56 protein-coding genes (2 of these 56 cut by a window edge) are annotated in these 57,671 nt (G+C 37.1%); 17 read left to right on the top strand and 39 right to left on the bottom strand.

Features of this window, described 5'->3' with window-relative positions; genetic code table 11:
- The 6 genes from C7J88_RS08485 to C7J88_RS08460 form a co-directional block, all read left to right on the top strand.
- Positions 1-50: the 3' portion of a TetR/AcrR family transcriptional regulator gene (locus C7J88_RS08485; RefSeq protein WP_095115319.1), read on the top strand. The gene continues 508 nt to the left of window position 1, outside the view; only the last 50 of its 558 coding nucleotides appear in the window; its start codon lies beyond the left edge, outside the window; the stop codon is at positions 48-50.
- Positions 51-522: 472 nt separating this feature from the next.
- A complete protein-coding gene (locus C7J88_RS08480) occupies positions 523-1,035 on the top strand; it encodes a DUF4242 domain-containing protein (protein WP_095115317.1) in 513 nt (170 codons plus the stop codon).
- 238 nt (positions 1,036-1,273) lie between these two features.
- Entirely contained in the window at positions 1,274-2,014 is a 741-nt protein-coding gene (locus C7J88_RS08475; RefSeq protein ID WP_095115315.1) for an ABC transporter ATP-binding protein, read from the top strand.
- A 13-nt stretch (positions 2,015-2,027) separates the two neighbouring features.
- Complete coding sequence (locus C7J88_RS08470) at positions 2,028-2,984, top strand: ABC transporter substrate-binding protein (protein WP_095115313.1); 957 nt, start codon at positions 2,028-2,030, stop codon at positions 2,982-2,984.
- 8 nt (positions 2,985-2,992) lie between these two features.
- Positions 2,993-3,754, top strand: coding sequence for an ABC transporter permease (locus tag C7J88_RS08465; RefSeq protein WP_095115311.1), 762 nt, complete (start codon positions 2,993-2,995; stop codon positions 3,752-3,754).
- 14 nt (positions 3,755-3,768) lie between these two features.
- Positions 3,769-4,806, top strand: coding sequence for an acyl-CoA/acyl-ACP dehydrogenase (locus C7J88_RS08460; RefSeq protein ID WP_095115309.1), 1,038 nt, complete (start codon positions 3,769-3,771; stop codon positions 4,804-4,806).
- A gap of 171 nt (positions 4,807-4,977) precedes the next feature.
- Here C7J88_RS08460 and C7J88_RS08455 read toward each other — a convergent pair whose 3' ends face one another.
- From C7J88_RS08455 to C7J88_RS08440, 4 genes are all read right to left on the bottom strand, one after another.
- The gene (locus C7J88_RS08455; RefSeq protein WP_095115307.1) at positions 4,978-6,429 is read right to left on the bottom strand and encodes an APC family permease; all 1,452 of its coding nucleotides are present in this window, start codon (positions 6,427-6,429) and stop codon (positions 4,978-4,980) included.
- A gap of 308 nt (positions 6,430-6,737) precedes the next feature.
- Entirely contained in the window at positions 6,738-7,100 is a 363-nt protein-coding gene (locus C7J88_RS08450; RefSeq protein WP_095115305.1) for a DUF423 domain-containing protein, read from the bottom strand.
- Between the two features lie 14 nt (positions 7,101-7,114).
- Positions 7,115-7,435: a DUF5327 family protein gene (locus C7J88_RS08445; protein ID WP_095115303.1), complete on the bottom strand. Its 321-nt coding sequence runs from the start codon at positions 7,433-7,435 to the stop codon at positions 7,115-7,117.
- 4 nt (positions 7,436-7,439) lie between these two features.
- A complete protein-coding gene (locus C7J88_RS08440) occupies positions 7,440-8,096 on the bottom strand; it encodes a uracil-DNA glycosylase (protein WP_095115301.1) in 657 nt (218 codons plus the stop codon).
- Positions 8,097-8,251: 155 nt separating this feature from the next.
- Between C7J88_RS08440 and thiD the strand changes: the two genes are divergently transcribed.
- Positions 8,252-9,082: a bifunctional hydroxymethylpyrimidine kinase/phosphomethylpyrimidine kinase gene (thiD, locus tag C7J88_RS08435; RefSeq protein ID WP_095115300.1), complete on the top strand. Its 831-nt coding sequence runs from the start codon at positions 8,252-8,254 to the stop codon at positions 9,080-9,082.
- Positions 9,083-9,283: 201 nt separating this feature from the next.
- On the opposite strand, the gene C7J88_RS08430 is transcribed toward thiD, so the two are convergent.
- The 11 genes from C7J88_RS08430 to C7J88_RS08380 form a co-directional block, all read right to left on the bottom strand.
- A complete protein-coding gene (locus C7J88_RS08430; protein ID WP_159031415.1) occupies positions 9,284-10,549 on the bottom strand; it encodes a DUF1958 domain-containing protein in 1,266 nt (421 codons plus the stop codon).
- A 165-nt stretch (positions 10,550-10,714) separates the two neighbouring features.
- Positions 10,715-11,176 carry a hypothetical protein gene (locus tag C7J88_RS08425; RefSeq protein ID WP_159031414.1) on the bottom strand — a complete coding sequence of 154 codons (462 nt, stop codon included), beginning with the start codon at positions 11,174-11,176 and terminating at the stop codon, positions 10,715-10,717.
- 443 nt (positions 11,177-11,619) lie between these two features.
- Entirely contained in the window at positions 11,620-11,877 is a 258-nt protein-coding gene (locus tag C7J88_RS08420) for a hypothetical protein (protein ID WP_095115294.1), read from the bottom strand.
- On the bottom strand, positions 11,877-12,233 hold the full coding sequence (locus tag C7J88_RS08415) for a hypothetical protein (RefSeq protein WP_095115292.1): 357 nt from the start codon (positions 12,231-12,233) through the stop codon (positions 11,877-11,879). The genes C7J88_RS08420 and C7J88_RS08415 overlap by 1 nt, the downstream gene beginning before the upstream one ends.
- Positions 12,187-13,347: a thiolase family protein gene (locus C7J88_RS08410; RefSeq protein WP_095115290.1), complete on the bottom strand. Its 1,161-nt coding sequence runs from the start codon at positions 13,345-13,347 to the stop codon at positions 12,187-12,189. The genes C7J88_RS08415 and C7J88_RS08410 overlap by 47 nt, the downstream gene beginning before the upstream one ends.
- Positions 13,344-14,702 (bottom strand): AMP-binding protein, encoded by a 1,359-nt coding sequence (locus tag C7J88_RS08405; RefSeq protein ID WP_095115288.1) that lies wholly within the window; start codon positions 14,700-14,702, stop codon positions 13,344-13,346. The genes C7J88_RS08410 and C7J88_RS08405 overlap by 4 nt, the downstream gene beginning before the upstream one ends.
- A gap of 110 nt (positions 14,703-14,812) precedes the next feature.
- A complete protein-coding gene (gene hxlB / locus C7J88_RS08400; protein ID WP_229709396.1) occupies positions 14,813-15,358 on the bottom strand; it encodes a 6-phospho-3-hexuloisomerase in 546 nt (181 codons plus the stop codon).
- 4 nt (positions 15,359-15,362) lie between these two features.
- A complete protein-coding gene (gene hxlA, locus C7J88_RS08395) occupies positions 15,363-15,998 on the bottom strand; it encodes a 3-hexulose-6-phosphate synthase (RefSeq protein ID WP_095115286.1) in 636 nt (211 codons plus the stop codon).
- A gap of 159 nt (positions 15,999-16,157) precedes the next feature.
- Positions 16,158-16,883 (bottom strand): glucosamine-6-phosphate deaminase, encoded by a 726-nt coding sequence (gene nagB, locus C7J88_RS08390; RefSeq protein ID WP_095115284.1) that lies wholly within the window; start codon positions 16,881-16,883, stop codon positions 16,158-16,160.
- 10 nt (positions 16,884-16,893) lie between these two features.
- The gene (locus C7J88_RS08385; RefSeq protein ID WP_095115282.1) at positions 16,894-17,562 is read right to left on the bottom strand and encodes an N-acetylmannosamine-6-phosphate 2-epimerase; all 669 of its coding nucleotides are present in this window, start codon (positions 17,560-17,562) and stop codon (positions 16,894-16,896) included.
- A 15-nt stretch (positions 17,563-17,577) separates the two neighbouring features.
- On the bottom strand, positions 17,578-19,104 hold the full coding sequence (locus C7J88_RS08380) for a maltose/glucose-specific PTS transporter subunit IIC (protein ID WP_095115280.1): 1,527 nt from the start codon (positions 19,102-19,104) through the stop codon (positions 17,578-17,580).
- A gap of 122 nt (positions 19,105-19,226) precedes the next feature.
- Between C7J88_RS08380 and C7J88_RS08375 the strand changes: the two genes are divergently transcribed.
- The 4 genes from C7J88_RS08375 to folE2 all read left to right on the top strand — a co-directional run bounded on the left by C7J88_RS08375 (position 19,227) and on the right by folE2 (position 22,125).
- Positions 19,227-20,060, top strand: a complete 834-nt coding sequence (locus tag C7J88_RS08375) for a MurR/RpiR family transcriptional regulator (RefSeq protein ID WP_095115278.1) — start codon at positions 19,227-19,229, stop codon at positions 20,058-20,060.
- A gap of 78 nt (positions 20,061-20,138) precedes the next feature.
- Complete coding sequence (locus C7J88_RS08370) at positions 20,139-20,498, top strand: YojF family protein (RefSeq protein WP_095118098.1); 360 nt, start codon at positions 20,139-20,141, stop codon at positions 20,496-20,498.
- Between the two features lie 18 nt (positions 20,499-20,516).
- Positions 20,517-21,194 (top strand): bacillithiol biosynthesis deacetylase BshB2, encoded by a 678-nt coding sequence (gene bshB2, locus C7J88_RS08365; protein WP_095115276.1) that lies wholly within the window; start codon positions 20,517-20,519, stop codon positions 21,192-21,194.
- A 49-nt stretch (positions 21,195-21,243) separates the two neighbouring features.
- Positions 21,244-22,125, top strand: coding sequence for a GTP cyclohydrolase FolE2 (folE2, locus tag C7J88_RS08360; RefSeq protein ID WP_095115274.1), 882 nt, complete (start codon positions 21,244-21,246; stop codon positions 22,123-22,125).
- 572 nt (positions 22,126-22,697) lie between these two features.
- On the opposite strand, the gene C7J88_RS08355 is transcribed toward folE2, so the two are convergent.
- From C7J88_RS08355 to C7J88_RS08315, 9 genes are all read right to left on the bottom strand, one after another.
- Positions 22,698-22,787, bottom strand: coding sequence for a type I toxin-antitoxin system Fst family toxin (locus C7J88_RS08355; RefSeq protein WP_231910260.1), 90 nt, complete (start codon positions 22,785-22,787; stop codon positions 22,698-22,700).
- 446 nt (positions 22,788-23,233) lie between these two features.
- Positions 23,234-25,036, bottom strand: a complete 1,803-nt coding sequence (gene uidA, locus C7J88_RS08350; RefSeq protein ID WP_095115267.1) for a beta-glucuronidase — start codon at positions 25,034-25,036, stop codon at positions 23,234-23,236.
- A gap of 24 nt (positions 25,037-25,060) precedes the next feature.
- Positions 25,061-25,903, bottom strand: coding sequence for an SDR family oxidoreductase (locus C7J88_RS08345; RefSeq protein ID WP_095115265.1), 843 nt, complete (start codon positions 25,901-25,903; stop codon positions 25,061-25,063).
- A gap of 12 nt (positions 25,904-25,915) precedes the next feature.
- On the bottom strand, positions 25,916-26,962 hold the full coding sequence (gene uxuA, locus C7J88_RS08340) for a mannonate dehydratase (protein ID WP_095115263.1): 1,047 nt from the start codon (positions 26,960-26,962) through the stop codon (positions 25,916-25,918).
- Between the two features lie 3 nt (positions 26,963-26,965).
- A complete protein-coding gene (gene uxaC / locus C7J88_RS08335) occupies positions 26,966-28,378 on the bottom strand; it encodes a glucuronate isomerase (RefSeq protein WP_095115262.1) in 1,413 nt (470 codons plus the stop codon).
- Between the two features lie 15 nt (positions 28,379-28,393).
- Positions 28,394-29,803: a glycoside-pentoside-hexuronide (GPH):cation symporter gene (locus C7J88_RS08330; RefSeq protein ID WP_095115260.1), complete on the bottom strand. Its 1,410-nt coding sequence runs from the start codon at positions 29,801-29,803 to the stop codon at positions 28,394-28,396.
- 15 nt (positions 29,804-29,818) lie between these two features.
- On the bottom strand, positions 29,819-30,838 hold the full coding sequence (locus C7J88_RS08325) for a sugar kinase (protein WP_095115258.1): 1,020 nt from the start codon (positions 30,836-30,838) through the stop codon (positions 29,819-29,821).
- Between the two features lie 4 nt (positions 30,839-30,842).
- Positions 30,843-31,484: a bifunctional 2-keto-4-hydroxyglutarate aldolase/2-keto-3-deoxy-6-phosphogluconate aldolase gene (locus C7J88_RS08320; RefSeq protein ID WP_095115256.1), complete on the bottom strand. Its 642-nt coding sequence runs from the start codon at positions 31,482-31,484 to the stop codon at positions 30,843-30,845.
- Between the two features lie 391 nt (positions 31,485-31,875).
- On the bottom strand, positions 31,876-33,093 hold the full coding sequence (locus C7J88_RS08315; RefSeq protein ID WP_095115255.1) for a helix-turn-helix domain-containing protein: 1,218 nt from the start codon (positions 33,091-33,093) through the stop codon (positions 31,876-31,878).
- Between the two features lie 47 nt (positions 33,094-33,140).
- On the opposite strand from C7J88_RS08315, the gene C7J88_RS08310 reads away from it, so the two are divergent.
- Together C7J88_RS08310 and C7J88_RS08305 are read left to right on the top strand one after the other, a co-directional pair.
- Entirely contained in the window at positions 33,141-33,980 is an 840-nt protein-coding gene (locus tag C7J88_RS08310) for an HAD family hydrolase (protein ID WP_095115253.1), read from the top strand.
- A gap of 13 nt (positions 33,981-33,993) precedes the next feature.
- On the top strand, positions 33,994-35,718 hold the full coding sequence (locus tag C7J88_RS08305) for a glycoside hydrolase family 3 protein (RefSeq protein ID WP_095115252.1): 1,725 nt from the start codon (positions 33,994-33,996) through the stop codon (positions 35,716-35,718).
- Positions 35,719-35,809: 91 nt separating this feature from the next.
- On the opposite strand, the gene C7J88_RS08300 is transcribed toward C7J88_RS08305, so the two are convergent.
- From C7J88_RS08300 to tadA, 3 genes are all read right to left on the bottom strand, one after another.
- Positions 35,810-36,376, bottom strand: a complete 567-nt coding sequence (locus tag C7J88_RS08300) for an NADPH-dependent FMN reductase (protein ID WP_095115251.1) — start codon at positions 36,374-36,376, stop codon at positions 35,810-35,812.
- Between the two features lie 16 nt (positions 36,377-36,392).
- Positions 36,393-37,262, bottom strand: a complete 870-nt coding sequence (locus C7J88_RS08295) for a Cof-type HAD-IIB family hydrolase (RefSeq protein WP_095115250.1) — start codon at positions 37,260-37,262, stop codon at positions 36,393-36,395.
- A 93-nt stretch (positions 37,263-37,355) separates the two neighbouring features.
- A complete protein-coding gene (gene tadA / locus C7J88_RS08290) occupies positions 37,356-37,832 on the bottom strand; it encodes a tRNA adenosine(34) deaminase TadA (protein WP_095115248.1) in 477 nt (158 codons plus the stop codon).
- A gap of 65 nt (positions 37,833-37,897) precedes the next feature.
- Between tadA and C7J88_RS08285 the strand changes: the two genes are divergently transcribed.
- Entirely contained in the window at positions 37,898-38,521 is a 624-nt protein-coding gene (locus C7J88_RS08285; RefSeq protein WP_095115247.1) for a deoxynucleoside kinase, read from the top strand.
- The gene (locus C7J88_RS08280) at positions 38,508-39,170 is read left to right on the top strand and encodes a deoxynucleoside kinase (protein WP_095115246.1); all 663 of its coding nucleotides are present in this window, start codon (positions 38,508-38,510) and stop codon (positions 39,168-39,170) included. The genes C7J88_RS08285 and C7J88_RS08280 overlap by 14 nt, the downstream gene beginning before the upstream one ends.
- Before the next feature lie 167 nt (positions 39,171-39,337).
- Here the strand turns inward: C7J88_RS08280 and C7J88_RS08275 are convergent, their stop codons facing one another.
- From C7J88_RS08275 to C7J88_RS08255, 5 genes are all read right to left on the bottom strand, one after another.
- Positions 39,338-40,021, bottom strand: a complete 684-nt coding sequence (locus C7J88_RS08275) for an HAD family hydrolase (RefSeq protein WP_095115244.1) — start codon at positions 40,019-40,021, stop codon at positions 39,338-39,340.
- 129 nt (positions 40,022-40,150) lie between these two features.
- Positions 40,151-41,215 (bottom strand): DUF2325 domain-containing protein, encoded by a 1,065-nt coding sequence (locus tag C7J88_RS08270; protein WP_095115242.1) that lies wholly within the window; start codon positions 41,213-41,215, stop codon positions 40,151-40,153.
- A gap of 164 nt (positions 41,216-41,379) precedes the next feature.
- Positions 41,380-42,462, bottom strand: a complete 1,083-nt coding sequence (locus C7J88_RS08265; protein ID WP_095115241.1) for a branched-chain amino acid aminotransferase — start codon at positions 42,460-42,462, stop codon at positions 41,380-41,382.
- A gap of 159 nt (positions 42,463-42,621) precedes the next feature.
- Positions 42,622-43,581 carry an NAD-dependent epimerase/dehydratase family protein gene (locus C7J88_RS08260; protein WP_095115239.1) on the bottom strand — a complete coding sequence of 320 codons (960 nt, stop codon included), beginning with the start codon at positions 43,579-43,581 and terminating at the stop codon, positions 42,622-42,624.
- A 206-nt stretch (positions 43,582-43,787) separates the two neighbouring features.
- Positions 43,788-44,978: a glycine C-acetyltransferase gene (locus C7J88_RS08255; RefSeq protein WP_095115238.1), complete on the bottom strand. Its 1,191-nt coding sequence runs from the start codon at positions 44,976-44,978 to the stop codon at positions 43,788-43,790.
- Positions 44,979-45,090: 112 nt separating this feature from the next.
- On the opposite strand from C7J88_RS08255, the gene C7J88_RS08250 reads away from it, so the two are divergent.
- Both C7J88_RS08250 and C7J88_RS08245 read left to right on the top strand, forming a co-directional pair.
- Positions 45,091-46,257, top strand: a complete 1,167-nt coding sequence (locus tag C7J88_RS08250) for an amidohydrolase (RefSeq protein WP_095115236.1) — start codon at positions 45,091-45,093, stop codon at positions 46,255-46,257.
- A gap of 538 nt (positions 46,258-46,795) precedes the next feature.
- Positions 46,796-46,903 carry a putative holin-like toxin gene (locus tag C7J88_RS08245; protein ID WP_095115235.1) on the top strand — a complete coding sequence of 36 codons (108 nt, stop codon included), beginning with the start codon at positions 46,796-46,798 and terminating at the stop codon, positions 46,901-46,903.
- 222 nt (positions 46,904-47,125) lie between these two features.
- Here the strand turns inward: C7J88_RS08245 and tuf are convergent, their stop codons facing one another.
- The 7 genes from tuf to rpoB form a co-directional block, all read right to left on the bottom strand.
- A complete protein-coding gene (tuf, locus tag C7J88_RS08240) occupies positions 47,126-48,313 on the bottom strand; it encodes an elongation factor Tu (RefSeq protein WP_095115234.1) in 1,188 nt (395 codons plus the stop codon).
- 153 nt (positions 48,314-48,466) lie between these two features.
- The gene (fusA, locus tag C7J88_RS08235) at positions 48,467-50,548 is read right to left on the bottom strand and encodes an elongation factor G (RefSeq protein WP_095115233.1); all 2,082 of its coding nucleotides are present in this window, start codon (positions 50,546-50,548) and stop codon (positions 48,467-48,469) included.
- A gap of 142 nt (positions 50,549-50,690) precedes the next feature.
- Positions 50,691-51,161: a 30S ribosomal protein S7 gene (rpsG, locus tag C7J88_RS08230; RefSeq protein WP_014614746.1), complete on the bottom strand. Its 471-nt coding sequence runs from the start codon at positions 51,159-51,161 to the stop codon at positions 50,691-50,693.
- A gap of 65 nt (positions 51,162-51,226) precedes the next feature.
- Positions 51,227-51,640, bottom strand: coding sequence for a 30S ribosomal protein S12 (rpsL, locus tag C7J88_RS08225; RefSeq protein WP_044359258.1), 414 nt, complete (start codon positions 51,638-51,640; stop codon positions 51,227-51,229).
- Between the two features lie 94 nt (positions 51,641-51,734).
- Positions 51,735-51,989, bottom strand: coding sequence for a ribosomal L7Ae/L30e/S12e/Gadd45 family protein (locus C7J88_RS08220; protein WP_095115232.1), 255 nt, complete (start codon positions 51,987-51,989; stop codon positions 51,735-51,737).
- 187 nt (positions 51,990-52,176) lie between these two features.
- Positions 52,177-55,794: a DNA-directed RNA polymerase subunit beta' gene (gene rpoC, locus C7J88_RS08215; RefSeq protein WP_095115230.1), complete on the bottom strand. Its 3,618-nt coding sequence runs from the start codon at positions 55,792-55,794 to the stop codon at positions 52,177-52,179.
- A 159-nt stretch (positions 55,795-55,953) separates the two neighbouring features.
- Positions 55,954-57,671, bottom strand: the end of a protein-coding gene (gene rpoB, locus C7J88_RS08210) for a DNA-directed RNA polymerase subunit beta (RefSeq protein ID WP_095115229.1). The gene runs 1,837 nt beyond the window's last position; the window shows 1,718 of its 3,555 coding nt (coding positions 1,838-3,555); the start codon falls outside the window, past its right edge — the gene reads right to left on this strand; it ends in the stop codon at positions 55,954-55,956.

The following is a 57,671-nucleotide window of genomic DNA, read 5'->3' as shown; positions in this document are numbered from 1 at the left end:
ATGAAATGGCAAGTATTCTTAATGCTAATCTTATGAAGACAAAACGCTAGTATATTATAAGATTTTTCTCATCTACTGAAGTTTAAATAACATTCAATATTTATTTAGAGTTAAGAATTAATTCACAGATAATTAATATTTTATTAATTTTTATGTCCTAAAACACATAAAAACATGGTACATTATTATTAAGCAAATATATGGGTAGGGATCCATATCAATTTGTGCTTTCATTTTCAAAAAAGTTCTCCAATTAAAAAGCCTATTTCTTACGATAGCGTAGCGACTATCGTAAGAAACGGGCTTTTTTTAACTTCCATAGTAAAAGACTTGCAGTAACGCTATGTTGAATGATGCGCTACACAATGACAAGGTGATGCACTATCTTCTTTCACTATAATGTTTTAGAAACGAAGAATTATCTTTTATTTCTTTCACAAAAAATTAATATTTATTTATATCCTTGTAAACAGATAGGAATTATAGTATTATTTATCCAATACAATTTTAGGGGTATAAATGATGACATTATTTTTACTTGAAGCAAATGATTTAAGCACTTTTTCAACAAGAGAAGCATTGGAAGAACAGGCAAATATCTTAACAACTGGGGCGTTACCAACACTTATAGAAGTTCAAGCTACGTCTAATCTTACGCATGGATACTTTATTGTCGAAGCAAATAGCAGCGAAGAAGCGAAACAGTTTTTAGAAAATGCTTCGATCAATATAAATCTTGTAAAAGAAGTTCGATTAGTCGGTAAAGCATTAGATGACGTAAAAAAAGGCGACGCCCATGTGGATTTTCTTGTTACTTGGAACATTCCCGAAGGCATTACGATGGATCAATACTTGGCACGTAAAAAGAAAAATTCTGTGCATTATGAAGAAGTACCTGAAGTACAATTTCAACGTACTTACGTATGTGAAGACATGTCAAAATGTATCTGTCTATATGACGCACCTGATGAAGATGCTGTTCGACGTGCACGTAAAGCAGTAGATACACCTATTGATGGTATCGAAAAATTATAACACGCTTTATTTTCTGAATAGTCCGAATTATAAGTCGTGTGGAAGTGGGCCATAATAAATTTGTACTTCGGGAAACCGATTATCAGTATAAAAGAAGCAGAATTCTCAACAGAACATCGCAGCGCTTCAAAATCTGAAAATCCATTTTGTACGCTGTTTTGGTTCTGCTTGAATTCTATACGCTTTTGTCTCAACCTCCTTGTAATGAACGTAACACGATAAGATTTGAGGTGTTTTAATGATTCACATAAAACATATCCAACATCGATTTGACAACAATCTTGTTATTAAAGATTTGGAATTAAACATTAAAAAAGGCAACATCGTCACATTAATAGGTAAAAGTGGCTGTGGTAAGTCAACATTATTAAATATTATTGGTGGTTTTTTAAAGGCAACTTCTGGAAAAGTTACAATTGATGAGCAAGTTAAAGAAGCACCGTCACCAGATTGTTTGATGATCTTCCAACACCACAATTTGCTTCCGTGGAAAAATATTAATGATAATATACGTCTTGGTTTATCTCATTCTATCAGTGATGAAGAAATAAACACACATTTAAAAACGGTAGATTTAGATCAAAAAGGCAGATTATTTCCAGAAGCGTTATCAGGTGGTATGAAACAACGTGTCGCACTCTGTCGGGCACAGGTTCATCAACCGAAAGTCATACTCATGGATGAGCCATTAGGCGCATTAGATGCTTTTACACGTTATAAACTACAAGACCAATTAATACAATTGAAAGAAAGAACAAGCGCAACAATCATTTTAGTAACACATGATATAGATGAAGCCATTTATCTGTCAGATGACATTATATTGCTTGGAGATGGTTGCGATATTCTTGATCAATATCATATCGCACAATCACATCCTCGAAATCGTAATGACAGTCATCTATTAAAAGTTAGAAATGACATCATGGAGAAATTTGCATTAAATCATCACTTAGCAGAACCAGAATATTATCTATAAGGGGTTGGAAATATTGAGAAAATTTATTTTGTTTACTTTCATATTCCTTATTATTCTTTCTGGTTGTAACTTGAATACGTCAAAAAAGAGTGCTCATCATAAAAATGAAAAACAAACGATAAAAATTGGTTACTTGCCCATCACACATTCAGCAAATTTGATGATGACAAAAGAAATCCAACAGAACGCTCATAGATCAAATTACAACTTGGAATTAGTACGTTTTAATAATTGGCCGGATTTGATGGATGCTTTGAACAGTGGCAAAATTGACGGTGCCTCTACACTGATTGAGCTAGCGATGAAATCAAAACAGAAAGGGTCAGATATTAAAGCAGTCGCTTTAGGTCATCATGAGGGTAACGTTGTTATGGCAGAAAAAGATAAAAGTATAGAAGATTTTCACGAACATGAAAGCTATCATTTTGCGATACCACATCGTTATTCAACACATTATTTATTACTAGATGAAATGCGAAAGCAACTGAAACTTAGTCCTGATACTTTCAGTTATCACGAAATGCCCCCAGCTGAAATGCCTGCTGCACTAAATGAAGGGAGCATTTCTGGGTATTCTGTGGCAGAACCATTCGGTGCACTTGGTGAAAAGTTAGGCAGTGGTCATACTTTATTGCACGGCGGTGACATTATACCAGACGCCTATTGCTGCGTACTTGTCCTTAGAAGTGATCTCATCCATCAACATCAGACAGTTATTCAAGATTTTATATCAGATTATAAAAAAGCTGGCTTCGAAATGGAGAATAAAGATAAAAGCATTGAAGTGATGGACAAAAACTTTAAACAAGATAAAAAAGTTTTATCACAATCCGCCGAGTGGACTTCTTACGGTAACTTAGCAATTGATAAACAAGGTTATAACAAAATTAAAAAGTTAGTAGACAAGCAGCAGCTTTTCGAAGCACCTACTTATAGTGATTTTGTTGATCCTACGTTGTATAAGGAGTGATAGATGAAATGATAGTTAACAGTATTAAAAAATGGGCCTTACCCATTTTTACTTTTATTATTTTTCTTTTCATATGGCAATGCGTCATTATTTTTGGACACTATGCACCCATTCTTTTACCCGGTCCATTTTTGGTATTAAAAAGCATAGGGCATTTCATTATCACTGGGGATATTTTCACACATTTAGGTATCAGCTTATATCGCTTTATAGCGGGGTTTGTTTTAGCTGTGATTATTGGCGTACCTGTTGGATTTTTATTAGGTCGTAGTTCTTCACTATTCAATGCCATAGAGCCGTTATTTCAATTAATAAGACCTATCTCACCTATTGCATGGGCTCCTTTTGTCGTTTTATGGTTTGGGATTGGTAGCTTACCCGCAATTGCCATTATATTTATCGCTGCGTTTTTCCCAATTGTTTTTAATACAATCAAAGGCATTAAGCACATTGATCCACAATACTTAAAAATTGCGTCTAATTTAAACATGAAAAACTGGTCATTATACAAAAACATTCTATTTCCCGGCGCCTTCAAGCATATTATGGGCGGCATACATATGGCTGTCGGTACAAGTTGGATTTTCTTAGTATCTGGTGAAATGATTGGGGCACAATCGGGACTTGGTTTCCTTATTGTCGATTCACGTAACATGTTAAATCTAGAAGACGTCTTGGCTGCTATATTTTTTATTGGTATATTCGGGTTCTTAATTGATCGCATCATTAGTTACTTTGAAAAATTAATCTTAACACGCTTTGGTGAATAAAGGAGTTGAATTGTATGCGTTTAAACACACATATTGAAGATAAACTAAAGCCCTATTTAATAAAAATTGATGAAGGTTCCTATTATCCAAAAGATTTTATTAGCACTTTATTTAAAGAAGGCTATTTCAAAGAAGATGACATCAAAGGTAACTCAGAAATTATAGAAAAGGTTTCCGAATCTTGTTTGACTACTGGATTCTGCTTATGGTGTCAATTGGCGTTCTCTACTTACTTAAAAAATGCAGAAGCGCCCTACTTTAATCAATATTTACAACAGCAATTATTATCAGGTGAAATTTTAGGGGCAACTGGGTTATCGAATCCAATGAAATCATTTAATGATTTGGAAACATTCAATCTATCGCATCATTATGATGACAATCAACAGCTCATTGTGAATGGTAGATTACCCGCAATTAGTAATATTGAGTCTGATCATTATTTTGGTGCAATCTCTAAGAGTGCATCATCCGACGAACTTATCATGTTTATTGTTCAAGCCAACCAAACAGGTATCATAATGAAGGAAATGTCTAACTTTTTAGGTGTTAATGGTTCGGCAACATTTTCAATTGAAATGCATGACGTCCAAATACCAACAGAACACATTATTACACACAATGCAAAGGCATTTGCCACACAAATACGACCACAATTTGTCGCATTACAGATTCCAATCGCATTAGGTGCAATTCGTTCATCGCTTGATTTAATTCACCAATTCTCTCATGCACAAAACGGCATTAATCAATATTTAGAATATGATGTGCAAGCATTTGAAAGTCAATACAACAAAATCAGACAACATTTCTATGAAGTATTAGATCAAGAGGTATTACAGCGTCACTTTGAAACACTGATTGCGCTTAAAAAAGCCGCTGGCTATTTGTTGCTTGATATAAATCAAGCATCAATGGTGAATGGTGGCTCAAAAGCATATGGCTATCAATCACCACAAGCACGTAAATTGAAAGAAGGCTTTTTCTTTGCGGCATTAACACCGACGTTAAGACATCTAGGTAAACTACAAGAAGAATTAAAAGTAGACTAAGATAGTTAGGCATCATAAAATATCGTTCAATATCTTCTATAACATAGCTTATCCTTGTTTTGTATTTACCTTATAAACGCTTACCAGATTTGAAATTCATCGTGTAAACAAATAAACATCCAGTTATACGATTCATTTTTAGAATCATATAGCTGGATGTTTCATATTTATCTATTCATCTAACATTTTTTCGACATCTTTTTTACGTGTATCTAGAATCAATTGTGATAATTCATCTTTATCCATGCGACGAAGTTTCGGCAAACGAATAAAGAAGAATACCAGTCCTAATAACGTCCAAAAACCTAACGCAATATGCGATGGTAAAGATAATGATGCTGGTGAGATTGGTAGTAATAGTAGTGCTAAGAATATAAATGAAATCACTGCACCAATAATCGCAAATGTTTTATAAACTGGACCGTATGTCGTGCTATTTTTGTCATAACTAAACAATTTTGCCGCTGATAAACAAGTGACAAAATAAGCAATTGACACACCTGTTGATGACATATCAACAATCCATGTTAAAGCCGTACGACCTAACCACGGTGCAATCAGCGTTAAAGCTACTAAGAAGATGATTGCTACATATGGTGTTTTATAACGTGGATGTAACTTACTAAAAACAGTTGGCATAATTCCTGAACGCCCCATTGAGAAGAGTAAACGACTTGCACTCAATAAAAAGCCGTTTAGTCCTGTAAAAATCCCCATGATAATAGCAATCGCAAGGACACCTAAACCAATATTACCAAAAGCTTCACGTGTCACAGCACCTGTTGTCCAAAGACTATCATTCTCTGATGTCAGCCAACCTGTGTATAAAATCATCATTACATATGTGACGGCTGCTGCGAGTAAACTATATACGATTAATTTAAACGTTTTGTTCGGGGAAAAGTTAAACTCTTCAGCCGTTTGTGGAATGTTATCAAATCCGACGTAAGCCCATGGTGCGACTGAAACAATCATAATAATCGCCGGGAACCAGTCGTATGTTGGTCCGTGATATGGTTTCAAATTGTCTAATGAAAAACTTGAGCCAAAAAATGAACTAACAAACATCAAGACAACAACGATAACCATTGCGATACAGAAATAAAATTGCAGTGATCCGGAAACACTCGCTCCATATATCGTAATCACCATGAACACAAGAAGTAATACGGATGCAATAATAATTTCTGTAATATAGACATCCCAGCCAGCGATTGTATATAACTTACCGATTTCAATCACATCTGGTACTAAAAACTTAATCAACAAGCTAAATGCTGTTGCGTTCAATGCAACGACACAAACATAACCAAATGTTAAAAACCATGATGAAAAGAAACTCACATATCGTCCAAATCCTAAAAAGCTGAATGCAAATGCGCCACCAGAAACTGGAAAACGTTCAACCAGTGCACCATAGCTCACAGCGATAATCATCATTAGTAACGCCCCAATAAAAATACCGATAGATGCTGCGATTGGTCCTGAAGTTTGAATCCAATCCCCCGGCAGAATAAAAGAACCCCAGCCGATACAAGAGCCGTATGCAATTGCCCATACAAACTTCTCAGACAAATTTTGTTGCAAATCGCCTCGATCTGGCTTTTTATTTTTCTTTGCCATAAATATATTTCACCTCTAATATCCTATATACCCTAGATTAATTGTAAATAACGATTTTTAAGTATTTGAGCAATTAATCATACATTAAAAGCATAAACTAATCAAAAGTTTTTTCCTGTAAGTAAAATTTGTCATGTGAAATACAAAAAAGACCCCACATTACATGGCGTCTTTTCTCTAAAGTTAACCTATACAAATTATGATTCATCTTCTTTAGAATCATCTTCATTTCTTTTCCATAATACCGAAGCAAGTGCACTAAAAATATGACTTAAAAAATTAAAAATGGCTTCCATCATACATCACCCTTATATTTTAAAAGATGCAATAATGAGCATAATCCAACCAACAATAAATAATACGCCACCGATTGGTGTTATCGCACCTAGCACGCTTATTTGTGTTGTTGCTAAGATATACAATGAACCACTAAAGAACACAATACCGAAGAACATCAACCATCCTGCCCAACTGACATTCAAGTCGAATGCGCCACCTATAATGCCAATCAATATCAAGCCTAACCCATGATACATTTGATACATTGTAGCCTTCTCCCAAACAGACATATAATGTTCAGAAAGCTTTCCATCTAACATATGCGCTCCAAACGCACCTGTACCTACTGCCATCATTGCGTTAAGTGCTCCTAAAATAATAAATATTTTCATCGTCTACTCCCTCCTTAGAAGTCAAAAATAGATTCACCATTACCAATCTCGTCATCTGTTACTAAGCGATTATCCGTTGTTTTCGAAGTCACGCTTGATTCTGTGACACGTCCACCCATCAAACGAATTTCTTCATCTGACACTTTCGTTGATGTGACAGGCGTATGCGTTGTTGCCGAAATACTTGATGTTACTTTAGGTGTTTCTTGATCTGTATATAAAGATGTTAATGTATGAATTGCGTATATATGTTTATCAAATGCAGTATCTGTTGTTGCTTGATCCGCTTGCATTAACTCATGCTCTAATAATTGAATGAGCTTCTCTCTTTGCATGTTGTTACTCCTTTCTTTCACACCACTGAATGGGTTCAATCCCTCGCTCTGTCAGATAAGCGTTAGCTTGCGAATAAGGTTTTGAACCAAAAAAACCACGATATGCTGATAAAGGACTCGGGTGTGGCGCCTTAATAATATGGTGCTTTGTTCTATCAATCAGATGTTCTTTTTGTTGCGCTGGTCTCCCCCAAAGGATAAAGACCACATCTGATTTATGTGTTGAAATAGCTTGAATAACTTCATTCGTAAATGTTTCCCAGCCGATATCACGATGAGAATGCGCCTGTCCCTGGCGTACCGTTAAAACAGTGTTAAGCAGCAATACACCTTCTCTCGCCCAATCTTGTAGATGCGGTGACGTTCTTTGACATCCGATATCATCTGCCAACTCTTGATACATATTGCGTAAGGACGGTGGCATCTTCGCATTTGGTTGAACAGAGAAAGCCAAACCATGTGCTTGATTCGGGCCATGATACGGATCTTGTCCTAAAATAACGACCTTCACTTGATCAAATGGTGTTAAATCAAATGCTTGATAAATATTTTCACGTGCAGGATAAATGACATTTGTTGCATATTCATTTTCTAAAAAATCATGCATCTTTTGAAAATCATGCTTAGATGTAATGTCATGAAAAATAGTAGACCATTCCATCGTATTCACCTCATTCCACATTTTAACATAAATTTTATAGAAGAACGTTGATGACATCGTTTGAAATATTTGCAGCCAGAAACGACCATGATATGATAGTATTTAAGTAAGAATTCGCATTTGAAATAGAAGTTAATTAAGGGAGTGGCTATAATATGGCATTAAAAAAAGTATTAACAATCGCAGGGTCAGATACAAGTGCAGGCGCAGGCATGCAAGCCGATCTTAAAACATTCCAAGAACTCGACACATATGGTATGGTAGCACTTGCTGCAATCGTAACAATGGATAAAGAAACATGGTCACATGATGTTTCACCAATTCCATTCGAGGTCTTTAATAAACAGCTTGCAACAGCTATTAGCATTGGTCCAGATGCTGTTAAAACAGGTATGCTAGGAACTGAAGAAATTATCAAACGTGCAGGCGAAGCATTTGATGAGTCTGGCGCACAATTTTTCGTTGTAGACCCTGTTATGGTATGTAAAGGGGAAGATGAAGTATTAAATCCGGGTAACACAGAAGCAATGATTCAATATTTATTACCAAAAGCAACAGTTGTAACACCAAATCTTTTTGAAGCAGGTCAGCTTTCAAAATTAGGAACATTAAAATCTATGGAAGATATGAAAAAAGCAGCCCAAATCATCCATGAACAAGGCGCACAACATGTTGTCATCAAAGGTGGTAAAGCGCTCGATCAAGAAAAATCTTATGACTTATACTACGATGGTCAAACATTCTATCAACTAACAACAGACATGTTCCAACAAAGTTATAACCACGGAGCTGGTTGTACATTCGCAGCAGCAACAACTGCCAACCTTGCGAATGGTCAATCACCAAAAGAAGCCGTCGTAAATGCTAAAGCGTTTGTTGCTTCAGCAATCAAAAACGGTTGGAAAATGAACGACTTTGTCGGTCCGGTTGATCACGGTGCTTACAACCGTATTGAAAAAATTAACGTTGAAGTGACTGAAATTTAATAACAAGTCAAAACGCCATGGGTTATCGTAACCACATGGCGTTTATTTATTTTATATTTCTGTACAATTTTGATAACGATTAGAGATACCAACTACTACATATAGTGCCATTCCTATCATAATAAAGATCATTTATGCTGGTTTAATATCAAACCATAGAACAACATTGAAACAGGTATCATCTCTTGTACAATAGACTGGTTAATTGAACTTACTACGCTTTTTGATTTTCCACACTGTAAACGATGTTAATAAAACAATTAAAAACAGCCCCACACCAATCATTAAAGGTATGCTTGGTTTATCACCAAACCATTCAATCCCCTTTTTTTCAATTTTTACGCTAGGCGCTTGATATCCTTCTAAAAATTGACGTTCATATTTTAATGAAATACGTCTTTTTTCTTCATCTATTTTGAAGTTCTTGTCAGAGAATTTCATTTTTTTAGGTACGACATCGTATAAGTCCTGCTTCACTTCATACTTCTTGTCATGAATGCGATGCTCACCTTTTGATAAAACTTTCTTATACGTATATTGGTCAAACATCTCTTGTGTCACACCATTAGCAATAATATGACGTGCATGTTTTGCATTGTTGTCATTAAACGGTGCAACATGCAATACAGCTGTTTGAAGTCTTAAATGCTGTTGTTTTGCTGTCATCATAAAATGATAAGCTTCATCACTTGTTCCTGTTTTTAAGCCATCCACACCTGACATGCCATTTGCTTCACCTGGCAATGAATAATTTGTCGTCCTTTGCATGCCACCTTCTTGATTGAGCATTCGTTGTTTCGTGATGTCGAGAATTTCTGGATGATCATTCACAAGACGTGTTGCCAATATCGATAAATCATACGCAGATGATGTCGGTTTTCCCACATCAGTAAATCCTTGGGGTGCATATTGATGCAACCATGCATTGTCCAAGCCAGTTGGATTTGTAAAATATGTATCTTTCATGTTAAACGCTCGTGCTTTGTCATTCATTTGTTGTGTAAATGTAGACGTATCACCTGATACTTTTTCTGCCAATACCATCGTCGCGGCGTTACTTGATACCATAATCGCTTGTTGCAATAATTCTTCTATTGTGAATGTTTGTCCTGCAATGATTGGATGTGTTGAAACATTTGGTAATTGGGCTACACCTTGATGCTCTGCGGTAATCTTCACATTATCAGAAAGGTTCAACTCACCTTTATCAATTGCATCATATACTAAGTAAAATGTCATCATCTTTACAACTGAAGCAGGATAAAGTGTCTGTTCCCCATTAAAATCATACAATATTTGTCCCGTCTGCGTTGTTGTCATTGCCGATTCAGGTTGATAGTCCTTCGACGCTTGTGGTTCATGCTTTTTAGCAATTTCATACGGTGACGTTTCTGCTTCAACAGTTCCAACCAATAACAACTGTAACATCGTAAAAACCATCATTACTTTTAAAAACTTAGTCCTCATACCCTGTTGCTCCTTAACTCCGTACATAGTCAATAAATCAAGAATACGTCAATTAACCGTCAATATCAACACTGGTTTATTGAATTATGAGATTACTTATGTTTTCTAAAAGCATGCAAAAAGACCTCGTACATTCTAAAAAATGTGTCAAGGCCCTTCCCCTTATTATAAAATGATAATTGTTAAAATGATAATTGTTTTAATAACAAAAACAATAACAGTAAACTTTTTAGATTTACTAAAGAAATAATACAGTGATGTAAATGTGATAAGGTCTATAATAGGTATATAGTTCATGAAGATACTAAATGAAATACGGAACCAATCATTTAATATTAATGATGTCATATTTGCAGCAGTGTAACCAAGCACCAATGCAAAAAATAAATCTTCATTTTTACTTTCTTTGTTTCTATCAAATATTAGAAGCAATAACTTAATTAAAAAGAAAGTAAAGATAAATACTAAAATATTGGAAAGTAACACAATGATAGCTGTAAAGAAATGCATTTGTGTTTCTGTCATACTTAATGATTGTTGAAATATTTCCACCTGTTTTTGTAAATTTGATTGATTAGCAGTATAAGTGTAAAATAACATGATTGATGAAACTAAATAAGGTATCATAATAATAATAATAAGAAGTATTTTTTTTAATATTTTCATAATATGATCCACCTTCAATTATAAATTTATTTCTGTATATGTGACGAGATACGATCTTAGCACATTATTATGAGACGTTATAATAATGCATGTGTTGTTCTGTTCACTCAAGTTCTCAATTTGTACTAAGAATATATCTACACTTTCTTTATCAATATTAGAAAATGTTTCATCAATCATAATGAGATTTTGTTAACTACACGATATCTTATCTTTTTCATGTCATGTTAAATCATTCTTAACTCACCCTATTTCATGCCTAATTGTATTTTTCGGTGGTTTTTGTTAACAGTTATGCTTCTTATCTGTCATACACAATTCATAAGCAGTCACTATTAATCAATATAAAATACAACTTTTTAACACACTACAATTACCTTCTCTAAAATTCAATTTTGCTAACGTCACACTACTATCATTTTCACTTTCACTACGCCTTGCTCGTTCTTCACAACAAAGCTGCAACTCTCTTGATACACGTTTAATGGCTCATTGATATACACGGGCTGCTTATAGCGTACGTTACAAGTCATATTTTGCATACCATAGTCCTGTAATACTTTTTGCACAATCATTTGACCTGGCACAACGTGATCATGTATCGGGTTGTCATCTCTGACTATTTTCAAATATTGTGCCACAGCGTCTGCCGAAAACTTCATTAACTGTCCCTCCGTATAAAAGTTTGTTGAATGACATTGTTGTCGTTTAATACAAGTTCAAACTGAAATTGCTCAAAATTTTTAACTTGTTGCACAGATTTGTATGTTAATGAGGCTTTAATCGTTTCATAACAGAAGAGTTTTTCCGCCTCTTTTAATACCGTTTCAACTAACATTATTTCTGTCTCTATAAATGATTGGAAAAGCGTAAAATCACACCAATAACGAGCAAAAAAGAGTAAGGGAATTTCTTGGCTTAGTGGTATATCAAATAGTGTTTGATACGCATGTAAAGTGGTTTGGTCGACTTTAATGTATCGTGTTTCCGTGTGTCCAACGTTCGAATAATGCGGCATTTCCCATTCCTCCTCCAATGCCCATCGTAGCAAGCGTCAGTCGTTGCTTTTTCATATGGAATAACCGTGTCACTAAAATAGCTCCACTCGCACTATACGGGTGGCCAATCGCAATGGCACCACCGTACTGATTTAACTGTGATGCCTTAATATTCAACGCACGCTGTGAGGCAAGTACTTGGGCTGCAAAAGCTTCATTCAACTCTACCGCATCAATATCTGTAATATGTAAATGATGTTTGTCCAACAAATGAGATACAGCTGGGACAGGACCAATTCCTAGTATGTTGGGATCTACACCTTTAATCGCATAATCGATAAACTTTAAGCCTTCTGTTATCCCTAATGACAATGCATATTCCTTTGACATCACAACAACTAACGCTGCACCATCATTTTTCGAGCAACAATTTCCTACTGTCACTGTCCCATTTGAGTAAATGGGTTTTAGTCGTGCCAATAGATTAAGGCGAACGTTGCGCCGCACCCCTTCATCTTGTGTCATCCAGTCACCATTTATTTTAAGTGGTAACATTTCTTCAGCGAAATATCCTGTGTCATATGCCTGCACTGTCTTCGCATAACTATCATACGCAAACTGATCTTGGTCTTCACGAGATATGTCATAGACACGTGCAACATTATCAGCCGCTTCAATCATTGTTGGATCTTGTCCTTCAGGTGCAAAAGAAGCCCTTTCATAAAACTGCGGTGGTTCATTTTCATAGAGTGACGTCGGACGTTCCATCTTCCATGGTGCTCGACTGGTACTTTCCACACCACCTGCGATATAAAAATGTCCTGTGCCTGCTTCAACCATTCGACACGCATAGTGAATCGCTTCAAGTCCAGACCCACATTGACGATCGACAGTCACTCCTGGTATAGATATATCAAGTCCCGCTTCCAATAAACTTTTTCTTGCGACATTACCACCATTCCCAACAATATTTCCTAGGATAACATCATCAAGTTGTTGCCAATCGACAGATAAAGTCTCTTGAAAGTGCTGAATCAATGGTTTCACCAAATCCTCTGGTTCTAACTTCTGTAATTTACCACCATAACGACCAATTGGTGTGCGTTTTGCTGCAACAATCACCGCTTCACTCATTGCCAAGCCCCCTGTTCACATAAAAGTTGTGCTGCACGTCTTGAAATCTTCCCACTTGCTGTACGTGGTAATTTGGGCACACAAATCAATTTGGAAGGAAATTCGTAGCGTGATAATTCTCTTTCTAATTGACGACGTATCTCTCGATATGTAAGTTGACGATCACCTTCATAAAGTCCCAATGCAAGTTCGCCAAACTTTTGATGTGTCTGAGATATGATCACCACTTCATCAATCCCTTGAATCATTTTAAGTGTTTGCTCAATTGTATAAGGAGAAATATTTTTGCCACCAATAATCATGCGGTCTTGAGTGCGACCATGTAAATATAAAATATCTTCTTTAATCGATGCATAATCCCCTGTTTCTATCCATTTAGGTACGGGTTCACCCATATAACCAGAAAACGTCATAGGACTTCTAACGTATAGTTTCCCTATACCTTGCGCATCTTGATCATCAATACGCACTTCAACACTTGGAAATAATCGACCGACTGATTGAAGTGGTGCCATTTGATCTTCATTCACACTAATAAAGCTTGCTTCGGACGTTCCAAAAAACTCATAAATCGTCATTGCCGGGAATTTCGTTTTTAACTGATGATGCAGTTTTACAGACAATTTATCTCCGGATACAAACAGATATGTTTTTAAGTCATTCAATGATGATTGATGCAACCAATCATGAACCATAGTCGGTACGAGAAAAAGGCAGCTTGGTCGACAAAACTGTTGTATTGCGTATTGGCATTGTTCCACATCATAGTCATCTTGCCCGATAAATGTGCGACCATAAAACAATGCATATATGAGCACATATAATGTCAACGAATGTGCGTAAGGTCCTAAAGCAACCATCACTGGCATTTGTTGAATATCAGATTCTAATAATAACGATTCATTTTCTAGAAATGATGCAATCCAGGATGGTTCATCACGATAAAATGCATTCGGTAAGCCCGTTGTTCCCGATGTAAATCCAATGTGTAGTAGATTATCTCTATCATGCCGTACCCCTTGATAATCGGTCGATCTTAAACCATTATCATCCCAAATATAAGAAAATGTATATTTTTCATATAATGCTTCACGACGTTGTTTCGTCCAATGCGGATCCATAACACAAGGGACGCCTCCCTTATACAATAGTGAAAGGTAGGATATAATAAACTTCTCTATATTATTAAAGGAAACAGCTACACCACACGCATGACATTCAACTGGTAACAATGATGCCGCTTGTTGAACACGTCTCCATAACGCTTCATACGTGACTGCTGTTTGATTAATATAAAGTGCAACTTCATATGGCTGATGCTCTGCATAATAGGCAATACGTTTTAATAATTCCATTCGATACTCACTTCTTTGAACACATTTTCTTATATTCTATCATAATGTTCAAAGGCAATATAAAAAGCCACCGGTTACGACAAAGTCGCTTCCAATGGCTCCTGCATGATTTATTCTAAATTCGCATGATTTTCCTGCATGGTTTCTTCGCTAATGTCTAACCGTTCCTGCATATCTAAGACAAGACTATCTAATAACACTTGTGCACTCTGTTCAAATAAACTACCTAGTGGTTGTTGAGAACCTTCTGCACGATGTTTCGTACTCGCCGGTAACACAACTGTTGTATCAGCTAATTGACCAATTGGACTGTCCATTACAGTTGATAATAGTAAGACATGCGCACCTACTGCAACGGCTTTATCTGCAAGCAATTGCAAATGCGTTGTTGAACCTGAACCAGATACAATGATCAAGCAATCCCCTTCTTTAATTGAAGGTGTTGTTGTTTCGCCTACTACATACGCTTGTTGGCCTAGCTGATTCAAACGCATCGCAAAGCTGTTTGCTACAAAGCCAGAGCGACCTTTACCCGATACGAAAACTTTATCTGCTTGCAAAATTTGTTTTACAAAACGATCTGTCGCTTCTGTATCTACTTGCTTCAATGTTTGTGACAGTTCATCCAATATTAATTGATAGTTGCGATTAAACATTGAATCACCCTTCAATCGCTTCACGACATTGTTTTGCTGCTTCACGAGGGTCATCTGCATTCGCAATGCCACCACCTACAATGATTAGGTCTGGATTTTCAGCAGCAACTTCTTTAATTGTATCTGGTTTAATACCACCAGCTACTGCTACTTTTGCATTGTTAATCACAGATTTCACACGACGCAAGCTTTCTAATGGGGATTGCCCTTCAGCTTGCAAGTCATAACCAGTATGCACAGCAATATAATCTGCACCCATCTCATCTATTTCTTTGGCACGTTGTTCTAAATCTTGTACCGCAATTAAGTCTACTAATAATTCTTTGCCATGTTTATGCGATTCTGCGACTGCATTCTTAATAGATGCATCTTCAGCAACACCTAAAATTGTGACGACATCTGCACCAAACTTCACAGCTTGACTCACTTCATAATCTGCCGCATCCATAATTTTAAGGTCTGCGAGAACCTTAACTTCTTCATCTTTCACGTTATCTTTCAAATGTTGTACTGCTGGTAGCCCTTCATTGATTACAATTGGTGTACCGATTTCGACAATATCCACATAATCTGCCACTTGTTCAGCTAATTTTGCTGCTTCTTCTTTATTTAATAAATCAATCGCTAATTGTAATTCCATCGTTCTACTCAACTCCTACATTAGATTTTCTTACGTGATACATTCATTGCTGTACCCGTATATGTTTTTGTTAAACATATCAAATACAAAAAACGACCATAACACTAACACAGTGTAGTTCACCGTATGTATTATGATCGTTCACTTTTTTATTTATAGTTAATCTGGCATTGCGGCATCATCAACATACACTTCAACATTTGGATGTAAATGTAGAATTGTTGCCGGTACATCTGTTGTGATGTTTCCTGACGCCAGCTGTGTGATTGCTTCTTTTTTATGTTCCCCAAACGCCAATAAAATGATACGTTTCGCTTTCATAATAGAACGTAACCCCATCGAAATGGCTTGTTTCGGGACATCTGCTTTATCATCAAAGTATCGACTGTTCGCTTCAATCGTGCTATCTGTCAAATCAACACGATGTGTCACACTATCAAATGCAGTGCCCGGTTCATTAAAACCGATGTGTCCATTCTGACCGATACCTAATATTTGAAGATCCATTGGTCCTTTTTCATCTAACAATGCTTCATATCTATTTGCTTCCACTTCCGGATTATCAGCCACACCATTTGGCAAGTGGCATTTGGCTGAATCAAAACCTTTATACTGATCAAATAAAATGTTGTTCATATATTGATGGTAGCTTGCTGGATGTTCTGCATCTAATCCGATATATTCATCAAGGTTAAACGTTTCAACTTGAGATACATCTGGTTGGTTTTTCTCTAACAAACTCACCAATGCTTCATACATCTCAATCATCGTACCACCTGTCGCTAACCCTAACTTACTTTCTTTTTTGTGTATCATTTGTTTGTACAGTTCTGTTGCGACATAGAATGAGGCTTGCTTCTTGTCTCCAATATTTGTAATTTTCATACCACCCCTCCTATTGAATCAAGCTTACAAAACGCTTCGTAATATCTCGTGGACGTGTAATAGCACCCCCAACAACTGACGCATAAACACCTTTGTCAAAAACGGCTTTCAGCATTTCTGGCGTTATCACGTTACCTTCTGCGATGACTTTTTGTTCTACATTGTCCAAGACATCTGTTAAAAAGGCAAAATCATCTTGATAAAGTACCTTCCCTTGTGTCTCTTCTGTATAGCCGTGTAATGTCGTACCGATATAATCAAACCCGAGACGATCTGCATTTTTCGCTTCTTCTAATGTAGCAATATCTGCCATTAATTCAACTTCTGGTGCTTCATTTCTAATATACTGTACCAATTCTTCTAAAGCTTCTGCTGGGCGTTCACGCAATGTCGCATCCAATGCAATGACTTCACAACCACTTTCTAATAACTCATCCACTTCTTGTTTCGTTGCTGTAATAAAAACAGAAGAATTGTCGTAATCACGTTTTACAATGCCAATCACTGGTAAATCCACTTCTTGTTTAATTGCGATAATATCTTCTTTCGAGTTTGCTCTAATACCAACTGCACCGCCTTCTTTTGCTGCGAGTGCCATCTTACTCATAATAAATGATGAGTGAAGCGGTTCATCTTCTAACGCCTGACAAGAGACGATTAATCCTTTTGGTAACTTCATAGTTCTTTCTCTCCTTTATAAAGCTTCTTCTACTTCATTTTTAATTGATGTTACGTGGGGACCATAAACAATTTGAATACCATTACCTTTTCGAATAATCCCCCTAGATTCAGTTGTTTTTAATTTCTCCTCATCTACTTGTGTACCATCTTTTAACGTCACACGCAATCGAGTTGCACAGCAATCAACCACTTCGATATTGTCAGCGCCACCTAGTCCTTCGATAATCGTTTGTACTCGCTCACTTTTCTCAACTGATTGGACAGTTTCTTCATCTTCACGTCCCGGTGTTTTAAAGTTGAATTTTGTAATTAAAAATCTAAAAATCACATAGTACAGTGCGAACCAAACAAGTCCAATTGGAATAATCCACAGATAATTCGTCTTTGCTTGTCCTTGTAAAACACCGAATAAGATAAAGTCAATAAAGCCACCACTAAATGTTTGTCCAACTGTAATATTGAAAATATCTGCCATCATAAATGCCAAACCGTCTAATACAGCATGAACAACATATAATAATGGCGCCACAAATAAGAAGCTAAACTCAAGCGGTTCTGTAATACCTGTTAAAAATGATGTTAACGCTGCAGACAGCATGAGCCCACCAACTACTTTTTTCTTTTCTGGTTTTGCTGTATGATAAATCGCTAATGCCGCACCTAACAAGCCAAACATCATCGTAATAAAACGACCTGACATATAACGAGATACCCCTTCATAATAGTGCTGAACATTTGGGTCTCCCAATTGTGCAAAGAAAATATTTTGCGTACCCTGTACCAATTTGCCATTAATTTCTAACGATCCACCTAATGCTGTTTGCCAGAATGGTAGATAGAAAATGTGATGCAATCCAAAAGGTCCAAGCATACGTAAAATAAATCCATAAATCAACGTTCCAATGACACCTGTTTTATTCACTAAGCCACCTGCACCAAAAATAACAGCTTGTACTGCCGGCCATACGAAGAACATCACTACACCTAAAAAGATAGCAGCAAATGATGTAACAATTGGAACAAAGCGAGAACCGCCGAAAAATCCTAAAAACTGTGGTAGGTTCACTTTATTGTATTTATTGTGTAAGACTGCTGTCAGTATCCCTACGATAATCCCACCAAACACACCTGTTTCCACTGTTTGTATTCCAAGTGCCATACCTTGACCTGCCTTAGCAAGTTCATCACTTGCAGCTAGGTTATCTGTAATAGTTAGCAATGCATTCATCGTCGCATTCATAATTAGGAAACCTAACATTGAAGCTAATCCTGCCGTTCCTTTATCACTTTTTGCAAGTCCGACTGCGACACCTATCGCAAATAACACTGGCAAATTTTGAAAGACAATGTTACCAGCGGCACTCATCAATACAAAAATATGTTGTAAAAATGGAATATCTAATACTGGATATGCTTTGATTGTGTTCGGATTGCTCAATGCACCACCAATCCCTAGTAAAAGACCTGCTGCCGGTAATATGGCAATCGGCAACATAAATGACTTCCCAAACTGCTGAGCTCTATCAAAAAGTTTACTCATACACTTTCACCCACTTTTCATCTATTAATCACCTTAAATATAACACTCTGAAATTTTTTCTCAATGTATATAGTTGAATTGGAATTTATTTTCAAATATACTCATGAAAAAGGAGAAATTAGATGAAAATTGAAAATCGTATTCAAAAGTATCGACATATATTGACGAAAACAGATCAAAAAATAGCGACATACATCATGAAATTAAAAGATAATGCAGACATGAGTACGATTCATGCAATGGCGATGTCTGTCGATGTCTCACCTTCTAGTATTACACGCTTCGTCTATAAACTTGGTTATGATAGCTTTCAATCTTTTCGTTTTGCCATCTTACATGAACAACAAACTGAAAAAATTGATAATAGTCCTTCGATACAAGTGTTACATCAGCACTATATGTCTATTCTTAATCACACAGGAGAATTTATCGTAGAAGATGACTTGATGTATTTAGTACAAGCCATTCAAGAGAGTGAGAAAGTCATTTTCATCGGTATCGGTAGTTCTGGGTTAAGTGCACAAGAGTTTTATTTCCGTACTGCACGCATGGGGTTTAATACCATTGCGATAACAGATGCACATTTGATGGCGATTATCGGTCAAATGTGTAACCCACATACGACCATTGTTGCCCTTACCAATAGTGGGGCCACAAAGGAAATCATTACAAGCATTGCACATGGACGAGCAAGTGGTGCAAAGGTCATCGCACTATCTCATTTTGAAACAGACATACTGACACGCCATTGTACACGAATTATTACAACAGCAGACAAACGTCACACTCATGATACTTACTTCATCAATAGTCAACTCTCTAACCAGTTCATTATTGATCTTGTTAGTTATCATTTATTACAAGATCCAACATGCTTAGAACACTACTCAAAGAGCCATCATGAACTGATGTCAAAACACAGTCATTCTAAAAATTCTAATGATTTTACGCAATAAAGTGAGCAGAGGTATATAAATTTAAGTCAGTTTTTAGTAAAATAAACAGATAAACTGATGAGGAAGGCAGTGAAAGCTTTGCAACCGATTACCAATGAAGCTGTTCAAGCGTTGTTAGATCAATTTGCGAATAAGCCTGTCTACTTACACGTTGAAACAACAAATGGAGCATACGCCAACCACTTTGATCAACGTGTCTTTAATGCAGGAACTTTTTTACGAAATATCCAAGTCACTTTTCAGCATGCACAACTCAAAGGTGGCGACAAAGATCCGTTTCGCATCGGCTTGAAGTTAGATAACAATGGCTGGGTCTACGTACAAGGACTCACGCATTACGAATTAAATGACAATGGTGAATTTTTACTTGCTGGTTTTAACTATGAAGGACAGTTGGCAGCCGCACTTGAAATCAGCCATCATCCATTTGAAACATAATAAGGGAGTTGACATTTTATGACATCTGAAAAACATGTATTAGTCATCTTTCCACATCCTGACGACGAGACATTCTCTTCGGCAGGGACGTTAGCGCGTTTTGTCAATCAAGGCGTTCCAGTGACATACGCTTGCTTAACACTTGGACAAATGGGAAGACACTTGGGAAATCCCCCTTTTGCGACACGTGAATCACTGCCAACTATTCGTGAACGCGAACTGGAACAAGCGATGAAAGAGATTGGGATTACAGACTTGCGCAAAATGGGTTTGCGCGATAAAACGGTAGAGTTTGAACCATACGATGAGATGGATGCAATGGTGCAAGCGTTGATCGATGAGACACAACCGACTACGATTATTTCATTTTACCCAGGTTATGCTGTGCATCCAGATCATGAAGCAACTGCAGATGCAGTCGTTCGCACAGTGGGACGCATGCCAGAAGCGGAGCGCCCAAAGTTATGGCTTGTCGCATTTAGTAATGATGCATATGATGCGCTCGGTGAACCTGATATCGTCAATGATGTTTCAGCATACAAAGACCATAAATTACGTGCATTCAAAGCACACGCATCACAGACAGGCCCATTCCTTGAACAATTGGCAAACCCTGATAGAGATGTCTCTGGTGCACCAAATGACGCAGAAACATACTTATCTAAAGAATTTTATTGGACTTATCGTTTTGAATAAATTGCACAGCATCACATAACTGGCTGTGGCATTTTAGTGGAGGAATAACATGACTGAATTTGATTTATCAACGCGTGAAGGCCGTTGGAAACATTTTGGTTCAGTGGACCCGATTAAAGGAACAAAGCCAACAACCAAAGCAGAGATGACCGACCTTCAAAGTACGCATAAAAACTTTTTGTTTGAAATTGAACAAGTAGGTATCAAGAACCTTGTTTACCCCGTATGGATTGATCAGTTTCAAACTGCGGGTAACTTCAGCTTTTCAACAAGCTTAAATCAAGATGAAAAAGGCATTAACATGAGCCGTATTTTAGAAGCAGTAGAATCAGAATACGATAATGGCATTCGCTTAGAGTTTGATGCACTCACGTCACTTTTGCATACACTTAAGTCACGCATGAACCAGCACAGCGCTGGTGTCGATGTCTCAGGCAAATGGTTTTTCAATCGACTCAGTCCTGTTACAGGAATCAAAGCAGTCGGTCATGCTGATGTGTCATACGGCTTAGCTGTACAAGATGACGAAGTGACACGTAAAACGCTGACTTTAACAGCCGCTGTCACAACACTTTGCCCATGTTCAAAAGAAATCAGTGAGTATTCTGCACATAATCAACGAGGTATTATCACTGTTAAAGCATACATTGATAAGCATTCGACACTGCCGTCAGACTACAAGGAAGTCTTATTAGATGCGATGGAAGCCAATGCGAGCTCAATGTTGTATCCTATCTTAAAAAGACCGGATGAAAAAAGCGTTACAGAACGTGCCTATGAAAACCCACGATTTGTGGAGGATTTAATTCGACTCATTGCAGCCGATTTGGTAGAAGTAAGATGGCTCACAGGCTTTGACATTGAATGTCGTAATGAAGAATCGATTCATCAACATGATGCTTTTGCAAAACTAACATATCGTCAGCCGTAAGAGAAAAATATTTTTCGTTATAACACGCTTAACTTATCTTAAATAACAAAGCCCCACACTAGAATCAGTAGTGCGGGGCTTTATGCGTGATGGCTATTATCGCCTTTATTTTTGCTTGTTGCGATTACCTAGCCATTGAGCAAACATCGCAAAAAAAGAGGTTGTGAAAGGAGTGCTTTGGGGTTGAGCAGAACCCAAGCAATTCTCAAAATAGCTTTTTTATTTTGGGGAATTGCGACGTTCTGTCGAAAGCCCTGCTCCTTGAACACTGACATCACAAAGTTAGGAGAAAAACCTATTTTTCTGACACCTTTTACCGATTCTCAAAATGCAAATTTTAAACACTTATACGCTTATCATCATTATATCCATGCAATAGGAATTATATTTTTTAGTACAGCTTTTCAATCCATCATTCAACTCACTCTACAAATAATATCTTGTACAATCGTACTTGCCATTTATATCTTATAATAGTATAATAATGATAAACATGTAAATCATTTTAAACACCAAAGCCCCACACTACTGATCCTAGTGTGGGGCTTTATACGTGATGGCTATTATCGCCTTTATTTTTGCTTGTTGCGATTACCTAGCCATTGAGCAAACATTGCAACAATACAGCCGCTTATGATTCCGACTGCAACATTCTCTAACATGTAAAACATTTCAAACACCTCCTTTCAACGTCAATTTGACGCCAAAAGTTTCGGCGATGTGACGATATTATCACGTATGTATTCTTCTCGTCACCTTTCATTTATTCAAGTTTTCTTACTGCTTCCCCTTCATTTTTTAGACATCTCACACTATTATCATCACTATTTTAATATAATATAAAAACCCTTGCTATTTTATGAAAAACCGTAATTTTTAACATTATAATACTGATTAGATGAGTATTTAACGTTCAAACTATTTAAGTTTCACTTAATCATAGTTTCACATTATTGCCAACCTAAATAGCTTTGTTCTTCAATTAATCGTTACAAATTCTACAATGATATAACCGCTTTCAATTGTAAATGTATCTTGTTTAATCATCTCAAATACTGCCAATATATAAAGCCCCACACTATATGAATAGCGTGGAGCCTTTTAATGTCTATTTCGTTTTATAACCAAAATCAGGAATTTCATGCCAACGTTCTTTGAAATAATGTGCAATCAATTTCGGTCTACGCTCACGAGTAAATATACCTTTTTTATTGCCTTGCGCTCGGAAAATGCCATTGCTTGTTTCAAAGTCAGCAAAGTTCCAAGTTTGTTCTCCAACAAAGTTTGGATATCGATCGACAACTTCATGATTTGCTTTATAATATGCTAATTGATATTCTTCCGTAAATACTTGATCGTCGATTGCATGGAATCCTGCAATTGTATCTGCACCATACTCTGTAAACATAATTGGTTTACCCGGTTGCTTCTCAGTCCATGTATCCAATTCTTTCGCTAGTGCTTCTTTTGCACCTTCCAGATCACCTGTTTGTGTGTACCAGCCATAATAACGATTTAAACAAATTACATCAATTAAGTTTTGTACTTCACAAGTTTCTGGACTAGCTGTTAATATTGTTACAATTGTCACAGGTCGTTGTTGTGGATCTAAGTCTCTTGCTAGTTGTACAAATGGCGCAAAGTATTCTTTAGCACCCGGTGCATTGGACTCAGGTTCATTCGCAATTGACCACATGACAACGCAAGCATGGTTTTTATCCCGCTGAATCAACCCTTCAATCACTTCACGGTGTGCTTGATGTGTTTTTAACCCTTTCCAAGTATCATTGTCACTCGTGCCACCTAACGTTGCCATAAAGTTTAAGTGTAAGCTAACTGCTGTCGTCTCATCAATCACAACAATACCTTGCTCATCTGCGAGTCGCATCATCTCTTCAGAATATGGATAATGTGATGTTCTAAATGAGTTGGCGCCAATCCACTTCATCAAGTTAATATCTAAAACATTGGCTGTTTCATTCAGACCACGTCCATGATAGTACGTATCTTCATGCTTACCAAAGCCTTTAAAATAAAATGGACTTCCATTAATTAAAAATTGACCATCTTTCACTTCAACTGAACGAATACCGAAGCGCTCTTCATAAACATCAATACATGTCTCTTCATGATATAACGCAACTTCTAATCGATATAAATATGCATTCATCGGTTGCCATAAATGTGGACTGTCAATATGGATATCACCTGATTGTCCTTCATCTTCTGCGACTACATGACCTTTGGCATCTACAACTGATACCTTAATACGATCAACTGATGCTGTATCTCCCGCTACATCAATTTCATATTTTACATCGCTTGTACCATTGTCATTCACTGTTGGTACAATACGAATGTCTTGAATATAACATTTCGGTGTTGTGTATATTTTCACAGGACGATGCAACCCAGCATAATTGAAAAAGTCAAAGTTCGGACTATTTTTTAATATCGTCTTGCCATTGCGTTCTACTTCTTCAAATGTACCTACTGGTAACGTCTCATACGTCAAGATATTATTGACTTTTACTGTGAGACGATGTGTCCCCACTGCATATTGACTAATATCAATTTCAAATGGTAAAAAGCCTCCTGAATGTGTGATGACTTCTTCACCATCGATATAGACAGTAGCATGATGTGTTGCTGAGCCAAATCTTAATACAATGCGTTCATCTCTCATTTGTCTCGAAATAACAAAATTGCGCTCATACCATACGTCTCCAACATGTTGACGAATTTCTTGTATAATTCCTTGATCATTATACGAACCTGGAACTGCCATCACTTGATCTGTATCTAAGGGGCTTTTCGGATCAACGACTTCATCTCTTTGTACAAGTTTAAATTGCCATACACCTGAGAGATCGATGACTTGTCTTGATTCTGTATTTATAGGATATAACATTGATTAAAACTCCTCTCTTAAATTTTAAACACCTGAATAGGCATTAAATCCACCATCGACTGGTAAAACAACACCATTGATAAAGCTTGAACTTTGCGTATCAACTAAGAATAACAAAGCACCTATTAGTTCTTCTGGTTTACCAAAACGTTCCATTGGTGTTGCATTTAATATTTTTTCTGAACGAGCTGTGTAACTGCCGTCTTCATTTAATAATAAGCTTTCATTTTGTGCGGTAATTAAAAAACCAGGTGCAATTGCATTCACGCGAATATTCGTTTTTGAGAAGTAAACACTTAACCATTGTGTAAAGTTGCTCACAGCTGACTTGGCACCACTATATGCCGGAATTTTTGTAAGTGGCGTAAATGCATTCATAGATGAAATATTAACAATGGCTGCCTCTGATTTATCCACCATATCTGCACCAAACACTTGTGATGGGATAAATGTCCCTAAAAAGTTCAGATCCATTACAAATCCTACATTTTTGGCATCTAAGTCGAAAAATGTTTTCCCACTCTTGTCACTATCAGCACTGTATCTTTCATCATCTGTTGTGCCACGTGGCGAATTACCACCAGCGCCATTCACTAAGATATCAACAGTCCCAAATGTATCATGAACTTCTGTTCTAACACGCTCCATCTCATCTTTGTTCGTTACATCGCCTAAAAAGACTTTTGCTTCTCCACCCATCGCTTCTATCTCAGAAACAAGACCTTTTGAGTCATCTGTAATACCGACCATCGCTACTTTCGCACCACATTTCGCTAATGCTTTAGACATCTCACTACCAATGACTCCAGTACCGCCTGTCACAACTGCAACTTTATTTTCTAAATTTATTTGAAAAGGTAATTTCATCGGCTCCATCTCCTATTTGTTAGACTTACACACTGCTTCATACAATCCATTAAGATATGTGGCACCTAATGCTCGGTCGTATAAACCATATCCCGGTTTACCCGTTTCTCCCCAAATCATACGACCATGATCTGGGCGAATAGGTCCTTCATAACCGAAGCTATGCATTGCTTTAACCACTTCGTACATATCAATTGAGCCTTTTTCAGATAAATGTGCAGACTCTTGGAATGACTTGTCTCCTATTAATTTCACATTACGTGCATGTACAAAATGTACGCGTCCTTTGTCTCCAAAATATTTCAACATATCTACAAAATCATTATTACGATCGGCACCTAATGATCCTGAACACATCGTTAAGCCATTGCTCTTAGAATCGTATAGATTAATAAAGCGCTCAAGATTTTCTTTTGTCGTAATAATACGTGGTAATCCAAAAATATTCCATGGTGGATCGTCCGGATGAATTGCCATTAGAACATCTTCTTCTTCTGCAACAGGAATTACTTTGTTGATAAAGTAAGTAAGATTTTCCCATAACTGTTCTTCGTCTACTTCGGCATAGTCATCGAATAACTGTTTCATATCTTCCTTCGTATAACTTGAATCCCAACCCGGTAATGATAACTCACCACTCAATGGATTCATTTTTGCAATATCTTCTTCATCATAAATCAAACAAGTAGACCCATCTTCTAATCGATAATCTAATTGAGAACGAGTCCAGTCAAAGACAGGCATAAAGTTATAACATACTGTTTTGATACCCGCTTTTCCTAAGTTGCGTAATGTTTGGCAGTAATTCTCAATCAAACGATCACGTGAAGGTTTCCCTAATTTAATATCTTCGTGGACCGGAACACTTTCAATGACTGATAATTCCAATCCTGCCGCTTCCACTTCTTCTTTAAGTGCTGTAATTTTTTCCATTGGCCAAACTTCACCAACAGGTACATCATAGATTGCACTAACAATCCCCTTCATTCCAGGTATTTGACGGATATATTCCAAACTAATTGGATCTTCTTTTCCGTACCATCTAAAAGTCATTTTCATTGCTTATTCCTCCTCTATTAATTTGAAATAATGAAATGCGTTGTTATAGCATATACCTTGAATTAAACGCTTTAATATCTCATCATTATTTGGAATTTCACCATTTTCTACTAAACCGCCTATCCATGTACACAAAATACGTCTAAAGTAATCATGACGTGAATAAGATATAAAGCTTCTTGAATCTGTTAACATACCAACAAAGTGTTGAATCAAACCTTGATCTGCCAATGATGACATCTGTCTTAACATGCCTTGTTTTGTATCATTAAACCACCATCCAGCACCATGTTGTACTTTGCTACGAATACCAGATTCAGTTTGGAAGTTAGCAATCGTAGAACCAACAATATCGTTATAAACTGGATTTAAGTTGTACAATATTGTTTTAGGCAAATGCCCTTCACGTTCCATCATGTCTAACGTATGATTCAAGTGATATGCCAAGTTCTCTTGATCTCTAATAGAATCAAATCCAGCATCTGCACCTAATTGTTCAAAAGCACGCGTGTTATTGTTACGAATCGCACCGAAGTGAATTTGCATCACCCATTGACGTTCATAATAAGCCTTACTCAATTCATACAACACAAATGTTTGAAATTGAAACTTCTCTTCTCTCGTAATAGACGCATTGTTCAATGCTTTATCAAATATTTTTCGGATATCTTCTATCTCATATGGTGCATAATGTATTTCTTCTAAACCATGATCAGCAAGGCGACCGCCTTTTTCATGGAAGTAATCAATACGTTGAACAACTGCTTGTATCAATGCTTCTGGTGAATCAATTTTTTGTGTTAACTTTTCTAATTCAACAACAAATTCTTTAAAAATTGGCTGATCCACTTTAAATAAGTCATCAGGTCTAAAAGCTGGTAGCACTGCAGTTTTAAAATCTGTTTGTTGCTTTGATTTTTCATGATATTGTAAATTGTCATTCGGATGATCCGTCGTACAAATCAGTGAGACATTTGATGACTCAATTAAAGATTGTGTTGTGACGCGATGTGTTTCTAAATACTTATTCGCATACTCATAAACTTCATCGGCATTGTCTCTCGTAAGCAATGTGTCAATATCAAAATACATCTTCAATTCTAAATGTGACCAGTGATATAAAGGATTGCCAATCGTGTTTTCCAATGTTTCTGCCCACTTGCGAAACTTCTCTTTGGGTGAAGCGTCACCAGTGATATAGTATTCTTCAATCCCTTGTGCTCGCATCGCACGCCATTTATAATGATCGCCACCTAACCACAAATCAGTAATATTATCAAAATGTGTATTCTCACTAATCTGTTTTGGATCTAAATGGCAATGATAATCATAAATCGGCATATTTTTAGCATATTTCTCATACAAAGTACGTGCTGTTTCATTATGCAACATAAAATGATCTGTTATAAATTGCATATCAATCCCTCCTGATTATAGTTCGTCTCTTAATGCAAGTTCTTTAACAATTTTCTTATGTTTTTTATCTGTTAATGGATAGCCAATAAAGAAAATAATTAGTGCAATCAAACTTGCTACGGCTGGAATTGCAAAGAATAATATTTTCAAACCGTGTATTGTATCAGCTGTTTGTTGAACATTTGGCTGATAACCAATCATCGTTAATGAAAGTCCAGGAATAAATCCTGCTAATGCCTGAGATACTTTTCTCGTAAAACTGTAACTAGAATAGATAATCCCTTCTGAACGGATACCTGACTTCCATTGGCCATATTCAACTACATCAGCGATAAACGCCCATGTTACTGTATTAGGAATCACTAAGAAGAATGCGGAAATAGTATTCACTATTAAAAATGTGATGTAGTTATCACCAAATAAGAAATAGTTAAGTGCTTCAAAGATAATAAATCCTGACACACCAATCATTGCTGTGTTTTTCTTACCAAACCATTTACTCAAATAAGTTGTTAAAAAGAGTGCAGGTAATAAAACTGCGAAGTTAAGCGCACTGACAACACCTACTAAATTTGATTTTCCCATAACATATTCAAAATAGTATAATTGCGCAGATTGTTTTAAGAACATTGCCATAATCGTTAATAGTGTGTAAATTGCTAGTGCAGCAAACGCTTCATTTTTCAGTAAGTTTAAAAATGCTTTTTTACCTAATCCTTTTTGGTTACTTCTTTTTACTACATGTCGCTCTTTAACGCCTTTGTAACAAATGATGTGAAGAATGACACCAACCGTTGCAAGACCAGCAACTACAACAGGGTATCCAACGGCGTGATTCGGAAATGCACTGACAAGTGGAATAACCACAATACCTGAAATAAACATTGCTGCTTGCGATCCTAAGTTACGGAATACAGACAATTGTGTACGGTCATCCGAGTTTAAAGTCATTGATGCAGATAAAGAGCCATATGGAATATTAACAACAGAGTATGCCATGTTGAATGCCATATATGTGGCAAATGCCCAAATGACTTTGCCGGTATATTCCAAGTTGGGTGAAATAAAAGTCAGTACGGTTAGCAATGCAAGCGGCACTGTTCCATATAAAATAAACGGTCTGAACTTCCCTTTTGGACCAATGTTTTGACGTGAGTCAACATATGTTCCTACACCTGTATCAACAAACGCATCAAATATTTTTGAAACTAAAAATACAAGACCACCATAAAATGCAGAAATTCCTAAAATATCTGTAAAAAACTTTAATAAATAAATTTGACCCATATCAAACATAAGTCCGTTCCCTAAGTCACCGAATCCATAGGCTAACTTCTCACGGAATGGTAACTTTGGATTTTCAATATCATTGAACTTATCGACTTTTGTTTTTTGTTTTTTTGATTTAGCATCTACTGACGTCATGTCATCGCCCTCTTTCTAACGCTTAATATCGTGTCCGTTAGCTGTCAATTCATCAATTTGTTTTTTTGATGTATAGCTATAATCTCCAGAAACTGTATGCTTGTAACACATGTTTTTAAGTCCAAAATCTACAATTTCTTGTAACGGCCACTTGTTCATAAATCCATAAATAATGCCTACACTGAACGCATCACCTGTTCCTACGCGGTCTAAAATATCAATGTCTACTTTATGTGTTTGTACAATCTCTTGAGGCGATGACAAAAATCCTTGTAAGCGGTTTCTTTTTGTGTCAAAAATTTTTCTCTGTGTAAATGCGATATAAGGTATTTCATATTTTTCATGTATTTCTTGCAAAATAGGTTGAAGTACTTCTATATCTTCATCACGTGATAAACCATCTTTTTTATCACTCTTGTTATTGCGAGTTTCATCTGGCAAAGCAACTGGCTCGTATCCAAACAATACGTCTACGTATGGTAGTAATTCAGACATCTCGATTCTTGCCGTGTCGAAATCCCACAGTAATGCGCGATAATTCAAATCACAACTTACAGTTAATCCAAGCGCTTTAGCTTGTTTAGCAACTTCAATCATATACAGCAAGAGTTTCTTATCTAATCCAGCTGTAATACCTGTTATATGAAACCAATCATAATCGGCCAAATAAGAAGGAATTTCAAAGTCATTGGCAGATATTTTTGTAAATACACTGTCTTTGCGATCATAAATAATTTTGGGAGCACGTAATCCAAAACCACGCTCTAAGTAATAAACCCCTAATCTTCCCGGATGTCTTAATATATGTGATGTATCAACACGGTGTTGCTCAAGTGTTTGTATCACACAATCTCCTAACACATGGTCTGGCAGAGCTGAAACGATAGATGTTTGAATTCCGAACCCGGATAAACCAATTGCAACATTCATCTCAGCACCCCCGTAATGAACTTCTAATTGTTTAACTTGTGAAAACTGTTCATGTTGAGGTGATGAAAGGCGCATGAGTATTTCGCCAAATGTGAGTAATTTCATCATTTCACCTTCTCACTTCTTCTAGTTTTTTTACAAATGCTTGTGTATTTTCTTTAATGACAGGATCATTGCCATCAGAAGCTCCTTTCAACAACGCACTTCCAATTCCCACTGCAAATGCACCCTTTTTTACCCATTCAGCAAGGTTTTCTATTGATACACCGCCTGATGGCATCATTGCTACATTTGGAATGGGACCGTGGATGTTTTTAATAAAGTTAGGTCCTAGTAAATCACCAGGGAAGAGCTTCACAACATCGACACCGGCTTCCATTGCTTGTGTTATTTCAGTTACGGAACCACAGCCTGGTAAGTAAGGTGTACTATATAAGTTGCATATTTTTGCAATTTCTTTGTCAAAGTGTGGACTCACGATGTATGATGCACCATTCAAAATTGCAATTCTTGCTGTAATCGCATCCATCACTGTTCCCGCACCAATTACAACTTTCTCATCATTGACTTGTTCGATTATTTCAGCAATCACATCTTCAGCTTGTGGCGTTGTGAAAGTGACTTCAATATTATAAATGCCACCTTCAATAATTTGTTGAATTGCTGAAATTGCATGTTCCTTAGACTTCCCGCGTACAACAGCTACTAAATAATTGTCTTGTAACTTCTGAAGTGTTTGCCACTTATTCATTTTTATTTGATCCCTCCAGTCAATTTCTCTGCTTACCAACTCACACTCATTATATTTTTTGAATAGGAAAAATCAATTTTCTACCCCATACGTATTGCACAATATAATTTAAAAACAAAATAAAACACCATTTTATCGAACGCTGTAACGCTTGATATAACAGTGTTTTATAGAAAAATGAAAATTTACTTTTAAAAGTCAGGTAAAGATAAACCGCTTTCATTATATTTGTGAAAATAGTAACGAAAATAAATGATTTTTGTGACTTTCTTGATTTTTATTACTATTTTTACTTAATTTTCTATTTTTTAAGGTTTTTAGAAGATTTCTTCAAAAGTTGAGTAGTGATTTCAAAAAAATTCTGTTAATTTTAAGATGTACCACACGGCATTTACAAGGATGATTTATATTGTTTTCGATATTGTGATGGTGTCCGACCATAATGAAGTCGAAAACATTTCGTAAAATAACTCTGCTGATTAAATCCAACGTATTGCGCTATTTCATCGATATGCATTGATGTCGTTTTAAGCAAATTGCGTGCTGTTTCAAGGCGCAATGTCAAAACATACTTTGAAATAGATTGCCCCACTTCTTTATTAAAAAGCCTTGATAAATATGCCGGTGCTAACGAAACATTCTCTGCTAACTGCTCAAGTAAAATAGGCTGATCAAGATGCATTTCAATATACTGAATCGTTTTACTGATTGCAGGACTGTAATTTAATGATTTTACTTTCATTGCAGTCATTGCATATTCATAAATTAAATCTTTATCAATTTGCTCTAATTCTTCTAGTGTATTTGCTTCATCAATTAATGTTGCAAATCTTTTGGAGATATGATCTACCGTTAACAAGTTGACATTCGCTCTCTCAATCGCTTTACGAGAAAGTGAATTCATCAAATAACTTTTATACTTTTGATTTAACAACTCATCTCGTACTCGTTGAAGACCAGCTACTGATGCAGTCACTTGCGTATATAACTGTAAGGCATCTTCAATCAATCCATTTTCAATTGCGACAAGCATTTGATTTTCCAAGTCATAACGATGCTGTATTTGGGCAAGTGTGTAATCATATTGTGCTTTGTTTTCAGCATGAGATTCTGGTAATTCATGAAAGTTGAAGTCCACCGTTAACACTTCATCATAATGATATTTATTTTTTAAATATCGCATCGCTAAGCGTGTCATTTTAAGTGCTTGATTATATGAACAGACAGGCACTTTCAACAAATACTGCTTCAACGTGTTCATTCTCGATAATTTGATCTGTACGTTCTGAAGCATTTCTTGACATTGCTGTTCGTTTGGACGGCGCTGCAAAAAAGGACCTAAAATTATCACTTGCTCAACTTTACGGAACTTAAACATTAGGAAGTTCACATCAAATTGATTCGTATAGTGATAAATATGTTGGCTATCCATCGATGACAATAAGTGTGCTAGTTCTTTTTTATACTTTTTTCTTTTGGTATTGGTAAACGGAGACTTCAATTGTTGACTAATTCCTTTAATGTCAGACCAATCATAGCGATTGATTTCTAACATCAATAATTCAATCGCATGTGTTTTAAGCATGTCAAATGTCTCTTGTTGATACATGATACCTCACCTCATTTTTATTATAAACAATGAAAGGAACGAAAACTATGAATACTTCATTGAGTCATTTTACCCCTCAACATCAACATTTAATCTGTGTCGATTCCGACGGTTGTGGAATGGATACAATGACAATAAAACATGAACAAGCTTTTGGCCCTGCAATTATTGATATATGGCCAGAACTTGCTCCATATCGCGAAAAAATATTACAACGCTGGAATGTTTTCAACTTATACGAAATCACACGTGGCATTAATCGTTTCAAAGGATTAAGCAAAATGTTGACAGAACTACATGAAACTGGTGTGACAGTTGATGGCTATGCCGATATCAAACATTGGGTAGATACAACCCCTGTGTTTTCAAACCCTGAATTGACACGTGCCATTTTCAAAAATCCTGATCAAAAGGGCCTTAAGTATATGCTTGCATGGTCTAATAAAGTCAATGAGCGTATTGATAACCTACCAAGTGTCGGGCCTTTTCCAAATGTCCATGATGCACTCGCATACGCAAATCAATTCGCTGATATTGCCATTGTATCTTCAGCAAACTTATCTGCTGTTGATGATGAGTGGTCGACACATCGTCTGACACAATATGTGACAGGAATGTTTGCTCAAGAAGCAGGAACTAAAGAATATTGCATCGATGCTTTAAAATCCTTGTATCCTGAAGATCAAGTGATGATGATCGGAGATGCTAAGGGAGACCTTGATGCTGCCACACACAATAACGTCTATTTTTATCCTATTTTAGTTGGTAATGAAGCCACTTCTTGGCAATCTTTCAAAGAAACATATGCAGACCATTTTCGTTTAAATAATTTTGATACAACTATGCAAAAACAATTAATCAATCAATTCTATACAAACTTTGAATGAAAGGATGATTTTCATGGCAACCGTTGATTTAACAACTAAACCTTATAATTTAAATCCCACTCAAATCAATTGGGTAGAAAATACAATTAAAAATTTAACAGATGAAGAGAAAATTGGGCAACTATTTTTCAATTTATTTTCTCTAGAAGACAGCGGTGATTTTAACCAATCTGCATTAACAAATGAAGACATTTTAAAAAAATACCATATTGGTGGCGCACGTTACCAAGGCGGTAATAAGGAACAAGTCCAACAACTATTAAATCAATTACAAGCACACAGTAAACTACCGCTTCTCATCGCTGCAAACTGTGATTCTGGTGGTAACGGTGCATGTTCAGATGGGACATATATCGCATCAGCCGCACAATGTGAAGCTGCACAAAACCCCATCGTTGCCTATAACGCTGGCCTTGTATCAGGACGTGAATCAAAAGCGCTTGGTGTTAATGTCAACTTTGATCCATGTGTAGACATTTTAGAAAACTGGCGTAATACAATTGTGAATACACGTAGTTATGGAACAACAGCTGATACAGTTATTAAATATACGAATGCATTTATAGATGGCTTCCGACAAACATCTGATATGATTACTTGCATCAAACATTTCCCGGGTGATGGTACAGAAGAACGTGATCAACACCTAGTTTTAGGTGTGAATGAACAGTCTGTTGAGCAATGGGATCATAGCTTTAGAAAAGTGTATGAAAATCATATTAAAAATGGTGTAGAAATGATTATGGCAGGGCACATTGCCCTTCCTTCATATTCTAAAAAGTTAAACCCATCATTAACTGACCGTGATATTTTACCTGCTACATTATCACCAGAATTGATTACCGATCTGTTGAAAGATGATATGAACTTCAATGGTCTTGTGATAACGGACGCAAGTCATATGTTAGGTATGACAGCAGCGATGAGACGTGAAGATTATGTACCACGTGCAATTGCTGCCGGCTGTGATATGTTCTTGTTCTTTAATGATATTGAAGAAGACTTTAACTTTATGCTGAACGGCTATAAGAATGGTGTTATAACAGAAGAACGTCTACATGATGCATTACGTCGTATTTTAGGACTCAAAGCTAAAATCCACTTACCAAACCGTCAAAAAAACAATGAACTCACAGTTCCTGTCTCAGAACTCGAAGTGATTGGATGTGAGGAACATCAAAAAATGCAAAGTCAAGCAGCTGATCTAGGTATTACGCTTGTTAAAAATACGTTAAATCAACTGCCAATTCGCCCTGAAACGCATAAAAATATTCGCCTTTATATGATAGAAGGTGAAAAAGATGGTATTTATAAAGCAGATCAATCTGTCACAGATGAAATTGTTCGTATTCTAGAATCTCGTGGTTTTAACGTGACTGTGAATGATGGTTCTACAAGAATCAAAGGTAAAACATTAGCGTATCGTGAACAAGTTGATGCTGCACTCGTCTTTGCTAACATAATTGGTTATGCTGCTGAAAATAACTATCGTATCCGTTGGTCAACAGCTATGAGTAACGAAATTCCTTGGTATGTACACGAAGTCCCTACCGTCTTCGTCTCATTGAACTTCACCACACATTTACATGATGCCACAATGGTCAAAGCTTATATCAACGCATATCATTCAAATAAGACGAACTTAGAATCTGTGATTGATAAAATAATGGGTGAAAGTACATTTAAAGGTATCCCAAATGACCTTGTTTGGACCGACAAATGGCAAGCACGTTTATAAAGTTTTCAAGTAAATACTTGTAGCTGTATAAATATTATATTTCACAATATTAAAGGCACTGATTAACATAATCAGTGCCTTTAAACATTACTTATTTTAAGTGTTCATACGGGCTATTATTGGCAAATGAAAGAATTTGATCAATGAATAGTTTAGCTCGTAGCTGAAACTCATCATTTGATAAATAAAATGTACCATCTTCTCGCTTATCATAATCTGAATCGTGTGTTGCAATTTGTGTTGGTACCGCAATACCAAGTAATGAACGCACGATTAAACGTAAATGCGAAAGTGGTTCTGCACTGACGATACCACCACTGTTGTTCACTAATCCAACCGGTTTCATCTTGAAGTCATCCATTGTCAGATGGTCTAAAGCATTTTTCAAAATACCAGAGTATGAACCGTGATAGTTTGGCGTTCCTAAAATAATGAAGTCTGCTTCACGTGCTAAATTTCTCAAGCGTTCCGCATTATTTTGATAGTTTTCTGGTACTGCGTTTTGTCCAGTAAAATCTAATGTATGGAGTGGCTGTTCTGCCAAATCAAAAATTGTTACTTCTTCGTTATGTGATTCAATTTGATCTTTCAAATATTGTGCTAACGCATTCGTATGAGAACCTCGTTGTGCACTTCCTACAATAATAAGTCCTTTCATCTTTCAAAAACTCCCTTTATTTTTCTTCTTGATTTAATACATGATAAATGGCTTTTGCAACGCCACTTTCTTCATTGGAATCTGTCGTAAATGTAGCCAGTGCTTTAACTGCTTCTACACCATTCGCCATTGCGACTGGATGACCTACACGTTCTAGCATCGACGCATCATTCATATTATCTCCCACAGCCATTGCATCTCCCATATCAATATTTAATTGATCTGCAATCGCTTGAAGTGCCATTCCTTTTTGTGCTTCAGCGTGTGTCACTTCTATATTACCAATCGATGATGATGACACTGCTAAGTTCACATGTTCCGCAAGTGTTTGTTTAACACGTGCAATCTTCTCTAAATCTGTATCAAATGCTAATATTTTCATAATCAATTCACCCGGAATTGATTCGATTTGGTCATAACTTGATACAACTTTCAACGTACCATTATCAATACGCGATTGAATATGTTGACGTATCACATCTACATCTGCATGTTGCCTTGCGTGTTTAGCAATATCCACATATATCGCCAAGTCTTTCTCAGGGTCTTCCGTGTAAATGCCTCTGTTCGTATATACTTGATAGTAAACGTCTGCTTGTTTCAGTGTATTTTGAATTACATCAGACATTTCTTTATTCAAACTTGCTGTATGTACAATATTGAAACTTTCATCTCTCACTTCTGCACCGTTCAAACAAATATATGGAACTTTTAATCCAGCTTCTGTCACAGGTCTACTCGCTTCATAAAACGCACGACCTGTCGCAATCACTACCGTCACACCTTGAGATTGTGCATATTTAATAGCTTCAATATTTTCAGGTGTAATTTCATGTGATGCATTCAATAATGTCCCGTCCATATCTGTTGCAATTAACTTGACCATCACTTTTCCTCACTTTTTACTTATTCTACTTTCCTATTTTCATGATAGAAATACTCAGATACCTTTAGTTTAACAAAATTCAATCGCTTTTTTTCAAAATTTGTTTTCTTGTTTTTTGCGTTGACGTAATGTTTTAAAAAACGTTTTTAACTGCTGACTACATGAATAAGCCAATACACCTTTTACTACTTTTGCACGATGATTCATACGACTATCTTCTATGAGATTCATTAAACTCCCACTACAACCGCCTTTAGGATCTTCTGCACCATATACCACTTGATCTACTCGACTCATTACAATTGTTCCAGAGCACATCACGCATGGCTCCAACGTAACATATAACGTACATCCTTCTAAACGCCATGTGCCCAATTCACGTGCTGCCTGCTCCATTGCGAGATGTTCTGCATGCGCAGTTGGTAGCTGGATGGTTTCTCTCAAATTATGTGCACGAGCAATGACACGACCATCTTTTACAACGACGGCACCAATGGGCACTTCTCCCTTTTTCGCTGCTTGATATGCTTCATCAAGTGCAAGTGACATATAATATTCATGACTTCTCATACAGAAATAGCCTCACTTATGTTAAAATTTGTAATACTGACTACTATGAGATGGAGCGAAAACATATGACGAAACCTTTTATTGTTATTGAAGGACCGATTGGTGTTGGTAAGTCCTCACTCACACACAAGTTGAGTCAATCTTACCATTTTTATGAAGCAAAAGAAATTGTTGGGGAGAATCCTTTCCTATCTGATTTTTATGAAGATATTTCCAAATGGAGCTTTCAAACAGAAATGTTCTTTCTCTGTAATCGTTACAAAGCATATCAAGATTTGGCAGAACTTCATGACGGCATTGTATGCGACTATCATATTTATAAAAATAAAATTTTTGCACGCAATACCCTTTCTAAAACGGAATATGAGAAGTTTTCACGTATTTATGATATCTTAACCGAAGACTTAATTACACCAGACTATACCATTATCCTTGACGCAGACTTATCTGTATTGAAAAAACGCATAGCTAAGCGTGATCGTAGCTTTGAAGCACACATTGAAGATGAGTACTTATTAAAGCTTAAAGATGACTATGCGACATACTATAAGCAACTGTCTGATGAAGGGCATCAAGTATTATGGATTGATACAACAGAAATTGATTTCGTCAACAATCCAGAAGACTATGAACAAGTATTATCACGTATTAATGAATTAATCGGAGGACAAACACATGACACACTATAATATACCATCAGACGCAGTCATTACAATTGCTGGGACCGTTGGAGTTGGAAAATCATCTCTCACACGTGCGTTAGCTGATAAATTAAACTTTCGTACTTCTTATGAGAATGTCGATCATAATCCATACTTAGATAAGTTTTATGATGATTTTCGTCGTTGGAGTTTCCACTTACAAATTTACTTTTTAGCAGAACGCTTTAAAGAACAAAAACGTATGTTTGAATACGGTGGTGGCTTTATACAAGATCGCTCTATTTATGAAGATGTTGATATTTTTGCAAAAATGCATCAAGAACAAGGAACAATGACGGAAGAAGACTTTGAAACTTATTCAAACCTTTTCGATGCAATGGTGATGACACCTTACTTTCCAAAACCCGATGTGCTCATTTATTTAGAGTCTGATTATAACAATGTAATCGACCGTATCAATACACGTGGTCGTCAGATGGAAATGGACACCGACCCAGAATATTGGCAAATGTTGTTTAAACGCTATGATGATTGGATCAATCAATTCAATGCATGCCCTGTCGTGCGTGTAAATATTAATGAATATGATTTATATGAAGATCCGGATTCTATCGATAAGGTCATCGCGAAGATTTCACACATTATCCAAACACATCGTCAAATTGATCCACGATAGATATTGAACCCCCTTACTTTACACAGCAAGGGGGTATTTATTTAATATTTGATTGTGTTAATCTCTTGTGTGACACAACACTAACAATATAAAGTTGCACTGATTAGACCCATGATTACTATAAATACAACCAAGTTCGATATAAATAAAAATATCTCCTATTAAAATTACAAATAGTCTATCACTTGTGTCACATCATCTAAGACGATATCCGCTTCTTCAAATGTTGCTTCTTGTCCTAATCCTGTTCGGACGCCAATATTCTTGATACAATTCGCTTGGCGACCTGTTTCCATATCTAAGTCAGTATCGCCAATCATCACCATCTCTTCTCCTTTAACACCGTGTGACCAGAGTGGCGCTAGAAGTCGTGAATCTGGCTTTTCATAATTGTCTCCATTAGTTGAAATAACACATGCAAACATCTCTTCAAGTCCCGTTGCCGAAAGAAAATGCGATACACCATGCACATTATCACTTGTTACAATTGCCAAATGGAATCCGAGTGTTTTGAGCTTATTCAATGTTTCACGAACACCTGGAAATAACTCACTCTCAGGTATGCGTGTATCAATCAACTGTTGGCTACGCATACTCACCCAGTCATATGTCTCCATGTCTGTATACTCATTAAAGATGTGTGCCATTTGTTCTAGTGAACCTGATGCCATCACACTTCCTGGTCGAAAAGCATCTCCTTCAATACCAATGGCATCATAAACCTCAGATCGCTGTTCAATTTCAAAGTGATCACAAACATCATTGACTAACCGAACGCCTAACTTCACCCAACTTTTATCAAACTGTATGAGTGTGCCATCTTTATCAAATAATAACCATTTAATCGCCATTACAGTCACCTATTCTTGTTCTTTTTCTTTAGCATAACACGATTTCGTTTTAAAATATGATGCAAATGTTCACGTTGAAATCAAACAAGTACCTGCAATTATCCATGACCTAGAAATCTCTGGCATATGTTACTCTTCCTTTGATTGAATCAAATGTAAGTGTCCTTTTAACTCACTGACAAAATGACTTCGACCACTGTTTTTTAAAATAACAAAAGGTTTTTCTGATTTTTTCGCATATCCTTTCGCCTGTTCAGCCTTCACATGACTGATGTGCGTAATAGGAATAACAATAATATCCGATTTATTCACAACCGCTTCCACATTACACTGGCTGTCCGACTCCGTATGGTGCACTTTTCCACCACGTTGTTCCACTTCTTCTATGTAATTATTGATAAACTGACTCGCTCCAAAGATACCGACTGCAATCCCTTTAAATATTGCTTTTTCCGCATCTTCCATCTCCGTTTGTTCTTGATGTTCCTTATAATACGATGCTTTCTTTTTAATAGGTGTTGGTAAAATTTCATCTGCATCATATTTCCATCTGATTCGTGAAGTTGTATGATTGGCTGTCTGTGCAATGCTAATAATATCTTCCTTACGTATGTTAAATTTTATAATATCTTTCTCATTCAGTAGGCAAATTGGGATACTCGTTAGTTCCCCCTGCTTAAAATACTTTTTACAGACGTATCGATGGATGCTTTCATCATAATCGACAATCGCATAATCATAACTTATAATATCAAGCGCTGCAATAGTTTGGTCCTTTTCACCATTTAGTTTATGATATTTATGTCTTTGATAACCATTACCATGTTCTTCAAAAGTCAGCCGATCTCCATGCTCTAACATTTCATTTCGTACAACCGATTCAGGCACAAAGATTTTCTCTCCTGTTTCTGGATGAATACCTTCTCCACCTAATAAATGTCTTACGAAAATAAAAGTATCTTCCTGCTTTTTTGTCTCAATATTATCCGTACTTTTCTCGATCAAGCGATCTGTACAAACTTCGTCTGAAAGGACTAACTGTTCTAAATGTTTCAATACTTTTATATAATGTTTATTTTGTTTTTCTATTTTTTTAATCTCTCTGTTATTTTTAATATCTTCTATCCAAGCTTCTTTGATCAACGTTACAATTTTGTCTTTCATATCCTTGTCCATTTTGGAATCTCCAATCATGATTATTTCAAATTTGTATACTTAAAGTGCTGTTGATAAGTCAGTTTCAAAAGTAACATAGAGATGCTTGTTATATCTATTTATAAATGAAAATATCCCACATCAAAAGTCTATTCACCTTAGATGCGGGGATATCTTCACTAACTTACGATTTCAATATAAGTTTATCTTTCATAATGTGGTACAACTAAACGCCAGTTATGTGGATCGTCTAACTTACCACTCTGAATACCTGTATAGTTATCATATAAAGCTTGTGTTATCTTACCTGTTTCATTGTTGTTGATGACAATCTTTTTATCTTTGAACTGTAATTCGCCAACTGGAGAGATGACCGCTGCCGTACCTGTACCAAAGACCTCTTCCAGCTCACCTTTTTCATAGTACTCGAATAATTCATCAATTGATACACGTCGTTCTTCAACTTCATAGCCAAGCGTTTCAGCTAAAGCAAGTACAGTTTTACGTGTAATACCTGGTAAGATACTACCATTCAATGAAGGTGTTACAACTTTACCATTAATCACGAAGAAGATGTTCATACTTCCAACTTCTTCAACATATTTTTGTTCCACACCATCTAACCATAATACTTGGTCGAAACCAAGGGCATTGGCATTTGCTTGTGCCAATAAACTCGCTGCGTAGTTACCTGCAACTTTTGCGAATCCAACACCACCACGTACAGCACGTACGTATTCGTCTTCAACATAAATCTTTGTAGGGCGTAGTGAGTCCCCACCATAGTATGAACCTGATGGTGATAGAAGAATTAATAATCGGTAATTTTTAGATGGGGCTACTCCTAATATACCTTGTGTCGCAAATACAACTGGACGGATGTAAAGTGATCGACCTTCTCCTTCAGGTACCCAATCACGGTCTACGTCTACTAATTGTTTTAAACCTTCTAATAATAAATCTTCATCAATGCGTGGCATTTTTAAACGCTCTAATGAGACATTAATCCTCTTGAAGTTTTCATCTGGTCTGAATAAGACAACTTCACCGTTATGTTTATAAGCTTTTAAGCCTTCAAATACAGATTGACCATAGTGCACACTTTGTGCGGCTGGTGAAATCTCGATTGGTGCATATGGGATAATCTTCAAGTCATGCCACCCTTGACCTTCTGTATAATCAAAGCTCAACATATAATCTGTAAATACCTCTCCAAACGTTAAAGAGGATTCATCTGGCTTCTCTTTTAACGCCTGACGTTGTTCTAATTTTACTAAATCTGTCATAATAATTGCCCCCTGTAATTATGTAATACAAGCATTATATCAACTCGGTCATCATAATTCAATGAGTTTTGCGAAAATTTGATATATTCTTAAACTCTCGTTATTGCTAAAAAATGGGGCAATCACACTTCTATTCGTGCGTTACCCCATTTCTTTTAATTATGCTTTTTGATTTTCTTTCTCTCTAATACCTTCTAACATACGCTTCGTCATCGCTGTCAAATCATATTTTGGATCAAAGCCCCACTCACCACGTGCACAGCTTGTATCAATACTATCAGGCCAGCTTTCTGCAATACCTTGACGGACAGGATCGACATCATAATCTACTGTAAAGTTTGGATCATGTTCTTGAATGGCTGCTTTCACCATTTCCGGTTCAATACTCATCGCACTCAAGTTGTATGCGTTACGGTTAATCAGCTTACCGCCATCTGCTTCCATCAATTTAATAATTGCATCAATCGCATCATCCATAAACATCATATCCATATAGGTACCACGATCAATATAGCTTGTGTATTTACCTTCACGAACGGCTTGGAAGTAAATATCAACCGCATAATCCGTTGTACCGCCACCTGGTTCTTTGATGTATGAGATAAGACCTGGGAAGCGAACACTACGCGTATCTACACCAAATTTTGTAAAGTAGTAATCACATAATAACTCTCCAGAAACTTTGTTCACACCGTACATTGTGTTTGGACGTTGGATTGTAACTTGTGGTGTATTTTTCTTAGGTGTATTTGGACCAAATGCACCTATCGAGCTTGGTGTGAAGAATTGTAAATCATATTTACGTGCAGCTTCTAACGCATTGACTAAGCCACCCATATTCAAGTTCCATGCAAGCAATGGCTTTTGTTCTGCAGTTGCTGATAATAACGCAGCCATATGCATCATTGTATCTGGTTTGAAGTCCGCAATTAATTGTTCCATCTTATCTGCATCAGTGACATCTAAAATCTCAAATGGCCCTTCCGCCACGATAGAGCCGGCTTCTGGTTCACGAATATCTGTTGCTAAAACATTGTCATTCCCATAAATTTCACGACATTTTGCAACAAGTTCTGTTCCAATTTGACCTAATGCACCAGTGATAAATATTCTTTTCATAATGATTACATCTCCTAACTGTCTCTCTGATAAACACAAATGTTTTCTTGTCATGCTCATATAACATACTATTTGCATACATTATAACATTAAAGCGCTTACTTGTACACGTAGGGAAAACACTTAATGTGGGCATTTCTTAGTAATCGCTCTAAAAAAGCACAGCCACCTATATAAAGAATGACTGTGCTAATCATTATATTTTATTATGAAATGATATCTAGTTCTTTGCCTACACGTTCGTAGACAGCTAACGCCTCATCTAACATTTCTTTCGTATGTGCAGCTGTTGGCATATTACGTACACGTCCCGTACCGCGTGGTACCGTTGGGAAGACGATTGATTTAACGTATACGCCTTCTTCCATCAAACGCTTACTAAATGCTTGTGTTTTCTTCTCATCACCAATAATCACTGGTGTAATTGGTGTTTCAGATTCACCTGTATTGAAACCTAATTTATTTAAGCCTTCTTTAAGGTAGTTTGCATTGTCCCATAACTTATCATGTAACTCGGTAGATGCCATCAACTTTTTCACCGCAGTTGTAATCGCCTTAGTATCTGCTGGTGCTAAAGAAGTTGAGAATAAAAATGGACGTGATTGTACTTTTAACCAGTCAATCAGTTTTTGAGAACCTGCAACATAACCACCTACAACACCAATCGCTTTAGATAATGTACCGATTTGGAAGTCTACCTTATCTTGTAAACCAAAATGTTTCACCGTACCAGCACCTTTACCCATAACGCCTGAACCATGTGCATCATCGACATAAACCATAATGCCGTATTCTTCACAGATTTCCACAATTTCAGGTAACTTTGCAACATCACCATCCATACTGAAAACGCCATCTGTGATATACATCACTTTGTTGTATTGACCTGATTCAACAGCTTCTTTTGCTTTTTGACGCAAATCATCCATATCTGAGTGGTTCACACGAATGATTTTCGCTTTTGATAACCGACAACCATCAATGATTGAAGCATGGTTGAGTTCATCTGATAAAATCGCATCATTTTTGTTCATTACAGCTGAAATTGCTGCCATGTTACAGTTAAAACCCGATTGATAGGCAATCGCTGCTTCTGTTCCTTTAAATTCCGCCAATGTTTTTTCTAGTTCATCATGCAAATCAAGTGTTCCATTAATTGTACGAACTGCACCTGCACCGACACCATGCGAATCAACTGCTTCTTTCGCTGCCGCTTTTAAGTCTGCATCTGTCGCAAGCCCTAAATAGTTGTTTGATGATAGGTTGATATATTCTTTGCCAGCAATCTTAATTTTAGGACCATTTGCCCCTTCAATTGTGTCAATCTCGTTGTATAATCCATTATCTTTCAAATAGTTAATATTCTCTTCTAGAAAGTCGTGTAGTCTTTGTACCACGATTTATTCCCCTTTCCTATTTGCTAATACTCTTTTATCATATCGTATTTTGAACAAACTTGAAAGCACGTGTATAATTATTATCATAATATTAAAAAGGAGTAGATGACCCATGACGGATTGGTTTCAACGTGCAAGCGAGAAGGAACAGGAAACAATCGCTATACGCCGTCACTTACATCAATACCCAGAGCGCTCATTTCACGAAATAGAAACACATACCTATATTCTTAAGCGGTTAAAACAACTTGATTTCAATATTCGTGAATGTGTCGGTGAGAACGGTATTGTCGCAACGATTGGCAATTCGGAATCAGGACCTACAATCGCTTTGCGTGCAGACTTTGATGCTTTACCTATCGATGACATGAAAAATGTTCCTTATCGTTCAAAAAATCCGGGCATCATGCATGCTTGTGGTCATGATGGGCATACTGCCATCTTATTAACCGTTGCCGAACTCCTACATGAACATCAATCAGAACTAAAAGGAGCCGTTGCACTCATCTTCCAATATGGCGAAGAAGAAATGCCTGGTGGTGCACAAGGCATGATTGCTGATAATGCACTTGTCGGTGTTGACAAAGTATATGGCAATCATTTATGGAGTGGATATCCGACTGGTACAATTCACACACGCCCTGGTGCTATGATGGCGCAACCTGATGAATTTAATATTACAATTTATGGTAAAGGTGGGCATGGCGCAAAACCTCACGAGACAATTGATCCGATTGTCATCATGGCAGAGTTTATTTTAAGTACACAAAAGATTGTGTCACGTACACTTGACCCTGTTAAGCAAGCTGTTATTTCATTCGGAAAAATTGAAGCTGGTGATGCTGACAATGTCATTCCTGATACAGCACATTGTCGTGGTACTGTTCGTACATTTGACCCTGAAGTACAACAACATATTCAAACAAAATTAGAAAAATTATTAGAAGGCTTAGCTGTGGCTAATGATATCACTTATGATTTTGATTATATTAATGGGTATTTGCCTGTATACAATCATGAAGCTTCAGCTGAAATTGTTAAAATAGCAGCCAATGATTTAAACTTCCGCTACCATGATTCTGATTTAATGATGATTGGTGAGGACTTCTCTTATTACTTACATGCCTTGCCCGGTGCTTTTTTCTTTACTGGTTGTGGTAATGCAGAAAAACAAACAGATTGGCCTCACCATAGTCCTCACTTTGATATTGATGAATCAGCCATGAAATACACAGTGAGTACATTCATGAAAATATTAGAATTAGAGAATGTATTTTAAATGACGAAAAGACCTTAAATCTCAATAACTGAAATTTAAGGTCTTTTTCTAATTGTCGCAATCATTAAATTAAATCATAAAAAATAACCACCACTTTCTTTGACACGAATTGGTAGTTATTTTTTAAGTACTAATGATAGTCACCGTCTTTTTAACGGGCTCATGGGACATGTAACAGCATGTCCTATTTAGATAAAAATTTTAACATAATTTATTTTAGGACGCAATATGCATGGTTTTGTCTTATTAATTAAATAGCTTTAAATATCATCTTTGAAATTAAAATTTTTCTCTATCATTGAACCAGATAATTAATTTCTTTATTAATGTGTCATCACACGATAATCATCGTCTTTAATATACGCTATATACTCATGTTTTCACACAATTCTTATTTAATAAAAATAAATATATAGTTTTAAAAAGAACGTTGTGCTAGAATATTATCGAGCAAGTTAAGTGGATGGTGGCTATCTGAGTATAAGGAGGTGATGCCTATGAACGGCATAACTGAAATCTTTAGAAAGGAAAAGCCCGTATGGTAAGTATTGCAGACGCATTAATCTTAATGATTGCATTCGGCACTTTTGTCGTATCTTTATTAGGACTTGTTGTCGCAATAATAAAACTCGACCATAAAAAATAACCACCACTTTCTTTGACCGGAATTGGTAGTTATTTTTTAATTATCAATAATAGTCACCGTCTTTTTAACGGGCTCATGGGACATGTAACAGCATGTCCCTTTTATATTTTAAATGTAGCATAGTTTACTTTTTTATGCAATACATCGTCAATTGGAATACATACAAAAAGGCTAGCGCAAACGCGCTAGCCTTTTCTATTATCTCAAAGATAAAGTTTTATCTTATTTGTGGATTTCAGTTACAACACCTGATCCAACAGTACGTCCACCTTCACGGATAGAGAAACGAGTACCGTCTTCGATAGCGATTGGAGAAATTAATTCAACTTCCATTTCAACGTTATCGCCAGGCATTACCATTTCAGTACCTTCTGGTAAGTTAACAACACCAGTTACGTCAGTAGTACGGAAATAGAATTGTGGGCGGTAGTTAGAGAAGAATGGAGTGTGACGTCCACCTTCGTCTTTTGATAATACGTAAACTTCCGCTTTAAATTTTGTGTGTGGAGTAATAGAACCTGGAGCTGCTAATACTTGACCACGTTGTACATCTTCACGTGAAACACCACGTAATAATGCACCAATGTTGTCACCAGCTTCAGCGTAGTCTAATAACTTACGGAACATTTCTACACCAGTAACAGTTGTTTTAGCTGATTCATCAGTTAAACCGATGATTTCAACTTCTTCACCAACTTTGATTTGACCACGTTCAACACGGCCAGTAGCTACTGTACCACGACCAGTGATTGAGAATACGTCCTCAACTGGCATCATGAATGGTTTGTCAGAATCACGTTCTGGAGTTGGGATGTACTCGTCAACAGCTTTCATTAATTCTAAGATTTTTTCTTCGTATGCAGCATCGCCTTCTAAAGCTTTTAATGCTGAACCAGCGATTACAGGTACGTCATCGCCTGGGAAGTCGTATTCAGATAATAAGTCACGAACTTCCATTTCAACTAATTCTAATAATTCTTCATCGTCAACCATGTCAACTTTGTTTAAGAATACTACTAATGCTGGTACACCAACGTTACGTGATAATAAGATGTGCTCACGAGTTTGTGGCATTGGACCGTCAGCAGCAGATACTACTAAGATACCACCGTCCATTTGTGCAGCACCAGTGATCATGTTTTTAACATAGTCAGCGTGACCTGGGCAGTCAACGTGCGCATAGTGACGTGTTTCAGTTTGGTATTCGATGTGTGAAGTATTGATTGTGATACCACGCTCTTTTTCTTCTGGAGCGTTGTCAATCATGTCGTATGATTGAGCTTCACTGTCACCGTGTTTTGCTAATACAGTTGCGATAGCAGCTGTTAAAGTAGTTTTACCATGGTCAACGTGACCGATAGTACCAATATTGGCATGTGTTTTTGAGCGATCAAATTTTTCTTTTGCCATTATGAAATCTCTCCTATTCAAATTAAGAATTATATTTTTTAATATGTCTCATGAAAGTTACTCACTTTCATGAGGCATATTTTCTTTATTACCTTTATAAATCATTTTGATGAAAAAATCAATTTATAAACAAGTGATAATTACATGTGTGAATTATTCACCTTTGTTCTTTTTGATGATTTCCTCAGAAATTGATTTTGGTACTTCTGCATAATGATCAAAGTACATTGTGTAAGTACCACGACCTTGTGTATTTGAACGTAATGATGTTGCATAACCGAACATTTCTGAAAGTGGAACATAAGCGTTAACAACTTGTGCGTTACCGCGTGCTTCCATACCATCAACGCGTCCACGGCGTGCTGTTACGTCACCCATGATATCGCCTAGGTATTCTTCAGGCATTTCGATTGTAACTTTCATCATTGGTTCTAAGATGACAGGGTCACATTTTTTAGCAGCTTCTTTAAGTGCTAATGATGCAGCAATTTTGAAGGCCATTTCAGATGAATCGACATCATGGTATGAACCATCAAATAATTTTGCTTTTACATCGATTAATGGATATCCAGCTAATACACCGTTCTCCATTGCGTCTTTAAGACCTTGTTCAACTGATGGGATGTATTCACGAGGAACAACACCACCAACGATAGCGTTTTCGAATTCGAAACCTTCACCAGTTTCGTTAGGTGTGAATTCGATGTGAACGTCACCGTATTGACCACGACCACCAGATTGACGAGAGAATTTACCTTGTACTGCAGCTGATTGTTTGAACGTTTCACGGTAAGATACCATTGGCGCACCAACGTTAGCTTCTACATTAAATTCTTTCTTCATACGGTCAACGATAATGTCAAGGTGAAGCTCACCCATACCACCGATGATAACTTGACCAGTTTCTTCATTAGTATGTGCTTTGAATGTTGGGTCTTCTTCTTGTAATTTTTGTAAAGCTTGTGCCATTTTATCTTGGTCAGCTTTTGATTTAGGTTCAACTGACAAGTGAATTACAGGCTCTGGGAATTCCATTGACTCAAGGATGATATCATTTTTCTCACCACAAAGTGTGTCACCAGTTGCAGTGTCTTTAAGACCTACTGCAGCAGCGATATCACCAGAGTATACAGTGCCAATCTCTTCACGAGAGTTCGCATGCATTTGTAGGATACGACCTACACGTTCACGTTTGTCTTTAGTTGAGTTTTTAACATATGAACCTGAAGTTAATGTACCTGAGTACACACGGAAGAATGTTAATTTACCAACGTAAGGGTCAGTCATAACTTTGAATGCTAATGCTGCGAATTCTGCATCATCGTCAGCTTTAGCAATTACTTCTTCTTCAGGGTTATCAGAACGATGACCAACGATAGGTTTTACGTCTAATGGTGATGGTAAGTAGTCAATAACTGCGTCCAACATTAATTGAACACCTTTGTTTTTGAATGCTGTACCACATAATACTGGGTAGAATTCAACATCTGTTGTTGCTTGACGGATAGCGTCTTTAAGCTCTTCAACAGTTAATTCTTCTCCACCTAAGTATTTTTCCATTAAATCATCGTTTGTCTCAGCAACTGCCTCGATTAACGCTTCACGAGCTTCTTCAGCGCGTTCTTGGTGATCTGCTGGGATTTCGATTTCTTCAATTTCAGTACCTAAGTCGTTGTTGTATTTGAAACATTTCATTGTAACTAAGTCAATGATTGCTTCAAATTCATCTTCAGCACCGATTGGTAATTGAATAGGTGCTGCGTTCGCTTGTAAACGGTCATGTAAAGTGCTTACTGCATATTCAAAGTTTGCACCCATTTTGTCCATTTTGTTTACAAATACGATACGTGGTACACCGTATGTTGTTGCTTGACGCCAAACTGTTTCAGTTTGAGGTTCTACACCTGATTGTGCGTCAAGTACTGTTACTGCACCATCAAGTACACGTAATGAACGTTCAACTTCAACCGTGAAGTCTACGTGTCCAGGTGTATCGATGATGTTTACGCGGTGACCATTCCATGCAGCTGTTGTTGCAGCTGATGTGATTGTGATACCACGGTCTTGCTCTTGTTCCATCCAGTCCATTTGTGAAGCACCTTCATGTGTTTCACCAATTTTATGAATACGGCCAGTGTAATAAAGAATACGTTCAGTAGTCGTCGTTTTACCAGCATCGATGTGAGCCATGATACCGATATTACGAGTGTTCTTCAACGAAAAGTCTCTTGCCATGGGTATTCTTTCTCCTTCCAGATAATGGATTATATAGTCAGATATAGCTTTACCCTAAGCAGGCATAAGACAAACACCAAACTGCTAGGCAGCCTGTTGACAGATGTCTATACGATATGTGCTCAGGGGATTAGCGTTTATCTTACCAGCGGTAGTGAGCGAATGCTTTGTTCGCTTCTGCCATTTTGTGTGTGTCTTCACGTTTCTTAACGGCTCCACCAGTGTTGTTGGCTGCGTCTAAGATTTCGTTAGCTAAACGTTCCTCCATAGTTTTTTCACCACGAAGACGCGCATAGTTTACTAACCAACGTAAACCTAAAGTAGTACGACGCTCTGGACGAACTTCTACAGGTACTTGGTAGTTAGAACCACCTACACGGCGTGCTTTAACTTCAAGTACTGGCATAATGTTGTTGATTGCTTCATCGAATACTTCCATTGCATCACGACCAGAACGTTCTTGAACTAAGTCGAATGCTGAGTAAAGAATACGTTGAGCAGTCCCACGCTTACCATCTAACATAATTTTGTTAATTAATTTTGTAACTAATTTAGAGTTGTGAATTGGATCTGGTAACACATCTCTTTTAGGTACTGATCCTTTACGAGGCATAATACAAGTCCTCCCTTCCTATTATAATTAATTGTTGTTCTATTTGAGTTTAATGTCGATTAAACTTATTTTTTAGGTTTTTTAGTTCCGTATAATGAACGGCTTTGCATACGACCTTCAACACCTGAAGTATCTAATGCACCACGTACGATATGGTAACGCACACCAGGTAAGTCTTTTACACGTCCACCACGTACAAGTACAACACTGTGCTCTTGTAAGTTGTGTCCGATACCAGGGATATATGCATTGATTTCAATGTTGTTTGATAAACGCACACGCGCATATTTACGTAACGCAGAGTTTGGTTTCTTAGGTGTCATTGTACCCACACGTGTACAAACACCACGTTTTTGTGGTGAATTTAACTTAGTGAATTGTTTTTTCTGACTGTTGAAACCTCTATTTAAAGCAGGTGAGTCTGATTTTTTAGTTTTGCTCTGTCTTGGTTTACGTACTAATTGGTTAATAGTAGGCATTTTTCGTCCTCCTCTCTTGTTCTCTTAATTCCACACATCCAGGTGGTTCATTTTTAAGTTAAATAAAATTTAGTAAGCATTATACTTACTAATCTCATTTCAGTAATGCAACGACTGTTGCCTTTACCTTTATACCAACATGTTCTCCAAGTGCTTGTCGACTTGGGAAGAACGTAATAGGTATCATATTTTGATTGGCAAAGCTTAACACGCGTGCTAATAAATGAATATTAACATCTTCTCCTATAATCAATTGCTTGACTTGTTGTCTCTTTAACGCTTTGAGCGTTTGCTTGAGTCCAACAACATAGGATTCATTATCTAAGCGTGTGACTTTTTCATTAGACATTCTCATATCCTCCAAAGTACTGCTTGCATCAACCTTTACTATATTATCATCTCTATCAACAGTTCGTCAACACTTATTACTAATAAAACGTAGGTTTTTGTAGCTATGACAGTACCTGCTATTTCTTTTTCATATATAGAAGAAAAGAGATGGGGCTGCGTTTGCCCCATTCTCTATAACTATATAATTACTCAGTGATGAGTTGTGATTCTGTGTTTTCTGTTGCTTCTTCTTTTTCGATAGATACGTCACTATAACGTCTCATACCTGTACCAGCAGGAATCAACTTACCGATGATAACGTTCTCTTTCAAGCCGAGTAAGTCATCGCGTTTTCCTTTGATCGCTGCGTCAGTAAGGACACGTGTCGTTTCTTGGAATGAAGCCGCAGATAAGAAGCTTTCTGTTTCAAGTGACGCTTTCGTGATACCAAGTAATACTGGTTTTGCAGTCGCTGGGCGTTTACGCTCTTTGAATGCATCACGGTTAGCATCTGTGAAGTGATGGATGTCTACTAATGAACCTGGTAATAACTTCGTATCACCAGCTTCAATGATACGTACTTTACGTAACATTTGACGTACCATGACTTCAACGTGTTTATCGTCAATTTCTACACCTTGCATACGGTAAACTTTTTGTACTTCTTTAAGTAAGTACGCTTCAGTTGCTGTTAAACCAGCTACTGCCAAGTAATTTTTCGGCTCAATTGAACCTTCAGTTAAAACTTCACCGCGTTCAACAGATTGTCCGATTTCTACTTTTAAGCGTGATGTACCTGATGCAAGGTAAGAACGTGTTTCGTTGGCACCTTTGATCACGATCTCTTGTTGTCTATCTTTGCCAACTGTAATGTTGTCTACCACACCTTCGATTTCAGTGATCACGGCTTGACCTTTCGGGTTACGTGCTTCAAAGATTTCTTGGATACGAGGTAAACCTTGTGTGATATCGCTACCAGCTACCCCACCAGTGTGGAATGTACGCATTGTTAACTGAGTACCAGGCTCACCGATTGATTGAGCGGCAATCGTACCAACTGCTTCGCCCACTTCAACTTTTTCACCTGTCGCTAAGTTTTTACCGTAACATTTTTCACATACACCATGACGTGTGTTACATGTAAATGCTGAGCGAATGTACATTTGTTCAATGCCTGCATCTGTAATTTCTTTTGCGATTTCAGCTGTGATTAATTCGTCTGGACGAATGATAACTTTGTCAGTCTCTGGGTGACGAATTGTTTCTTTAGAGTAACGACCTTCAACACGCTCGATGAATGGTTCAATCATTTCTGTACCTTCTTTGATATCTGAAACGAGTAAACCACGGTCAGTACCACAATCTTCTTCACGCACGATAACATCTTGTGCAACGTCAACAAGACGACGTGTTAAGTAACCTGAGTCGGCTGTCTTAAGTGCTGTATCGGCAAGACCTTTACGCGCACCGTGAGTTGAGATGAAGTATTCTAATACTGTTAAACCTTCACGGAATGATGATGTGATAGGAAGTTCGATGATTTTACCAGATGGTGCGGCCATCAGACCACGCATACCCGCAAGCTGCGTGAAGTTAGATGCGTTACCACGGGCACCTGAGTCACTCATCATAAAGATTGGGTTTGTTTTATCAAGAGATTTCATCAGTTTCTCTTGGATTCTATCTTTCGCTTGTGTCCAAATTTCAATAACCGCATTATAACGTTCTTCTTCTGTTAATAAACCACGGCTAAATTGTTTTTGTACACGTTCAACAAGTTTTTCTGATTCATCTAAGATTTCTTGTTTGTCTGGTAATACAACGATGTCAGCAACACCAACTGTAATACCCGCTTTTGATGAGTACTTGAATCCTAAGTCTTTCATCAAGTCAAGCATCATAGATGTATCTGTAATGCTGAAACGGTTAAACACTTCTGCGATGATGTTACCTAAGAATTTTTTGTTGAATGGTGGGACAAGATCTGTCTTCTCGAAGTATTCTTTCAATCCACCTTCACCTAGTTCAGTTGCATCGACAAAATATTTGTCTGGTGTGTTCTTCTCTAGGTTTGTCGCTGTTGGTTCGTTAATATATGCAAATGAATCTGGAATGATTTCATTGAAAATAACTTTACCAACAGAAGTTGTTAGGATTTTACGGTTTTGTTCTTCCGTAAATGTTGGGTTATTGAATGAACCTGCTTGTACCCCTATACGTGTATGCAAATGTACATAGCCATTTGCATAAGCTTTAAGCACTTCGTTTGTATCGTTAAATAACAAGCCTGTGTTTACAGCATCTTTACGCTCTAAAGTTAAGTAGTAGTTACCAAGTACCATATCCTGAGATGGCGTTACGACTGGTTTACCGTCTTTAGGGTTCAAGATGTTTTGAGCGGCAAGCATTAACATGCGTGCTTCTGCTTGTGCTTCTTTTGATAATGGTACGTGAACCGCCATTTGGTCACCGTCAAAGTCAGCGTTATAAGCTGTTGTAACAAGTGGATGCAGACGGATTGCGCGACCTTCAACAAGTGTTGGTTCGAATGCTTGGATACCAAGTCTGTGAAGCGTTGGTGCACGGTTAAGTAATACTGGGTGTTCAACGATAACATCTTCTAAAACATCCCATACTTCGTCTTCCATACGCTCAATTTTGCTTTTCGCATTTTTGATGTTTGTCGCAATTTCACGTTGAACTAATTCTTTCATAACGAAAGGTTTGAAGAGTTCAAGTGCCATTTCTTTTGGCAAACCACATTGGTACATTTTCAAGTTAGGACCAACGGCGATAACTGAACGACCTGAATAGTCAACACGTTTACCAAGTAAGTTTTGACGGAAACGTCCTTGTTTACCTTTTAACATGTGTGACAATGATTTGAGTGGACGGTTACCCGGACCTGTTACCGGACGACCACGACGACCGTTGTCGATTAAAGCATCAACAGCTTCTTGTAACATACGTTTTTCGTTTTGAACGATGATGCCAGGTGCACCAAGGTCTAATAAACGTTTTAAACGGTTGTTACGATTGATAACACGACGGTATAAGTCGTTCAAGTCACTTGTCGCAAAACGACCACCATCAAGTTGAACCATTGGACGAATCTCAGGTGGGATGATTGGAAGTACGTCTAAAATCATCCAAGCTGGGTTGTTTCCTGAGTTACGGAAAGATTCTACAACTTCAAGGCGTTTAATCGCACGTGTCAATCGTTGACCTGTCGCAGATTCTAACTCATCACGTAAAAGTCGAAGTTCTTCGTCTAAGTCAATTTCTTCTAAAAGGTCTTTGATTCCCTCAGCACCCATTTTAGCTGTGAATTGACCAGGGAACTTATCGTAATAGTCACGGTACTCTGCTTCAGAAAGTAATGATTTTTTCTCTAAACCTGTTGGACCTGGATCTACCACAACATATGAAGCAAAGTAAATGACTTCTTCTAATGAACGTGGTGACATATCTAATAATAATCCCATGCGACTTGGAATACCTTTGAAATACCAAATATGTGATACAGGTGCTGCAAGTTCGATGTGACCCATACGCTCACGACGTACTTTTGATTTTGTTACTTCTACACCACAACGGTCACAAATCATACCTTTGTAACGTACACGCTTGTACTTACCACAACTACATTCCCAGTCTTTTGTTGGTCCGAAAATTCTTTCACAGAATAAACCATCTTTTTCTGGTTTTAACGTACGGTAGTTGATTGTTTCTGGTTTTTTAACTTCACCTCTTGACCATTTACGGATTTTTTCTGGTGAAGCGAGTCCTATTTTCATGTAATGGAATTTATTTACATCAATCAAGGAGCCTACCTCCTTTAGTTTAAATTAGCTATGCAAATTGATTGATAACAACATCTTATTTATATCGTTATTGTATAACTGAGATATTCATCCAAAACATGCATGGGCATGAATAGGATGAAACGCTCTCAGTATACACTTCTATTTAACAGTTAGTGATTATTCGTTAGTTTCGGCTGGTGATTCTTGAGCTGCAACAGGTTGTTGGGCGTTAATGTTATGGTCTGGTGCGTCTTCGTCTTCGATATCGCTCATGTCGATTTCTTGATCTTGTTCGTCCATCACTTTAACATCCAAGCCTAAACTTTGTAACTCTTTCATCAATACTCGGAATGATTCAGGAACACTTGGTCTTGCGATGTTCTCGCCTTTAACAATCGCTTCGTATGTTTTCACACGACCAACCGTGTCATCTGATTTGTAAGTTAAGATTTCTTGTAATGTGTATGCTGCACCGTATGCTTCAAGTGCCCATACCTCCATCTCACCAAATCTTTGACCACCGAATTGTGCTTTACCACCAAGCGGTTGTTGTGTAACAAGTGAGTAAGGTCCTGTTGAACGTGCGTGAAGTTTATCGTCAACCATGTGCGCAAGTTTCAACATGTACATCACACCAACAGAGATACGGTTATCGAATGGTTCACCCGTACGGCCATCGTAAAGGACTGTTTTACCATCACGTGCCATACCTGCTTCTTCGATTGTTGACCATACGTCATCATCGTTTGCACCGTCAAATACTGGTGATGCAACATGAATACCTAAGTTCTTAGCAGCCATACCTAAGTGTAACTCTAATACTTGTCCGATATTCATACGTGATGGTACACCAAGTGGGTTTAACATGATGTCAATTGGTGTTCCGTCTGGTAAGTACGGCATGTCTTCTTCAGGTACAATTTTAGAGATGACACCTTTGTTACCGTGACGACCACACATCTTATCCCCAACGTGAATTTTACGTTTTTGAACGATGTAAACACGTACTAATTGGTTGACACCTGGAGAAAGTGAATCATCGCCTTCTTCACGGTTAAACACTTTAACATCTAACACGATACCGCCAGCACCGTGTGGTACACGTAATGACGTATCACGTACTTCACGTGCCTTTTCACCAAAGATAGCGTGTAATAAACGTTCTTCAGCTGTTAATTCAGTCATACCTTTAGGCGTTACTTTACCAACAAGGATGTCACCATCTTTGACTTCTGCACCAACATAAACGATACCGCGATCGTCTAAGTTTTTAAGCGCACTTTCAGATACATTTGGAATATCACGTGTGATTTCTTCAGGTCCAAGCTTCGTATCACGAGCTTCTGACTCGTATTCTTCAATGTGAATTGAAGTATATACATCATCTTTTACAAGACGTTCGCTCATAATAACGGCATCCTCATAGTTATAACCGTCCCAAGTCATAAATCCAACAACAACGTTACGTCCTAGTGCCATTTCACCAAGTTCCATAGAAGGACCGTCAGCTAAAATTTCACCTTTTGATACGATGTCGCCAGCTTTAATAATTGGACGTTGGTTGTAACAAGTACCTGAGTTTGAACGTTTGAACTTCGCCAATGGATAACGATCAAGTTCACCTTCATACTCTTGGCCATTTTCTTCAATCAAACGTCTCACTAAGATTTCTTTTGATTGAACGTGTTCAACACGACCACGGTGTTTTGCAATAACTGCTGCACCAGAGTCACGTGCTGCTACGTGTTCCATACCTGTACCAACGAATGGTGATTCAGGATTCAACAATGGCACCGCTTGACGTTGCATGTTCGCACCCATTAAGGCACGGTTAGAGTCATCGTTTTCTAAGAATGGAATACATGCTGTCGCAGCAGAAACAACTTGCTTCGGCG

It is taken from the genome of Staphylococcus muscae, assembly GCF_003019275.1.
Classification (GTDB): domain Bacteria; phylum Bacillota; class Bacilli; order Staphylococcales; family Staphylococcaceae; genus Staphylococcus; species Staphylococcus muscae.
Note: the sequence above shows the minus strand (reverse complement) of the source record. Positions and strands in the feature narration are given on the sequence as shown.

What these genes read in the sequence shown, in the direction of transcription:
- C7J88_RS08430 (WP_159031415.1), bottom strand. Translation starts at nt 10,549, where the DNA reads ATGAGGACTAAGTTTTTAAAAGTAATGATGGTTTTTACGATGTTACAG.
- uidA (WP_095115267.1), bottom strand. Translation starts at nt 25,036, where the DNA reads ATGTTATATCCTATAAATACAGAATCAAGACAAGTCATCGATCTCTCA.
- folE2 (WP_095115274.1), top strand. Translation starts at nt 21,244, where the DNA reads ATGACTGAATTTGATTTATCAACGCGTGAAGGCCGTTGGAAACATTTT.
- C7J88_RS08380 (WP_095115280.1), bottom strand. Translation starts at nt 19,104, where the DNA reads ATGAGTAAACTTTTTGATAGAGCTCAGCAGTTTGGGAAGTCATTTATG.
- C7J88_RS08250 (WP_095115236.1), top strand. Translation starts at nt 45,091, where the DNA reads ATGACGGATTGGTTTCAACGTGCAAGCGAGAAGGAACAGGAAACAATC.
- C7J88_RS08280 (WP_095115246.1), top strand. Translation starts at nt 38,508, where the DNA reads ATGACACACTATAATATACCATCAGACGCAGTCATTACAATTGCTGGG.
- nagB (WP_095115284.1), bottom strand. Translation starts at nt 16,883, where the DNA reads ATGAAAATTACAAATATTGGAGACAAGAAGCAAGCCTCATTCTATGTC.
- C7J88_RS08480 (WP_095115317.1), top strand. Translation starts at nt 523, where the DNA reads ATGACATTATTTTTACTTGAAGCAAATGATTTAAGCACTTTTTCAACA.
- C7J88_RS08385 (WP_095115282.1), bottom strand. Translation starts at nt 17,562, where the DNA reads ATGAAGTTACCAAAAGGATTAATCGTCTCTTGTCAGGCGTTAGAAGAT.
- uxaC (WP_095115262.1), bottom strand. Translation starts at nt 28,378, where the DNA reads ATGCAATTTATAACAGATCATTTTATGTTGCATAATGAAACAGCACGT.
- C7J88_RS08475 (WP_095115315.1), top strand. Translation starts at nt 1,274, where the DNA reads ATGATTCACATAAAACATATCCAACATCGATTTGACAACAATCTTGTT.
- C7J88_RS08375 (WP_095115278.1), top strand. Translation starts at nt 19,227, where the DNA reads ATGAAAATTGAAAATCGTATTCAAAAGTATCGACATATATTGACGAAA.
- C7J88_RS08465 (WP_095115311.1), top strand. Translation starts at nt 2,993, where the DNA reads ATGATAGTTAACAGTATTAAAAAATGGGCCTTACCCATTTTTACTTTT.
- tadA (WP_095115248.1), bottom strand. Translation starts at nt 37,832, where the DNA reads ATGAGAAGTCATGAATATTATATGTCACTTGCACTTGATGAAGCATAT.
- C7J88_RS08425 (WP_159031414.1), bottom strand. Translation starts at nt 11,176, where the DNA reads ATGATACCTTATTTAGTTTCATCAATCATGTTATTTTACACTTATACT.
- thiD (WP_095115300.1), top strand. Translation starts at nt 8,252, where the DNA reads ATGGCATTAAAAAAAGTATTAACAATCGCAGGGTCAGATACAAGTGCA.
- C7J88_RS08260 (WP_095115239.1), bottom strand. Translation starts at nt 43,581, where the DNA reads ATGAAAAGAATATTTATCACTGGTGCATTAGGTCAAATTGGAACAGAA.
- C7J88_RS08325 (WP_095115258.1), bottom strand. Translation starts at nt 30,838, where the DNA reads ATGAAATTACTCACATTTGGCGAAATACTCATGCGCCTTTCATCACCT.
- fusA (WP_095115233.1), bottom strand. Translation starts at nt 50,548, where the DNA reads ATGGCAAGAGACTTTTCGTTGAAGAACACTCGTAATATCGGTATCATG.
- C7J88_RS08460 (WP_095115309.1), top strand. Translation starts at nt 3,769, where the DNA reads ATGCGTTTAAACACACATATTGAAGATAAACTAAAGCCCTATTTAATA.
- C7J88_RS08300 (WP_095115251.1), bottom strand. Translation starts at nt 36,376, where the DNA reads ATGAAAGGACTTATTATTGTAGGAAGTGCACAACGAGGTTCTCATACG.
- C7J88_RS08285 (WP_095115247.1), top strand. Translation starts at nt 37,898, where the DNA reads ATGACGAAACCTTTTATTGTTATTGAAGGACCGATTGGTGTTGGTAAG.
- C7J88_RS08295 (WP_095115250.1), bottom strand. Translation starts at nt 37,262, where the DNA reads ATGGTCAAGTTAATTGCAACAGATATGGACGGGACATTATTGAATGCA.
- C7J88_RS08270 (WP_095115242.1), bottom strand. Translation starts at nt 41,215, where the DNA reads ATGATTGGAGATTCCAAAATGGACAAGGATATGAAAGACAAAATTGTA.
- hxlA (WP_095115286.1), bottom strand. Translation starts at nt 15,998, where the DNA reads ATGGAATTACAATTAGCGATTGATTTATTAAATAAAGAAGAAGCAGCA.
- C7J88_RS08330 (WP_095115260.1), bottom strand. Translation starts at nt 29,803, where the DNA reads ATGACGTCAGTAGATGCTAAATCAAAAAAACAAAAAACAAAAGTCGAT.
- C7J88_RS08440 (WP_095115301.1), bottom strand. Translation starts at nt 8,096, where the DNA reads ATGGAATGGTCTACTATTTTTCATGACATTACATCTAAGCATGATTTT.
- C7J88_RS08355 (WP_231910260.1), bottom strand. Translation starts at nt 22,787, where the DNA reads ATGTTAGAGAATGTTGCAGTCGGAATCATAAGCGGCTGTATTGTTGCA.
- C7J88_RS08415 (WP_095115292.1), bottom strand. Translation starts at nt 12,233, where the DNA reads ATGCCGCATTATTCGAACGTTGGACACACGGAAACACGATACATTAAA.
- C7J88_RS08305 (WP_095115252.1), top strand. Translation starts at nt 33,994, where the DNA reads ATGGCAACCGTTGATTTAACAACTAAACCTTATAATTTAAATCCCACT.
- C7J88_RS08405 (WP_095115288.1), bottom strand. Translation starts at nt 14,702, where the DNA reads ATGGAATTATTAAAACGTATTGCCTATTATGCAGAGCATCAGCCATAT.
- rpsG (WP_014614746.1), bottom strand. Translation starts at nt 51,161, where the DNA reads ATGCCTCGTAAAGGATCAGTACCTAAAAGAGATGTGTTACCAGATCCA.
- C7J88_RS08320 (WP_095115256.1), bottom strand. Translation starts at nt 31,484, where the DNA reads ATGAATAAGTGGCAAACACTTCAGAAGTTACAAGACAATTATTTAGTA.
- C7J88_RS08455 (WP_095115307.1), bottom strand. Translation starts at nt 6,429, where the DNA reads ATGGCAAAGAAAAATAAAAAGCCAGATCGAGGCGATTTGCAACAAAAT.
- C7J88_RS08345 (WP_095115265.1), bottom strand. Translation starts at nt 25,903, where the DNA reads ATGAAATTACCTTTTCAAATAAATTTAGAAAATAAAGTTGCAGTTGTG.
- rpsL (WP_044359258.1), bottom strand. Translation starts at nt 51,640, where the DNA reads ATGCCTACTATTAACCAATTAGTACGTAAACCAAGACAGAGCAAAACT.
- bshB2 (WP_095115276.1), top strand. Translation starts at nt 20,517, where the DNA reads ATGACATCTGAAAAACATGTATTAGTCATCTTTCCACATCCTGACGAC.
- C7J88_RS08310 (WP_095115253.1), top strand. Translation starts at nt 33,141, where the DNA reads ATGAATACTTCATTGAGTCATTTTACCCCTCAACATCAACATTTAATC.
- uxuA (WP_095115263.1), bottom strand. Translation starts at nt 26,962, where the DNA reads ATGAAAATGACTTTTAGATGGTACGGAAAAGAAGATCCAATTAGTTTG.
- C7J88_RS08420 (WP_095115294.1), bottom strand. Translation starts at nt 11,877, where the DNA reads ATGAAGTTTTCGGCAGACGCTGTGGCACAATATTTGAAAATAGTCAGA.
- tuf (WP_095115234.1), bottom strand. Translation starts at nt 48,313, where the DNA reads ATGGCAAAAGAAAAATTTGATCGCTCAAAAACACATGCCAATATTGGT.
- C7J88_RS08450 (WP_095115305.1), bottom strand. Translation starts at nt 7,100, where the DNA reads ATGAAAATATTTATTATTTTAGGAGCACTTAACGCAATGATGGCAGTA.
- C7J88_RS08265 (WP_095115241.1), bottom strand. Translation starts at nt 42,462, where the DNA reads ATGACAGATTTAGTAAAATTAGAACAACGTCAGGCGTTAAAAGAGAAG.
- C7J88_RS08410 (WP_095115290.1), bottom strand. Translation starts at nt 13,347, where the DNA reads ATGAGTGAAGCGGTGATTGTTGCAGCAAAACGCACACCAATTGGTCGT.
- C7J88_RS08220 (WP_095115232.1), bottom strand. Translation starts at nt 51,989, where the DNA reads ATGTCTAATGAAAAAGTCACACGCTTAGATAATGAATCCTATGTTGTT.
- C7J88_RS08315 (WP_095115255.1), bottom strand. Translation starts at nt 33,093, where the DNA reads ATGTATCAACAAGAGACATTTGACATGCTTAAAACACATGCGATTGAA.
- C7J88_RS08275 (WP_095115244.1), bottom strand. Translation starts at nt 40,021, where the DNA reads ATGGCGATTAAATGGTTATTATTTGATAAAGATGGCACACTCATACAG.
- C7J88_RS08245 (WP_095115235.1), top strand. Translation starts at nt 46,796, where the DNA reads ATGGTAAGTATTGCAGACGCATTAATCTTAATGATTGCATTCGGCACT.
- hxlB (WP_229709396.1), bottom strand. Translation starts at nt 15,358, where the DNA reads ATGTTTAATCGCAACTATCAATTAATATTGGATGAACTGTCACAAACA.
- C7J88_RS08445 (WP_095115303.1), bottom strand. Translation starts at nt 7,435, where the DNA reads ATGCAAAGAGAGAAGCTCATTCAATTATTAGAGCATGAGTTAATGCAA.